We start from the raw sequence: 54,313 nt of genomic DNA, 5'->3' as shown, positions 1-54,313 counted from the left end.
CCCGGCGCGCGTCCACCGACAGCACGACGCACTGCGCGCCGAACCGGCGGGACGCCTCGCGCAGGAACTCCGGCCGCGCGATGGCGGCGGTGTTGATGCTCACCTTGTCCGCGCCGGTGCGCAGCAACCGGTTGACGTCGTCGTTCGTGCGCACGCCGCCACCGACGGTGAGCGGAATGAACACCTGCTCCGCGGTCCGGCGGACGACGTCGAAGGTGGTCTCGCGGTCTCCGGAGGACGCCGTGACGTCGAGGAACGTGAGCTCGTCCGCACCCTCGGCGTCGTAGAGGCGGGCGAGTTCGACGGGGTCGCCGGCGTCGCGCAGGTCGGCGAAGTTGACGCCCTTCACCACACGTCCCGCGTCGACGTCGAGACACGGGATGACCCTGACTGCGACTGACATGGGGACAAGCGTAGTCAAGAGCCGTTCCGAGCTCGCGAGATGGCGGCCGGGGCGGACAGGGCGCGGGAGGAACCGCGCCCACACGCGGATGATCGGGTTCGCGATGCCGGCGCCGGTCGCGCGGCACTACCTGACCGCCGACGTTCACCGGCCGGTCACCCCGCGCGGCTAGCTTCCCGGGAATGCGCATCGCTGCTCTCCTCCCCCTCCCCGTGTTGGCGGCCTCCCTGCTGGTCGCCACGCCCGCCGAAGCGGGCCGAAATCCCTCGCCCGTCGCGCAGACCAGGGCGTTCGTCGATGACGCCGGCGCGGACCCGGCGAACGCGGACGCCGACGACCCGGCGATCTGGGTCCATCCGGCGGATCCCGCGCGGAGCGTCGTGCTCGGCACGCTCAAGGAAGGCGGGCTGGCCGCGTTCGACCTGAAGGCGCGCCAGCTCCAGCATCTCCCGGCTCCGAAGGCGCCCACCGAGGACGCGGCACCGGGCCGGTTCAACAACGTCGACGTCGTCGGTGATCTCGCGGTGGTGAGCGACCGCGGCCGGGACCGCGTGCGCGTCCACCGGATCGATCCCGCCGGTGCCGCGGCGGGCTCGCGGGTGCTGCGGGATGTCACGGATCCTTCCGCCGCACCGGTCTTCTCCGCCTCGGAGTCCGAAGTGGACGAACAGCGGACGGCGTACGGGCTCGCCGCCGGACGCGACCCGCGCACCGGCACGCGCTGGGTCGCGGTCACCCGGCGGCACGAGACCCGCGTGGCGCTCTTGCGACTTGTCGACAAACCGGGCGGCACCGTCGGCACCGCCCCGATCGGCACGGTGGACCTGCCGTCGGAGTTCCGGCTGCCGAACGGGAAGACATGGTCGCCGTGCGGCGAACCGGACGAGCGCCCGCAGCTGGAAGGTTCGGTGCTCGATGTCGAGCACCGCGCGCTCTACACCGCGCAGGAAGACGTAGGGATCTGGCGGATCCCGGTGCACGACAACGGTTTCGGCCGGCCCGAGCTGATCGACAAGGTACGTTCGTTCGGGGCACCGCAGCGTTTCGACGAGGCGACCGAGGAATGCGTCGCCGACGGTCCCGACCCCGGTTTCGGCGGTGCCTGGCTGACCGCGGACGCCGAAGGGCTGGCGCTGGCCGACGGCAAGTTGCTCGCGTCGAGCCAGGGTGACTCGCGTTTCGTCGTCTACGACCGCGCGGGCACACCGCGGCGCGGCTTCCGGATCGTCGCCGGGCGCGGGACCGATTCGGTCGAGCACTCCGACGGCGCCGCGATCACCACCAGGCCGCTGGGCCCGTTGTTCCCGCACGGCCTGCTGGTGGTACACGACGGCGAACGCCGACCGGCGGCCACCGATCCCTCGGGCGAGGAACCGGCCACGACCGGGTTCGCCTTCGTCCGGCTGGAGACCGCCGTGCGGTGATCACGTTCACTCCAGAAAATTTCGGTCCCGATGCATCAGCCAGGTGGTCTCGCGCGTCTTTGGAGGGAGACCACCGGCTGAGGGGGACGAGTGCCTGCGACCTTCGACGAGTTCGTCGCGGATCGCCTGGACGGGCTCCTGCGCTACGCGACCGTCCTGACCGACGATCCGTACCTGGCGCAGGACATCGTGCAGGAGGTACTGCTGCGCGCTCAGCAACGCTGGCCGAAGATCGACTCGCCGCCGACGTACGTCCGCCGGATGGTGACCAACGAGTACCTCTCGTGGCGAAGGCGGCTGGCGGTCCGCCGGGCGGTGCCGTCGTCCCCGGAAGTCCTCGACCTTCTCAGCCCACCGATCTCCGACCACTCCATCGAGTACGACGAACGCGACGCGATGCTGGACAGGCTCGCGAAGCTCCCGCGTAAACAACGCGCCGCGATCGTGCTCCGCTACTACGAGAACTACTCCGACGAGGAGATCGGCGCGGTACTCCGCTGCGCGACGTCGACCGTGCGCAGCCAGATTTCGCGCGCGCTCACGACGCTGCGGGAAACCGGGCCGTCCCCGTCCGTTCAGCCCACGGGAGCCCGCAAATGACCCGACTGAGTGAAGAACGCACCGAGGATCTGGTCCGGGAGAGCCTCGAACACCTGGCGACGCGGGCGCCCGACGGGGCCGAGATCCGTGAGGTGCTGGCCCAACGATCCCGAAGCCGGTCGAAGATGGCCTTGGCACTGGTCGCGGCGGCGGTCGCGATCATCGCGCTCGGCGTGCCACTCGGCCTGCGGGCCTTCACCGCGGTTCCCCCCGCCGCAGAGCGCAACGCCGATTGGGCGGTGCTGCCGTACAAGCCAGGCTGGCTGCCCGCCGGTTTCCGGGAAACGAGCCGGGCCGCGAAGCCTTACCCCGCGCCGCAGTCGAGGTCTTGGAGCAACTCCGGCACCGGCGGCCTCGAACTGACGAGCACGCCGTTGAGCGAACGGTCCGGCCCGTGGACGATCGCGCCCGCGCCGGACCAGATCATCGTGCGCGGCAGGGTGGGCAGGGCCGTCGAGGTCTCCGGCCAGGGGATGGTGCTGACCTGGTCGCCCGACGACGTCTACGTGCTGACCCTGAAGTTGTCCGACGTCAAGGACCCGCGCGCGATCGGTGAGCGGATCGCCGAGGAGATGGTCCGGGACGACCGCGCCCGGGTCTCGGGCGAGCTGCGGTTCGGACGGCTGCCCGCCGATCTCGAGCTGTCCGGGGTGAAGACGTTCGTGAAGATCAGCGGGGGCGTGACCGAACTGGAGGCCGCGCCGGCCGGGCAGCCCACCGCGGCGGCTGTCGTCACGGCGTCACTCAGCGGCGACCGGCCGGAAGCGGACGACGCGGAACCGATTCCCGTCACGGTGAGGGGCCGCGACGGCAGCTACCTCCCCGAACGGGAAGGAGCGCTCGGACAGCAGAACGCGGTGGTCGCCGTCCAGCTCGAAGGCGGGCGGTGGCTCACCGTATCGGGCAAACGGGACAAGGCCGCCCTGGTCGACGTCGCCGACAGCCTGCAGATCGTTCCCGGCGACTACAGCTGGTTCGGGAAGCCGCCGGAATAGTGACGGGCGGGCGGGGATTGTCGGCGTCGGATCGTCGCGGGCGGCGAGGTCACCGTGCTCGGCCATCCCGCGGGCAGCCCGCCGCGGCGACGGCTGATCGGCGCCGGACGCCCTAGACTCTCCACATGGGATCGGAGTTCGAGCGGATCGCCGCCGAGAAGTACGTCGTCCTGACCACCTTCCGCAAGAACGGCACCCCGGTGCCGACCCCGGTCTGGGCGGCGGGCGACGGCGGCGAACTGGTGCTCTGGTCCGAGCGGAAGGCGGGCAAGGTCAAGCGCATCCGCAACAGCGGCCGGGTCGAGGTCCAGGCCTGCGACTTCCGCGGCAACAACACCCACGGCGACGTCGTCGCGGGCGAGGCGCGACTGCTGGACCTCGACGGGACCGAACGCGTGCGCAAGGTGATCGCGCGCAAGTACGGGATCACCGGGCGGGTGACGATGTTCTTCAGCGGTTTGCGTGGCCCGAAGGACCGGACCGTGGGGATCGCGATCAAGCTGGCGGAATGACACGGTCCACCGGGCGGTTCACCACGTTTGACATTCTCGAACACAAGTTCGATCATGGATGATCCGGCACCTCGCCGCCGACGGCTCTCAGGTACCCGGCGAGAGACCCCGCACGGTAGAACGAGATGGATCAGAGGAGGTGGCAGCCGTGGCCAGTGCACGTGACGTGGTTGCCGCCGTGCTGGCTCACCGGCCCGATCACGACGATGAAGCTCCAGAAGTTGCTCTATTACTCGCAAGCGTGGCATCTGGTGTTCCAGCGCGAACCGATGTTCGACGAGAAGATCGAGGCCTGGCCTCAGGGGCCCGTCACCCCGTCGATCTTCGCCGGACACCGGAAGCAATACCAGGTGACGAACTGGCCGAACGGCCGGGCCGACGCACTGACAGAACCCGAGAACGCGACGCTGACCTGGGTAATGCACAAGTACGCCCATTATTCGGCCGAGACTTTGTCTCGGATGACTCATATGGAGTCCCCCTGGCGGGTCGCCCGGGGGATAGTCGCCGAAAACGAGAAGTCCTCCAGGCGATACCGCATGACCAGATGCGTCACTTCTATGCCCGGCAAATCGCCGACGTCGACGTCGCGGTCGCCCAGGCGGCGGCAAGCGCGGCCATGGAAGGCATAGATCTCGACGACGACTGGCAACGGAATCTCCGCGATGTCGCGGCGAGAACACGCACTGCCGACGACTTGGTCGCCGAAGAAATAGAGCGAGCCCGCCAGCAGTGAGCGACCCATACAGCCTTCCCGATGGGGAGTGCCTTCGCAACGAACTGAACATCGAAGACGCCGAGGTATTCAAACAGGTCGAGGCACGCATCGTCAGTATTCGAGATGTCGAGCTTGCTCGTCAAAGCCTCCCTGGCGAATACACCCTCGAGCATCTGCAGAGCTTTCACCGCGCACTCTTCAAGGACGTCTACGACTGGGCCGGAAAGTTCTGCTCATGGAGATTCGTCGACGAGCAGACCTCGGCCGTACTGGGAAACCTCGAAACCGACGGTTGGCTGCTCGGCCTGAACCGGGACAGGTTCCTTGAGCGGCTCGCTTGGTACTACTCCGGATTGAATGCCATGCACCCGTTTCGCGAAGGCAATGGGCGAACACTGCGAGCCTTCCTGCGACAACTGTCCGCAGCGGCGGCTGGCGGCTCGACTGGTCCGCCCTCAACAAGGAGGACAACAACGCCGCGTCCAGCCACAGCCTGCTGACGACTGAGACGACCGAGCTGGTCAAGGTACTCAGCCCCGTGATCGTCCGTCTGTGATCAGGCCTGAGCCTGCGACGCCCGCAGTCCCGCCGCCATCGCCGCCGAGTCGTGGTCGGGCCCGCATCCCTCCACCAGGATCAGGTCACCGGGGATGTGGTCCACCCGGAGGCGCAGGATCTCCCGGTAGGCGGGCGAGTCGTACCACTCGTGAGCGGCGTCGAGGCTCGGGAACTCGATCATCACCAGCGCCCCGGGCCACTCTCCCTCGACGACCTGCACCTCGGCTCCGTGCACGAGGAACCGGCCGCCGAAGGGATCGAGCGTGGCCTGGATCCGTTCCAGGTACTCGAAGACCTCCTCGGCCGGCACGGGTGCGGGGCGCAGGTGGGCGATTCCGTAGGCGGTCATGATTCCCTCCAGGTTTTGTCGTCCTGGAAGGAATCCTGACCGAACGAGCGCGTTGCGTCGATTACCCGGGAGGTAAAGCTCAGAACTCCGCGACGGCGGCGAGTGCCTCGGGCAGGGTGAACGCACCGGCGTAGAGCGCCTTGCCGACGATGGAGCCTTCGACACCGTCGCGGGCCAGCGCGGCCAGCGCGCGGAGATCGTCCACACTGGACACGCCGCCGGAGGCGATGACCGGCGCGTCGGTGCGGGCGGCGACCTCGCGGAGCAGGTCGATGTTCGGGCCCTGGAGGGTGCCGTCCTTGCTCACGTCGGTGACGACGTAACGCTGCGCGCCGTCGCGGTCGAGCCGGTCGAGGACCTCCCAGAGGTCACCGCCGTCCTGCGTCCAGCCGCGGGCGGACAGCCGGTGCCCGGCCTCGGTGATCCGCACGTCCAGCCCGATGGCGACGCGGTCGCCGTAGGAGGAGACGACCTTCGCGGTCCACTCCGGGTCCTCGAGCGCCGCGGTGCCGAGGTTCACCCGGCGGGCGCCGGTGGCCAGCGCGGCCTCCAGCGAGGCGTCGTCGCGGATGCCCCCGGACAGCTCCACCTGGACGTCCAGCTTCGCCACGACATCGGCGAGCAGTTCACGGTTGGAGCCCTTGCCGAAGGCGGCGTCGAGGTCCACCAGATGGATCCACTCCGCACCGTCACGCTGCCAGGCGAGGGCCGCCTCCAGCGGGCTGCCATAGGAGGTTTCGGTGCCGGCCTCGCCCTGGACGAGTCGCACGGCCTGGCCATCTGCCACATCAACGGCGGGAAGGAGCGTGAAAGTCACGCGCCCACTCTAAGCGAGGGTGTTCAGCCAGTTGCGCAGCAGGTACGCCCCGGCGTCCCCGGACTTCTCCGGGTGGAACTGCGTCGCCCACAGCGGCCCGTTCTCGACGGCGGCGACGAAGTCCTGACCGTGGTTCGCCCAGGTCACCTTGGGTTGCCGCCCGGCGAGACCGGAGTCCAGTTCCCAGGTCCGCGCGGCGTAGGAGTGCACGAAGTAGAACCGCGTGTCCGCGTCGAGACCGGCGAACAGTCGCGAGTCTTCCGGGGCACGGACGGTGTTCCAGCCCATGTGCGGCAGGACGTCGGCCTCCAGTTTGTCGACCGTGCCCGGCCACTCACCGGCACCCTCGGCCTCCACGCCGTGTTCGACCCCGCGTTCGAACAGGATCTGCATGCCGACGCAGATGCCCAGTACCGGACGGCCGCCGGCGAGGCGCTTGCCGATGATCTTCTCCCCCGACACCGAGCGAAGCCCCTCCATACAGGCGGAGAAGGCGCCGACACCGGGGACGACGAGGCCGTCGGCCTCGAGCGCCGCGTGGGGGTCCGCGGTGACCTCGACGTCCGCGCCGGCGCGCTGGACGGCGCGTTCGGCGGACCGGAGGTTGCCGGACCCGTAGTCCAGGATCACCACGCGAGGATTAGTCACCCGTCCAGGTTAGCGGACCGGATTCACCGTTTCGTCCTTCACTCTTCTGGGTACTAGCGACTCCGAGTGAAGGGTCGGCACTGGACCGCCCTGCACGGATGGAGGAACCATGCAGGACGCCGACGACCTGACCCGCCTGCTCCAGGCCTGGCGCGAAGACATCGACAGTGTGCCTTTCCCTACTTTCGCGGAGCTGCTGATTCCGGCGCAGAAGCGGCGCTCCGCCCCCGCCCGGACGGCCACCGCATCGGTTCAGGTGACGAAGACCACCGGATGGCGGGATCACTGACACTCGACTCCGGTCACGTGTGTGGTTTTCTTCTTGGGAAGGTGCCGCACCGAGCCGACCAGGAGTGACCGCATGAGCAACAGCCCGGATCCGCGCGACTTCCTCGATCTCGACGCCGAGCTTTCCGCCGAGGACCGGGCCATGCGGGATGCCGTGCGCTCGTATGCGCGCGATGAGCTGCTGCCCAACATCGCCGAGTGGTATGAGACGGGCGCCCTGCCCGCCGCCGACCTCGCCAAGGGATTCGGGCGGCTCGGGCTGCTCGGCATGCACCTGGAGGGTTACGGCTGCGCCGGGACCAGCGCCGTCGCCTACGGCATCGCCTGCCGCGAACTGGAGGCCGTCGACTCCGGGCTGCGCAGCTTCGTCTCGGTGCAGGGTTCGCTGGCGATGTACGCGATCCACAAATGGGGCACCGAGGAGCACAAGCAGGAGTGGCTGCCGCGGATGGCCGCCGGTGAGGCGCTCGGCTGCTTCGGCCTGACCGAACCGGACGCCGGCAGCGACCCCGGCAGCATGCGGACGCGTGCGGTGCGCGACGGCTCGGACTGGGTGCTGAGCGGTACGAAGATGTGGATCACCAACGGAACCGTGGCCGACGTCGCGGTCGTCTGGGCGCAGACCGACGACGGCGTGCGCGGCTTCGTCGTCCCCACGGGCACGCCGGGCTTCACCGCGAACGAGGTGAAGCACAAGCTGTCACTACGGGCCTCGCTGACCGCGGAACTCGTGCTCGACGGCGTCCGCCTGCCGGAGTCCGCGGCGTTCCCCGAGGTCCGTGGGCTGCGCGGGCCGCTGTCCTGCCTGAACGAAGCGCGCTACGGGATCCTATTCGGTGTCGTCGGCGCCGCTCGCTCCTGTTACGAGTCCGCGCTGGAGTACACGCTGAGCCGGGAGCAGTTCGGCAAGCCGCTGGCCGGGTTCCAGCTCACCCAGCGCAAACTCGCCGACCTCGTCGTGGAGGTCAACCGCGCCGGGCTGGTCGCACTGCGGATCGGGCGGCTCAAGGACGCCGGGACGCTGCACCACAACCACGTCAGCTTCGGCAAGCTCGCCAACGTCCGCTCCGCGCTGGAGGTCGCCAGGACCGCGCGCGCCATGCTCGGCGCCAACGGGATCTCGCTGGAGTACCCGGTGATGCGGCATATGTCGAACCTCGAAACCGTGCTGACCTACGAGGGCACCGAAGAGATGCACGCGCTCTCGCTCGGCCAGTCGGTCACCGGGCTCTCCGCCTTCCGCTGAGCCGCCGGAAACTGTCGGTGCGGGCCTTTATGGTCCGCGCATGACCGATTCCCCCGAGTTCCAGTCCGTCGTCGAGCTGCGCCGGTACACACTGCGCCCCGGCCGCCGGGACGAGCTGATCGAGCTCTTCGAGCGCGAGTTCGTGGAGAGCCAGGAAGCCTGTGGCATGCGCTTGTTCGGTCTGTTCCGCGAACCCGCGGAGCCGGACAAGTTCGTGTGGCTGCGCGGTTTCCGGGACATGGAGGCCAGGCGCGCCGCACTCGAGTCGTTCTATTACGGGCCTGTGTGGCGAGAGCACGGCCCGGCGGCGAACGAGACGATGATCGACGCCTCCGACGTCCTGCTGCTGCGGCCGTCCGGGCCGGGCTTCCCCGATCCCGGCGGTGCCGGGGATTCCCGGGTACTGGTGACGGTGTGCCATCCGGCGGGCCCCGTCAAGGAGTTCTCCGAGTACTTCGCGGACACCGTGGCTCCGGCTCTGCGGGAATCCGGTGTGGATCCGTTCGGCCACTTCGAAACGGAGCCCGCGGAGAACACCTTCCCGCGTCTTCCCGTGCGGGAGAACGAGACGGTGTTCGTCTGGTTCGCCAGGGCCACCGAAGAACACCGGGCACTCCTCGACCGGACGGGTGCCGAACTCGCGGGCGAACTCGAACGCCCTTGGCAACAGCGGGAACTGACGCCGACCGCGCGGTCAGTCCTGCGCTGAAAGGAGGTCCGCGAGTCCGGCCGGATACAGGATCGCCTTGCCGCTCGCCACGTCGGGCATCGGCAGCCAGTGCACGCGCGCGCCGTCGTCGAGCACCACGCCGACCTCGTCATTGTCGTAGAACGCCTTGTCGGCGAGGTCGGCGGTGAACAGGAACACGATCTCGTGCCCCGGCCTGCCTTCGTAGGTGTGCACGTTCTCGAGTACGGCGATCTGCTCGACCGAGGTCAGCTCCGCCGCGAGTTCCTCCTGGAATTCGCGGTGCAGCGCCTCGGCTGCGGTCTCCCCGAACTCGATCCCGCCGCCGAGCGGGCGGTGGTAGGTCTCGCCTTTGGCGTGGTCGCGCCCTTCGAACACGAGAAGGTCTTCGCCGCGGCGGATCACCCCGAGCGCGAGCGGGCGGATCTTCGTCATCCCGATGACGCTAGCGGAGGAATTCCTTCACGGACAGGGTGATCGAACCGGCGTCGAGGCCGTGCGCGAGGTCGTGATCGGCCATTTCGCCGTAGATCCGCACTTCCGCGTCACGCCGGACGCCGAGGGAGAGCAGCCGATGCGGTATTTCGGACAAAGCGTCCGACACCGCGTGCGCCGACGTCCCCGCGAGGTAAGGCTCGACCAGCACGATGTCGGTGCTCCCCGTGGCTTCGACGGCCGAGCGCAGCCCGGCGGCGTCGAACGGCCGCACGGTCGAGGTGTAGAGCACGGTCACGTCGAGATCGGTGGTCGCTTCCAGTGCCCTGTCGAGCATCGGCCCGACGGCCACCACCACTCCCCTGGCGCCTTCCCGCAACGTTTGCAGGCCCGCACCCAGATGCGGTTTCTCGTTCTCCTGCGCGGAAAGCCGGAGGTACACGCGCCCGTTGCCCGGGATGGACTCGAGCAGCAGCCGCCGGGCTTCCTCGGGATGCCCCGGCACGTGCACGGTCCAACCCGGCAGCGTGTCGATGAGGGCGACGTCGCCGGGCGCCTGATGCGTCCGCCCGGCGGTCGGCATGTCGTAGGACGCGCCCGAGGACACCAGCACGGCGCCGACGTCCTGATGCCCGAGGTCGAGTTTGACCTGCTCGAACGCCCGCTCCACGAGGAAGGACGAGAAGGTGTGGACGATCGGGCGCATCCCGGCCAGCGCCAGCCCGCCCGCGGTGCTCATCATCAGCTGTTCGCGGATGCCGACGTTGAGCACCCGGTCGGGATGTTTCCGGGCGGCGAAGGCGAGTTGTGCCGCGGAGATGTCGGCGAGCACGACGGCGACGTTCGGATCGGTGTCGAGCACCTCGGCGGCGGCGCAGAGGAACGTTTCGCGCATGTCCACGGGTTCAGCCCTTTCGCTCGACGGTCGCGACCACGGCGAGCGGCCGGTCCGGGTGGGGTGTGGTGAAGGCTTCGTAGAGCGCTTCGTGATCGCGGCCGTCGACGGTGCGGGTGGTCCAGCCCTCGACCTCGAACCGGCGCGCCAGCCCGCCGGGCCAGCCGTGCGTTGCCGAGGAGTTGTCGATGACGACGGCGGTCAGCTGCGGCATGCCGACGCGGCCCGCGATCGCGATGGCCTCGGCGTTGGAGCCCTCGTCGAGTTCCGCGTCGCCGACGAGGGTGACGACCTCGGCGTCGCGGAACCCCTTGGCACGCAGACCGAACACGGTGCCGATGGCCAGCGGGAGCCCGTGCCCGAGCGAACCGCTGGAGATCTCGGCGCCGGGAAGCCTCGCCCGATCGGGATGGTGTCCGAGCCGGGACTCGGCCGAAGTCCAATCGGCGAGTTCGTCCTCCTCGATGAACCCCTTCTTCGTCAGCACCGCGTAGTAGGCCATCGGACCGTGCCCCTTCGACAGCAGGAAGCGGTCGCGGCCCGGGTCACGGAGGTTCGCCGGGGTGATGTCGAGCACACGGTCGTAGAGCACCCACAAGACGTCCACAGTGGACTCAGCGGCAGCCTGGTGCTTCTCGTCCCCGGTCATCAACGAGATCAGCCTCGGCAGATCCTCGTAGCCGGTCTTGGTGTCAGTGGTCATGAACCGAGGTTGCAACCTCGACTTAGGTCGAAGTCAAGGCTAGCCTGGCGACGTGACGAGACTGGCTGAACACCTGAGCATCGGGCAGGTCGCCGACCGCAGTGGCGTGCCCCATACGGCTTTGCGTTTCTACGAGGACAAAGGGCTGATCAGCTCCGAGCGTTCGGCGGGCAATCAGCGCCGGTACTCGCGCTCGGTGCTGCGCCGGATCGCCTTCATCCGTGCCGCGCAGCGGGTCGGGCTCAGCCTGGACGACATCAGCTCGGCACTGGAGACCCTACCCAGGGACCACGCCCCCACCAAAGCCGACTGGGCCCGTCTCTCGCGAGGATGGCAGGACGAGCTCGACGCGCGGATCGACGCGCTGCAGCGTCTGCGCGACAGGCTGACCGGTTGCGTCGGCTGCGGCTGCCTTTCCCTGCGCAGCTGCGGGCTCTACAACGCCGACGACCAGATGTCCCGGTTCGGCCCCGGCGCGGGGAAACTGCGCCCGGCCTCCGAGGGGGGCTTCTGAAATCCGTTGCCACGCGGGTGCCGGATGTGCGTCACTGGGACGCGAAATGGACAAGAAACACCTCATCCGGGCCTCGAAACGGCTCGCACGGCATCTCCGGCACGCTCCCGGCGACATCGGGATCACCCTGACCCCCGACGGCTGGGTCGAAGTCGACACGCTGTTGGCCGCTTTGCGACGCAACGGCTTGAACCTCACCCGTGCCGAGCTCGACGAAGTGGTCGAGGGCAACGACAAACGACGCTTCGCCTTCGATGACGACGGGCTGCGGATCCGCGCCAGCCAGGGACACAGCGTCGACGTCGACCTCGCGCTGCCCGCCGCCATCCCGCCGGACGTGCTTTATCACGGCACGGTGTCCCGGTTCCTCGACGCGATCATGTACGAGGGACTCCGGCCGATGAAGCGGCATGCCGTGCACCTCTCGGCGACCGTGGACACCGCGCGGTCCGTCGGAGCCCGTCGCGGCGTCCCGGTCCTGCTCGCCGTGGAAGCACGGGAGATGACCGCCGCCGGTCACGAATTCCAGGTGAGCGCGAACGGCGTCTGGCTCACCGCCGCCGTTCCTCCGGACTTCCTGCGCCGTCTCCCCTAGATCAGGCCGTTGGCCCGCAGAAGCGACAACGTGTTCACGGTGAACATCCCGTTCCACTCCAGTGCGGCGGCGGCCGAATAGCTCGCGTAGTCGACCCGCCAGCCGCCGTCGTCGTGCCGCCCATCCGCCACCCGACGCAGATCCGCTTCGATGATCCCCGGCCGGAAGAGCTTCCGCGCCGGGCCACCGGGTTCCGGCGCGAAGTCGATCGGGCGCATGGCCTCGCCCTCGATCCCGCCGCCGACGGCGACCACACCGTCGTCCGGGACGAACCGGCCGAGTTTCTCGACCAGTCGCGGGTCACCGAGCGCGTCCACCAGCTTCATCGCGAAGGCGAGCACGAGCGCGTGCGGCGCCTCGTCGAGCTTCTCGATCTCCTCGACGCAGTAGCGGGTGGCCTTCGCGAGCCAGGGATGCGCGGCGACCGCGGGGTCGTGCGCCGCGACGCGATGCGCGGTGACCGCGACGATCGCGGTGATCTGCACCGAGGAGGCCGACGGGTCGGCGCTCGCCCAGAACGGCGCGCTGCCGAACGGATCCGGCATCGGCAACGCGAACGGGATGCCGCCGCCGGGCAGGGAGATCGAGGCGAGCCAGTCGCAGAGTTCGGCCGCGCGCGGACTGGTCGCCGGGCCGACGTCGGCGAAGACCTCGAAAGCGTGCAGCGCGCCACCGGGCTGGCTGGTCGCCGAGCGGCAGTCGGGTTCGAGCCCGTGGCCGTAACCGCCGTCGGGATTGCGGTACCCCTCCAGCGCGGCGAGCGCCGCCGCCGGGTCGCCATCGCGGAAGAGGACCTCGAACCGCCGCCTGTCCAGCAGCCGCGCCTGGGTGGCCATGAACGTGGCCGCCGTCTTCAGATCGATGTTCATACCGACAGCGTCGCGCGGATCGCGGCGGCTGTCTTGAACACATCGGTCACGAGCGGCGGCGCGGGCGGTTGTAGAGCTTGCGGCCGACGCTGAGGAGCGTTTCGCGCAGCGTCTCGTCGTCGAGAGAGGCGACCTCGGGCGAGCCGCCGGCGAGGGCGATACCGGCCAGGAGCACCTGCGCGGTGACCATCCCCAGCACGTCCGGCTCCGGGCCCGCCAGGATCTCCAGCAGCCGGTTCTTGAAGCTTTCCGAGCGGTGGACGGACTTTTCGACCGCCCGCGCGATGCCGGGGTCGCTGGAGAACAGGGCGACCAGCGCCCGGTGCCGCACCACGAGGTCGACGAAGCCGTCCAGCAGATGGTCGATCTGCGCGCCGCGGGTGCGCTGGGCGCGGGCGTCGTCGACGATGCCCTCCAGCTCGCGCAGGACGGGCTCGGCGACGGATTCGGTGATCTCCGCCTTCGTCTTGAAGTGGTAGTAAACGGCCGCCTTGGTGACCCCCAGCGCGTCCGCGATCATCTGCAGCGAGGTGCCTTCCACGCCGTGTTCGGTGAACAACCGCAACGCCGTGCGCAGTAGTCGCGTGCGGGTGTCCTCCGCCTGGACGACGTCCATGATCCCTCCTCGTTCAGCCGTCGGAGGTTACGTCAAGCGTGCCCGTCGAGCCAACCGAGTACTAGCCGTGCGGCTAGTCACACGCTTGCCGATCGGCTTGTAGCACCCTAGCCGATCGGCTAGCTTGGAATGAACCTGATCGAGTGAACGGGAGACTTCTGTGGCCAGCTTCCTGTACCGCCTGGGCCGGTTCTCGTTCCGGCGCCGGGCACTGGTGACGGCGGTGTGGGCCGTCCTCCTGGTGGCCCTCGGCGCGGGGGCGCTGACCCTGTCCGGCCAGCTTTCGAACTCGGTGACCATCCCCGGCACCGAGTCGCAGAAGGCGATCGACCAGCTCGCCGACCGGTTCCCGGAAGCCGCCGCCGGCGGCGCGACCGCGCGCGTCGTCATCTCGACGCCCGGCGACATCACCGACGCCGGCGGACAGGCGGCGATCGCGCGTCTCGTCACCGGGCTCAAGGACGCGCCGAAGGTCGCCGGCGTGGTCGACCCGCTGCGGGAGCGGGCGATCTCACCCGACAAGCACGTGGCGCTGGCGCAGGTCAGCTATCGCGTGCCGGGTTTCGAGCTCACCGACGCCGACCGCGACGGCCTGATGGCCGCGGCGGATTCGGCCAAGGCCGCCGGGTACACGGTGGAGTTCGGCGGTGACGCCGTCCAGGCGATGCCCGCCACGAACGCCACCGAAGGCCTCGGTGTCGCCGTCGCCGCCATCGTCCTGATCATCACCTTCGGCTCATTGCTCGCGGCCGGGATCCCGCTGCTGACCGCGCTCATCGGCGTCGGCATCGGCATGGCGGGCATCACGACGGCGTCCGGTTTCCTCGAACTGAACACGAACACACCGGTGCTCGCGCTGATGATCGGCCTCGCCGTCGGCATCGACTACGCCCTCTTCATCGTTTCCCGCTATCGGCACGAACTGACACTCGGCCGCGATCCCGAGGAGGCCGCCGGACGTGCCACCGGCACGGCGGGCTCCGCCGTGGTGTTCGCCGGACTGACCGTGATCATCGCGCTGGCGGGTCTGACCGTCGTCGGCATCCCGTTCCTCGGCGAGATGGGCGTCGCGGCGGCGATCACCGTCGCCATCGCGGTCGTCATCGCACTGACCCTGCTGCCCGCCATCCTCGGCTTCGCGGGCGGCAAACTGGCAGGCGGCAAGATCCGCTTGCGCCGCAAGGAAAACGCGACGACGCACGGCGAGCGCTGGGCGCGTTTCGTGGCCCGCCACCGGATCCCGGTGCTGATCGCCGCGATCGCCGGACTCGCGGTCGTCGCCGTCCCGGCCGCGAGCATGCAGCTCGGCCTGCCGAACGACAGCACCGCGGCGCCGGACACCACCCAGCGCAAGGCCTACGACACCGTCGCCCGCAGCTTCGGCGAAGGCGCGAACGGGCCGCTCGTGATCGTCGTCGACCTCGCGGGCAGCACCGACCGGCAGTCCGCGCTCCAGCGGGCGGCCACGGGTATCGGCGGACTCCCCGAGCGTCCGATCGTCACGCCGCCGAAGGTCAACCGGGACGGTGACCTCGCGCTGCTGACCGTCATCCCGAAGAGCGGCCCGAGCAGCACCGCGACCGAAGACCTCGTCAGCGACATCCGCGGCCTCAACGCGACCCTGGGCACGGCCACCGGCGCGTCGCTGGCGGTGACCGGCCAGACCGCGGCCAACATCGACGTCTCGGAGAAACTCGCCGACGCCATGCTGCCCTATCTCGCGCTGATCGTCGGGCTCGCGTTCCTGTTGCTGATGCTGGTGTTCCGGTCGATCGTGGTCCCGCTGAAGGCGACGTTGGGCTTCCTCGGCTCCGTGGTCGCGACGTTCGGCGCCGTGGTGGCGGTGTTCCAGTGGGGCTGGCTCACCGACCTGCTCGGGGTGAAGACGACCGGGCCGATCATGAGCATGCTGCCGATCCTGCTGATCGGTGTGCTGTTCGGGCTCGCGATGGACTACCAGGTGTTCCTGGTGACTCGGATGCGGGAGGAATACGTCCACGGTGCCGACCCGCAGCAGGCGATGGTCACCGGTTTCCGGCACGGCTCCCGTGTCGTGGTGGCCGCCGCGCTGATCATGATCAGCGTGTTCGCCGGATTCGTCCTCGCGGAGTCGTCGCTGATCCAGTCGATCGGGTTCGCACTGGCCTTCGGGGTGCTCGTCGACGCGTTCGTGATCCGGATGACCATCGTGCCGGCGCTGATGTCCCTGCTCGGACGCGGTGCCTGGTGGCTGCCGAAGTGGCTGGATCGGGTACTGCCGGACGTCGACGTCGAAGGCGAGAAGCTCGCGAAGCAGCTGGACGCTCCTGACGAACGGGAGCTGGTCGACGCCTCGAAGTAGCCGCCGTTGAAGGTCGCGGAAAGCGGCTTCCGCGACACACCACCTTCGCCTCGCCCCACAATAAGTACGTGAAGGCCCTCTTCATTGCGCTAGACGCGGTGAAGGGGGCCTTCACGTACTCAGGCGAGCGCCGCGCGGGCCTCTTCCAGCGCGAAGCCGAGCAGGTTCAGGCCGCGCCGGCATTCCGCGTTTTCGACGTGCGGATGGTCGGCGGCGAGTCCGATCCCCCAGACGGCGTCCAGCGGACTGGCCTCGGCCAGCACGCGGTTCTTGGTGCCGAGCGGGAAGTCGCGCAGGTCCGGATGCCGGACGAACTTCGCGATCGTTCCGTCGAGGACGATGCCGTAGCGCTCGTCCTCCCAGCGACTCTGGAGCCGGACGACCTCGACGATCGAGCGCGGGTTTCCGGACATGCCGGTAAGCCTGCTCGTCGTCGTCGCGGCGCGCAGCCGATTTACCAGGCGGCGCTCAGACGAGCCAAGCGATGGCGCCACCGATGGCCAGCAGCGCGCCGATCCCCAGCACGACGGCCAGGAACTTGACGCTCTTCCAGGTCGCGTAGACGCCGCCGATCAGGAAGCCGCCGAGCGCGAACAGCAGCACAGCGATGGTCGTGTTACTCACGCCCGCCACCCTGCCACACATCCACCATCCCGACACCGCCGGGCCCGGGCCTTGTCTTCGTGACCGGACGCGGCTAACGTACAACCACATGGTTGCACTTCGAGAGGAGAGCGAGGAGTCGCTCAACCAGCTCTTCCGCGCCTTGGCCGACGGCACGCGCCGCGACATCCTGGCGCGGGCGATCGCGGAGGCGCCGTCGGTGTCCGATCTCGCCGCGCACTACACGATGAGCTTCGCCGCAGTGCAGAAGCACGTCGCCGTGCTAGAGCGCGCGGGGCTCGTGCGGAAACGTGCCAACGGTCGTGAGCAACTGGTCTCGACCGACCGCGCGCGGCTCCAGCGCGCCGGTGAACTCCTCGACTCCTACGAAATCCTTTGGCGCCAACGGGTGGCGCAACTCGACGATGTGCTGCGGGAAGGAAACTGACGATGCCGATCACCTCGGTCACCAAAGATCACGAAAAGCTCAGCCTCACCGTCGTGGCGGACTTCCCCGTTCCGCGAAAACGCCTTTGGGAGGCCTGGGCCGATCCACGGCAACTCGAGCGCTTTTGGGGACCGCCTTTCGCACCCGCCACCTTCACCCATCACGACTTCAGGGTCGGCGGGCGCGCCGAGTACTTCCTGTCCGGGCCGAACGGGGAGAAATGGGCCGACTCGTGGAAGTTCACCGCGGTGAACCCCATCGACTCGTTCGAGGCGGAGGACGGTGAAGACAACGCCGCGGACGAGAACATGCCGTCCTCGATGACGTTCGCCTTCGAGACGACAGCGACGGGGTCACGACTGACCCACGTGACCCGGTTCTCAAGCGTCGAAGCCCTGGAGAACACGATCCCGGGGATGGAAGCGGGGTTCCGCGCGGCGATGCCCCAACTCGACGCACTTCTGAGGACGGAAACCCCATGAGAAAACTCAAGATCATCGAACACATCTCGCTCGACGGCGTGCTGCAGCACTCCGCCGATGAGACCGATTTCCCTTACAGCGGCTGGAACATGCCCTATCGGACGCCCGAAGGCCGGGAAGCCATCACGGCCGCGCACGGTGAAGGCTTCGACTTGCTGCTCGGCCGTCGCACCTATGACCTCTGGTCGGAGTACTGGCCGACGGCGCCGAGCGATCCGCTCGCCGACCGGCTCAAGGCGGCGAAGAAGTATGTCGTCACCCATCGGCCGGAAAGCCTCGAATGGGGCCCGTTCGAAGGTCTCGGCCCGGACATCGCCACGGACGTCCGCCGCGTCAAGGCGCGGAACGGCCCGGACCTCGTCCTCTCGGGCAGCTCCACGCTGACCTCGACACTGCTCGAACACGGGCTCACAGACGAGGTCGTGCTGGCCGTCTACCCGATCCTTCTGGGTATGGGCAAGCGTTTCTTCGCGGACGGAACCCCGGCACAGTCCTTGGAGTTCGCCGGCACGACGACAACGCCGTCCGGCGTCACCCTCCACACCTACAAACCCGCCGGCCCCCTGAAGACCTAACGCATTTCGTCCTCTGGATGCGGTAGTTGCACACGCAAGGAACGCATCCAGAGGACTGAACGCGGGGGCTAGAGGACGCCCTTGGTCGACGGGATGCCGCCCGCCCGCGGGTCCGGCTCGGTGGCGGCACGCAGCGCACGCGCGACGGCCTTGTACTGGGCCTCCGCGATGTGATGCGGGTCGCGGCCGTGCAGCACCCGTACGTGCAGCGCGATCTGCGCGTGGAACGACAGCGAGTCGAACACGTGCCGCGTCAACACGAACGGGTAGTTCCCGCCGATGGTGAAGCTGTTGAACTGCTCCGGCTCGCCGAGGTGCACGCAATACGGGCGCCCGGAGACGTCGATCGCGGCGTGCGCGAGGGTTTCGTCCATCGGGATCCACGCGTCGCCGAACCGGCGGATGCCGCTCTTGTCGCCGAGCGCCTGCCGCAGCGCCTGGCCGAGCACGATCGCGGTGTCCTCGACGGTGTGGTGCGCGTCGATGTGCACGTCGCCGGTCGCCCGCACTTCGAGGTCGAGCGAGCCGTGCACGCCGAACGCGGTGAGCATGTGGTCGTAGAACGGGACACCGGTGTCGATCTCCACCTGTCCCGTGCCGTCCAGGTCGAGCTGGACCGAAATGGACGATTCCCTGGTGGTGCGATCCACCTTGCCGACGCGGCTCATCGCGGCACCTCCTTGCTGGCCTCGAGAAAGGCGTCGTTCTCTTCCGGCGTCCCGATGGTCACCCGCAAGTGCCCTTCGACGCCGACGTCCCTGATCAGCACGCCGTTGTCCAAATAGGACTTCCAGGTGGCGGGCGCGTCCGCGAACCGTCCGAAGAGGACGAAGTTCGCGTCGCTCGGGACCGGCGTGAATCCCAAGCCCAGCAACGCTTCCACCACTCGGTCGCGTTCGGCCGCGAGTTTGGCGACCGAGGCGAGGGTGGCGTCCGCGTGCCGCAACGCGGCCCGTGCGGCGGCCTGCGTGAGCTTCGAGAGGTGGTACGGCAGCCGCACCAATTGCAGCGCGTCGACGATCGCGGGCGCGGCCGCGAGATACCCGAGCCGCCCGCCCGCGAAGGCGAACGCCTTGCTCATCGTGCGCGACACGATCAGCTTCGCCGGGTACTCCTCGAGAAGCTCGATGGCGCTCGGCTGCGACGAGAACTCCGCGTACGCCTCGTCGACCACCACGATGCCCGGCGCCGCTTCGAGCAGCCCGCGCAGCTCGCCGAACGGGATCGACCCGCCGGTCGGATTGTTCGGGCTGGTCACGAAGACGATGTCCGGACGGCGTTCGCGCACCAGCGCGGCCGCCTTCTCGGTATCGAGGGTGAAATCGTCGCGGCGCGGCACCGGCAGCCAGTCGGTGCGGGTGCCCGCCGAGATGATCGGGTGCATCGAGTACGACGGCTCGAAGCCCAGCGCCGAGCGGCCGGGGCCGCCGAAGGCCTGCAGGATCTGCTGCAGGATCTCGTTGGACCCGTTGGCGGCCCACACGTTCGACTCCGACACCAGCACGCCGGTGGACACCGCGAGATAGTCCGCGAGGTCCTGGCGCAGCGCGACGGCGTCGCGATCCGGATAGCGGTGCAGCGAAGCGGCTTCGGCGCGGACGGCCTCGGCGACGTCGGCCACCAGCGCGTCCGGCGGCGGGTACGGGTTTTCGTTGGTGTTGAGCCGGATCGGCACGTCGAGCTGCGGGGCGCCGTACGGGGTCTTTCCCCGCAGATCCTCCCGCAGCGGGAGCGCGTCGAGCGTGATCTCCTCGCCGATGCTCATCCCCGTTCCCCCTCGAACCGCGCCGTGATGGCCTCGCCGTGCGCGGGCAGATCCTCGGCGTTGGCCAGCGCGACGACGCGGCCGGCGATCTCGCGCAGCGCGTCCTGGCTGTAGTCGACGACGTGCACGCCCTTGAGGAAGCTCTGCACCGAAAGGCCGGACGAGTGCCGCGCGAACCCGCCGGTGGGCAGGACGTGGTTCGACCCGGCGCAGTAGTCGCCGAGCGAGACGGGCGCGTACGCGCCGACGAAGATCGCGCCCGCGTTGCGCACACGGGCCGCCACCGAACGCGCGTCCGCGGTCTGGATCTCCAGGTGTTCCGCGGCATAGGCGTCGACGACGCGGATTCCGTCGTCCATGGTGGACACGAGGATGATGCCGGACTGCTTGCCGCTCAAGGCCTCCGTCACCCGCTCGGAGTGCTTGGTCGCGGCCACGCGGCCGGTCAGTTCCTTGTCGACGGCGTCCGCGAGCTCTTCGGACGTGGTGACCAGCACGCTCGCGGCGAGCGGATCGTGCTCGGCCTGGCTGATCAGGTCGGCGGCGACGTGCACCGGGTCGGCGGTCTCGTCGGCGAGGATCGCGATCTCGGTCGGGCCCGCCTCGGAGTCGATGCCGATGATGCCGCGCAGCAGCCGCTTGGCCGCGGTGAGGTAGATGTTGCCCGGCCCGGTGACGATGTCGACCGGCTCCAGCGTCGTGCCGTCGGTGTCGATGCCGCCGTACGCGAGCAGCGCGACGGCCTGCGCGCCGCCGACGGCCCACACCTCGTCGACGCCGAGCAGTTCGGCGGCGGCCAGGATCGTCGGGTGCGGGAGCCCGCCGAACGCGGCCTGCGGCGGCGAGCACAGTACGAGCGTCCCGACGCCGGCGATCTGCGCCGGGACGACGTTCATCACCACGGTCGAGGGGTACACCGCGAGCCCGCCCGGCGCGTACAGCCCGACGCGCTCCACCGGGATCCAGCGTTCGGTGACGGTGCCACCGTCGACGACCTCGGTCGTGACGTCCTGACGGCGCTGATCGCCGTGGACCTTCCGCGCGCGGACGATCGACTCCTCCAGCGCCTCGCGGACCGCCGGGTCCAGATTCTCGAGCGCGCTGGCGAGCTCCGCGGCGGCCACGCGGACGCCGCCGGGGCGGACCTTGTCGAACTTCTCGGTGTAGTCGAGAACCGCCTCGACGCCGCGATCGCGGACGGCCTCGACCACCGGCCGTACGTGATGCAGCGCCGCGTCCACGTCGTACTCGGCACGCGGGAGCGTGCTCCTGAGCTCGGCAACGGACGGGAGGAGTCCACGCAGGTCGGTACGGTTCAGCATGGGTCAAGGGTACGAGGTGGCCCGATCGCCCCGAGCAGGCACACTGGGGTGGTGACCAGCGATCCCACGATGAGGGAGGCCTCCGTGCCGCGAATCGGGTTGTGCCAGCTCACGGCCGCCGAGGATCCCGAAACGAACCTGAAGCTGATTCGCGAAGGCGTGACGGCCGCGGCGGCCGACGGCGCGCGGATCGTGGTCTTCCCCGAAGCGGCGATGGCGCGCTTCGGCATTCCGCTCGAACCCGTGGCGCAACCTTTGGACGGACCATGGGCGTCCACAGTGGCGTCCATCGCCGAAGAGCACGGCGTGGTGGTCGTCGCGGGCATGTTCACGCCGTCACCCGACGGGCGCGTGAGCAACACCCTGCTGGTCACCGGCGCCGGGCAGCACTTCGGCTACGACAAGATCCATCTGTACGACGCCTTCGGATTCGCCGAATCCGACACGGTCGCCCCGGGGACCGCGCCCGCCACCTTCGAGGTCGACGGGGTCACGTTCGGCCTCGCGACCTGTTACGACATCCGCTTCCCCGAACTGTTCCGGAAGCTGGCCGACGACGGCGCCGACATCGTCCTCGTGCCGACCTCCTGGGGCGCGGGCGAGGGTAAACGCGAGCAGTGGGAGGTGCTGGTGCGCGCCCGCGCGCTCGACTCCGGCTGCTGGGTCCTCGGCTGCGGCCAGGCCGATCCTGCCACGACCTCGACCCCGGTGAACCCGAAGGCGCCGACCGGGATCGGCTACTCCACGGTGTCCGACGGGTTCGGCCGCGTCCACACCCAGCTGGGCCCCGGGCCGGAACTGGTGGTCGTCGACCTGGATCCCGCGGTCAGCGGGAAGGCGCGGGCGGCGACGGGCGTTCTGGCGAACCGTCGCCTCTAGCGTCTGTAGCGTTCACGGAGCGTTCGAAGAAGGATTCGAGTACGACGATCGTCTGCGTCCCGGTGACGCCCTCGATGGCGTACAGCCTGCGCAGTGACGCCTGCAGTTCCTCAGTGGTCGGCGTGCGCACCTTCACCAGCAGCGAGGCCAGGCCGGCGATGACGTGTGCCTCGACGATCTCCGGCAACTCTTCCAGCGCGGCCTTGGTCGGCGAGTCACCCATCCCCGAGTGCTGCAACTCGGTGTTCGGTCTCGGCCCCACGCGTTTAGTCCTCTGGACGCGGTAGTTGCGCTTGGCAAGTACCGCATCCAGAGGACTGAACGCATGGCCTAGCGCAGCAGCCCTTCCCGGATCGCCACCCGCACGAACCCGGCCCGCCGCCGTTCCCCGGTCTTGTCCCGGATCCGGTCGAGGTAGGACCGCACCGTCCGCACGCTGATGTTCAGGATCTCCGCCACGTCGACGTCACGCTCGCCGGCCGCGACCAGCCGCAGGACCTGCTTTTCCCGCTCGGACAGGACGATCTTGGGACCGGCGTGGCGATCCTCGCTGTCCTGGATGATCATCCCGGCCAGCGTCGGCGACACGTACGCGTTGTCGTCGGCGATGGTGCGGATGGCGCGGAGGAGTTCGTCACCGTCGACGTCCTTGGACAAAAAGCCTTTCGCCCCGGCCTGCATCGCGCCCAGCACCTCGGGCTGTTCGGCGTGCGCGGACACCACGAGCACTTTGTGCCCCATCTGCCCGACTTCGAGTACCGCGGCGGCGTCCTGGACACCGCGCAGCTTGAGGTCGAGGACGACGACGCTGCCGGGAGCCTGCTCCTGGACGGCGAACCGCGCGACGGAGTCGGCCACGGCACCCAGCGCGATGTCGGGCGCTTCGGTGAGGACACGCGCGACGGCGTCCCGGTACAGCGGATGATCTTCGATCACCCCGACATTGATCGGGATGTTGCGTTTCGGCTGCTGCTCGTCTGCGTTCACCGGCGTCCTTCGAATCCGCCCGCGTCGGCGCGGGGCACGACCGGCCGAGACGGGCCGGGCACCTCCGGCGGAGACGCGAGCCCGAGCTGGATGGCCTTGCGGACCAGACCGGCCCGCCTTCTCTCTCCGAGTTTGTCACGGATCCGGTCCAGATAACCGCGGACCGTCCGGACTCCGATGCCCAGGATGCGGGCGATGTCGACGTCGCGTTCGCCCGCCGCGACCAGCCGCAGGACCTGCTTCTCGCGCGCGGAAAGCGCGACGTCCGGAGCAGGCACGGGGCGGTCGGCGTTGTCCTTGATGATCATTCCGGCCACCACCGCGGAAACGTAGGCACGGCCCTGCGCGACCGTTCTGATCGCGATCAGCAGCTCGTCGACGTCGACGTCCTTGGACAGGAATCCCTTGGCGCCGGCGGCGATCGCGCCGAGCACCTGCTCGGGCTCCGCCTGCGCGGACACCACGAGCACGTGATGCCCCAGTTCGCACACCTGGAGCACGGCCGCCGCCCCGGCGATCCCCGGCAGACCGAGGTCGAGCAGCACCACACTGCCGGGCGGCTGCGGATGGACGTGGAACCGGGCGACCGAATCGACCACCGCGCCCAGTTCGATCCCTTCGGCCTCGGTGAGGACCCGGACCACGGCGTGCCGGTACAACGGATGGTCTTCGATCACCGCGACGTCGACCCGGTCGGTCTCCGGCCTGTCTTCAGTCATCTGCACGTTTCCCGCTCACCCCGTCCCACCTGCCGCGGACACCGCACGGCCCGCCCGCGCCGGATCCAGCGCGGGTCCACGTGGCACCAGCGCCAGCAATCCATTCGGAACCGGTCGCCGTTCGGCTTGGCCGTATCCGAGGGAAGCGAGCGCCTCAGTGCTCGCCACCGGATACTTCAGGCCCGTGTCCGTCACGACGTAGACCGTGCCGGAACCGGATTCCGCCACCACCGCGCCTCCCGACGGAGGCACGAAAACCGCGTCGGCGACCAACGCGTCCGTCCGCGCCGTCACCGGGATCGCCTTCGCACCTTGCGGCAACGGGACCTGTGCGGCGATAACGATTCGAGAACCCTGCGCGCATAACGTCACGGACTGTCCGGTAACGGGCGCTTTTCGCGGGATCCGGTCCGGATACTCCGCCGGATCGGCCCCGCCCGCCCTCGCCGTGCCGACCTTCGGCACCGTGGCGACGTCGGCCGCGCGCACCGCGACGGGTGCCGGGACACCGGTGTAGGCGTCCGCGTTCTGCGGTGTGTTGATCAGCAGGCTCGCCTCGGTCTGGCCGATCGGCTCGAGTCCTTCGGCGCGGACGAGGTAGTACGACGTCGCGTCACCCGGTGTCGCCATCGCGTCGACGACGCCGAGCACCGAACCGATCTTCGTCGCGGTGCCGCCGACGTTCGGGCCCGGCCGTCCGGCGTCTTCGACCGCGCGATAGGCCAGGTCGCGTCCGGCGGCGACGGTGCCGATCCACCGGGACGACACCGCGATCGCCGGATAGGTGTCGAACTGCAGCGCCGTGGCGGCTTCCGGAGTGAGCTTGTAGCGGCGTCCCGCCGTCACGAGGTAGCGCTCCCCCTCGGGAACGCGGACGACGAGGGCTTGGTCCCTCGGCAGGTCGATCCCGGCGGCGGGCGCGCCGAGGAGCACCGTCGTCTCCGGTTCGGCCGACGCGGGCGCGTCTTGCGTGGTCCGCGAGCAGCTCGTCCACGGGGTGTTCACCAGCGCGGCGGTCGCGGGCAGCGAATCGGGCGCGCCGGGAATGCCGACCTGCGAACCGCGCGGCGCCTTCGCGAGCTTGTCCGACGGGACGGTCACGGTGGCCTCGCCGTTGCCGCCCGCCATCAACCGCGCGGATGCGTAATTGAGCACGGGGTGCAGCGCGCCGTCCTGACCGAGGATGTAGCGCGCGCCGGTGCCCTCCTCGACGATCACCTTGCCGCCGGCCAGCCAGTCCTTGCCGCCGGAGGGATTCAGCAGGCCGATCACGCCGAACACCGCGGTGACCAGCAGCGCGACGCCGAGACCGCAGAGGGTTCCGATGACCAGCCTGCGGCTCGGGGCGACCGGATGGTTGGCGTCAGCCGAGACCAGTGCCGAAACCAGTCTCCTGCGGAGGAATTGGTAGGCCTGGATCTGGTCCCGCTGCGTCCACACGCTCCCGTCCCCCGCCGCTCGTACCCACCCGTTCGAGGGTGCTCACGTTAGGTCTGGGCCCGGTGCGCGGTGAGGGTATTTTTTACGCCCCTCCCCCGCGCGGGGCGCGGCTACCGTCGGACGCGTGCACGGAGGAGGGGAATTCCTTGTCGGTTGAAGCCCCGGCGCGCCCGGTCCCGGACCAGGCTCCAGCGCGCGGTGTCGCGGGAGGGGCGCCGCTGCCCTGGCTGCTGCCGATCCGTCCGCTGCAGGCGGCGCTCTGGGAGCTCGCCGGGATCGCCATCCTGCTGGTCTTCACCGTGGACGGGATTCCCCAGGCCGTGCGAATCAGCGTCACCGCCGTCGCCGGCGTTCTCGTGCTGACGACGTCAGTCCGCTTCGCCGGACGTCATCTCGCGGGCTGGCTGCTCACCTGGGCCGGGTACCGGCTGAAACGCCGTGACAAGAACGAGGTCCCCGATCCGCTGCACCGGCTCGCCGGTCCCGTCCGGGTACGCCAGCACGTCGACCGCGCGGGCAACCGCTTCGGCGTCGCCGAGGTCAGCGACGGCTGGAGCGCCATCGTGCGGCTCACCCCCGGCGCCATGTCACCCGGGCCGGACACCCTCGTCGGCATCCTGCGCGAGGCCTACGCGAGCACCGGGATTCCTTTGTCCAGCGCGCAACTGCTGACCTGGACCGTCCCGAATGGACAGTCCGTGCTCCGCGTCCGCTGGCTCACCGTCCGGTACCGGCCCGAGGACGCGCCGATCGCGGCGCTCGCCCGTGGCGGCGGGGAACTCGGCGCCCTGCGGAGCACCGCCTGCGCGGCGTTGAGACTGATGGGAGCGCTGGCCGAAGCCGGATTCGAGAGCACCGTACTCGAAGCCGGTGAACTGGCGGAAGAATTACGCGTCGCGCTCGGGCATGGCCAGGGCACGCCGGTGAACGGCTGGCGTTCCTGGGACTGGGGCGGCTCGTCGCAGGTCTGTTACCGGCCACGGTCCGAGCGGGATCTCGCGCGGACACTGGACCTTCACGTCCCCGGATCGGCGTTCACCGCGACTTCCTACACGCTGCACCGGTCGCCTGGCGGGCGGGAGAAGTCCGAAGTGACCATCCGGGTCGGCGGACGGCCGGGAGCGGAAATCGCGCGGCCGAGCGGGGTCGCGGTGATCCCACTGCACGGACGGCACGCGGCGGCGGTCCGGCGGACCCTGCCGCTGGCGCTGGAGAACTGAGGGGACAGTTCGTGGAGGACTCCTTTCTTCTCTGAGGGTAGGGAAGGAGTCCTCCACGGACGTAACGCGTTTCGTCCTCTGGATGCGGTACTTGCGCTGGGCAACTACCGCATTCAGAGGACGAAACGCGGGAGGAGAGAAGTCAGCCTCGCACGGCCTCGTAGACGCCCGCGATCATGCCGACGAACGGGATCAGCGAGAGCAGCACCAGAAACTCGACGATGTCGAGAGTCCGTGCCCAGTAAGGCGAACGACGCCCCTTCGCGACCCGCGTCGCGTAGGTGAGACTGACGCCCGCCGCGACCACGACGGCACAGCCCGCGGCGAAGACGAACGAACGCGGCCCGCTCGCGGCGAGCCAGAAGCCGGCCGACGCCAAGGCCGCCGCGCCGAAACCGATGAGCACGACCCGCTGAGAGCGGCCGGCGAAGGCCCGCGAACGCAACACCAGCGCCAGACCCAGCAGCGCGCACAAACCCGCTTCCCAAGCGCCACCGGAAGACGACAGGACCACCGAAGCCGCGACCACGACGAGCCCGAGGGCGACGAGCAGCCCGGTCAGCAACGCCTGCGCGTAAGTCGTCCCGCCGACCATGTCCTCGCCGAGCGAGGGGTCCTCGTCGGCTCGGAACGCGTCCATGTCGTCGGGCACCCGGGGCAGCGGCAGCCTGCCGAGCCGCAGCGCCATCATCGGCGCGACCGCGGCCAGCGCCGTCGCCACGACGGCGACCACGGCGGCCGCCGAAACCGGGCGGACGTCGGCCAGCAGGACGATGGCGGTGGTGATCGCGCCGAGCCCGGCCGACACGGTCACCGCGACGAACCACGGCAGCCGGTCCGCCACCGAAACGGCCGCGATCACGCCGTACACGGTCACGACCGCGAGCCCGGCGGCCAGCGGTCCGGCCGACAGTGAGAACAGCGGATGCGGTGGCAGGATCGACATCCCCGCCAGCAGTGCCGCGCCGACGCCGGCGAGTGCGCCGGCGGCTCCGGCCTCCGCGTCGCCGTACGCGCGGCTCAGCGCGCCACCGCCCAGGACCAGTACCAGCGCGAGCAGCCCGGTACCGATCGGCGCCAGCACACTCCCGGACGCCGCCGCCTGCACCAGCAGTCCACCGGCGAGCAGCAGCACCACCGACGCGACGATGCCCGCCTTGCGCGCCACCGCCGGTCCCCAGCGGCCGGTGCCCGACTCGGCGACGCTGGCGATCGAGTCGACGACGTCGTCGAACAGCAGCGGACCCCGCGGGCGTTCCCGCGGGGTCAGATGGAGGACTTCGCCGTCGCGCACCTGCGCCGCGGCGACCGTGAGCCCGAGCGCGAGCGGAGCTCCCCCGAGCCGGGACAGCACCCAGCCGGGATGCTCGGCCGACGCCTGTCCCGAAGCACCCGCGAGCCGCACGAGCTGCGGGACGAGTTCGGCGAACGTGCTCTGCTGCGGCAGCGCCACGTCGACACGCGCCCGCGGCGTCACCACCGTGACGCGCCGGGTGGAGCCCGCGATCGCGGCCGTCATGCTTCGATCGACTTGGCGGATTCGATGACGGGCGCGAATTTGGCGCTGCTGGCCTCGGCCAGCTTCTGGAGCCCGTTGTTGACCGCCTCCAGCACGATCTCCGAAATGTTGCGCGCGTCGTACTGACGCAGCGCGCGCGGGTCGATGTCGATCGAGGTGAAGCGGCCGTCTCCGCGCAGAACCACGGTGACTTCGTTCTGCCGCGAGTGCGCCTTGACCTCCATCGCCTCGACCGAACGCTGGATGCGCTGCACCTCTTCGGTCTGCTTGCGGACCTGGTCCAGCAACTCGTCCATGTCCGGCATGGCGTAGGGGTCGGTGGTCACGAGTCTTCTCCTTCATCTGCGGTGAAATCCCGCCGGACGTGGACGCTGCCCACGAACCGCCGGAAGTCGTCGCCGAGGCCGCGGGCCGCCTCGGGGGTCGCGGTGCAGGCGATCTCGAGGATCAGCCGCTCGGCCGGGCTCGCCCCCGGCACGGTCAGCAGCACCTGCGTCTGTACGAGATCCTGTCCTTCGCCGGTGCGGATGCGCAGCACCTGCGTCACCCCCGGCGCTACCGGAGTGCCGATCACCTTGCGCCGCACCACTTCGAGAGCGGCCATCGACCGGCCGAGACGTTCGACGGCCTCGTCGGCGATGTCGGTGATCTGCGCCCGGTCCGGCCGTTGCCCGACGCTCAGGGTGATGTTCGGGGTGAACTCTTCGCCCGGTTCGCGGTACACGGCGACGAAGACCGCGCCCTCGGCACCGACCGACGCGGGCTCCACCGGCACCCAGCCGTCCGGGACGTCGAAGCCGAGCGGGAGGGAAACCCGTTCCTCCGTGCTCATCCCCGTCACCACGTGCCCACGTAGGTGATCGCGTCGTCCCAGGCCTCGCCGACGGCGTCCGCCGCCTCGCCGGCCGCGCCGCTCACCGCGTCGACGGCCGCGCCGCCGTACTCGCCGACGGTGTCCGCGATCTTCGGCAGGTCGATGTCGATCTTCGCGCCGATCCCGGCGCCGAGACCGAGCGCGACACCGGCTTTGAAGTTGACCTTGAGATGTCCCGCGTCGTAGACGGCCTGGCCGTCGAGCTGCGCGCCGAGTCCATATTGGAGGGTGCCGCTCGCGCCGACGCCCACCCCTGCCACGTCCGCCGCGAGTTCGCCTTCGATCTTGCCGCCGACGAAGGCGTTGGCGTGCACGCCGACACCGTGCGCACCCGCCTGGAGCGAGCCGTTCACCTCGCCGCCGACGAACGCCGTCCCCTTGGCACTGCCCGAAGCGACGCCCCATTCACCCTTGCGTTCCAGTTCTTCCTTGAACGCGGCCAGTTCGGCGTGCCCGGACGCTTTGAAGTCCCAGCCCTGTGAGGAGATCTTGGCGTCCCAGCCCGGGGTGAAACCGTCCTGCTCCTGCTTCCACTTGGCGTAGGTGATCTCGGTGTTGCCCCAAGCCTTGTCGCGCAGGCCTTCCGGCTTCGGCCTGCCGAACGGGGTGTCACCCGCGCGCGGGGCGCGTGTGCCTTCGAGACCGTCCCAGGTGAGCTTTTTCCAGCCGGAATTGCCGAACCACGAAGGATGCGAGCGCGGACGCTTGCGGCCGTCGAGCGCTTCTCCGTTGAGCCAGTACAACGGGCCGCGGCCCCATTTGCCGAGTTCGTGCTCGATCCGGCCGGTTCCCTCCGGCGGGAACAGCCGCGCGAGTTCCTCGCTCAGCTCGTCGGCGATCTCCTGTGCCGCCCGCGCGGCGCGTTCGCCGAGCTGCCGGGCGGCGGAGATGAACGCGTTGACCGCGTTCGCGTTCGCCGTCCTCGCCTGACTGGTGAGCTGCGCCGCGTACTGGTCGAACTGGGCGAGGATAGAGTCCACACAGGACTTCGCACCCCGCAGGGCCTGAGCGCCTCCCCGCAGCCGGTTCGACTGGTCACCCAGTTTCGTGCCGAGCTCGCCGAGTTCCTGGCTCAGTTTCGCGGCGGAGGTGGAGAACGCCGTGTACGCGTCTCCTTCCCAGGACGCGTTGAGCGCCTTGGCCGCCTTGCCGATCTCCTCCGCGCGGCCCGAGACCGTCGCCGCCCGCTCACCGCATCGCTGGCTCGCCGCGTTCAGCGCGGCGGGATCACCGGTGACCCGCCGCTGGTACTCGACCACGAGCCGCCGGTAATTCGACAGGATCGAGCTGACGACGCCCGAAGCGTCGACCACACCGCTCCCCCACACGGCTACCTGCCCTTGGCCGGCGAGTCGGCTACAGCGTCGGCTCCCGCGTCGATATCGATGTGCTGCTCGAAGTGCTTGCCGCCGTAGTTCATGTCGATGTCGATATCGATGTCCTGCCCGCCCGGCGCCTGCACGGTGGACTTCCCGGTGCTCAGGTCGGTGGTGATGGTGACCGTGTTCCCGTTGCCTACGCCCGGCAGGGAGCCGCTGGTACCCGAGCCACCGCCGGAGGGTCTGTCCACCGGGATCCAGGCGTCCGCGCCGCCCGGCCAGTTGCCCTGGGCACCGTTGCCACCCAGCGCGGGCGGCCGGTACTGGGTGAACGGCGGCGTCTCGCCCGGCGTCGAACCACCGCCCGCACCGCCCCCGGAACCACCGACGGCTGCCTGCCCCGAACCGCTGGCGACCGAGCCCGGCGCCCGCGGATTGGTGATCGGGGTGCCCGACACCGCCGAGTTGCCCGCGGCGCCGTTGTCCCCGGCGTCGTTGTGTCCGAACAGTTTCCGGACCTCGCCGATGATGGTGGCGATCTGGGTGATCTGGTTGGCGAGGTCGACCACGCCGAGCGCCTTCAGCAGTGCGCCGATCGCGGTGATGAACGCGCGCAGCGAAGCACTGGTGGCGGTGGAAAGCGCGACGGCGGCGCCGTAGGTCCACGGATTCGACATCAGGCCCGCGACCGTCGGGTTCACCGCCGACACCACGGCTTTGTAGGCGGCCTGGGCGGTCTTGATCAGCGTCCCGGCGATGCCGAGCAGTTCGGCGCCCTTCTGCACGACCTGGATGATCTTGTTCAGCGAGTTCAGGGAGTCGGTGATCTTCTTCAGCGCGGAGTCCGACGCGGCGCCGGACCAGATCTTGCCCAGCTGTTCGGCGGCCTTCGTCACCTCGTTGTACATGGTGAGGAACTCGTTGGCCTTCTTGAGCACCTCGAGCACGTGCTTGGCGATCTGCTCCGGCTGCCCGGTGAGGATCTGCGGCAGGATGGTGATCGGCCCGCCCGAGGACGCCGTTGCGTCCATCGCGCTGGAATTCGGATAAGTCAGCATGGTCGCTCCTCAGGCCGGAAGTCAGACGGAAGCCGGGCGGTAGACACTGACCTTGGCCAGGCCGTTGATGTCCGCTTCGACGATTCCGTGGTTGTAGAGCAGCCCGCCTTCTCCGGCGATGGCGATGATCGGCTCGCGGTCGGAGAACAGGAGCGGTTCGACCACGACGACGTCACCGCTGTGCACCCCGCCGGGAACATCGCCGAAGTTGCGCGCCGTACCGGCGTAGACCTCGATGACCCCGACCCGCGCCTGGTTGTCGGCGTCACCGGCCAGCCAGTCGTTGAAGTCCGAGACGCCGTGGAACCGCGTGTCGGTGATCGGGTGGTCGCCGAGCTGCCCCAGCCGCGCGTCCCCCAGGTAGCGCAGCACGTTGCCGACCGAAGACGGCTCGCCCTCGCCGCCGGCGCTGTCGTTGATGGCCAGCGTCGCCAGTTCTGAGGCGTGCGAGTTCCCCCAGATCGACGAGGTCGATCCGGTGCCGCCGCCCGGACGCCCGCCGTAGCCGCCCGCGACCGCCTCGTCGGCGGCCTGGTAGGCGTCGGCGCTGTTCTTGATGAAGCCGTTGATCTGCTGCAGCAGTTGCAGGAGGGTGCGGACCGCCACCACCTGCTGGCTCTGCATCGCCGTGTTGGCCGCCGCCACCGCGCTGCCGAAGGTGGCGAACGACATCGGCTGCAGGACGGTGCGTTCGAGGTCGCCGACGACATTGATGCCCTGCATGATGATGCCGCCCAGGTTCCCGACCGCCGAGCGCATGGCCTCGGGCTCCGCCCGGTACTCGCCCGTGCCGACCATGGCTCTCCTTCTCTCTTTCCCCCACGTCTGCGCCTGTTCGAGCAGCGTAAGTTCGCCACCAGACGCGAGCGGACGGCAAAAGTACCCACCGCAAGGGCGGCACGGGTGGCCAGAATGATCGGCAGGATTACCCACAAGCGGCCAGAAAGACCCTGATGAGCGCCACTCGCGACCGCCTGCCGGCCCTGGGCGAGCAGCCCGGTGAAATCGTCCTGCAGTCCCCGCCGATGCTGCCGAAGGGCTCGTCCGGCGGAGCCATGCAGCTGCTGATGTTCATGCCGATGATGCTGGGCATGGGTGCCATGTCGTTCGTCTACATCGGACGCGACGGCGGGGTGATGACCTACATCTTCGGCGCGTTGTTCCTCACCGCGATGGTGGGCATGGTGGTGATGTCGCTCGGACGCGGCGGCGCGGCGAAGAAGGCGCAGATCAACGAGGAACGCCGGGATTACCAGCGGTATCTGACCGGTCTGCGCGGCCAGGTCCGGGAGATCGCGGACAACCAGCGCGCGGCGATGGCGGCGTTGCAGCCCGACCCTGCGGATCTGTGGGCGTACGTCGAGACGGGGAGGCTGTGGGATCGCCGCCGGTCCGACCCGCAGTTCGGGCAGGTGCGGGTCGGGACCGGGCCGCAGCGGCTCGCGACGCCGTTGAGGGCCCCGCAGACCGTGCCGCTGGAAGACCTCGACCCGGTGTGCTCGACGAACCTCAAGCACTTCATCCGGACCTATTCGACGGTCGACGGACTCCCGGTCGCGGTCTCGCTGCGGTCGTTCGCGCAGGTCATCCTGTCCGGCCGCCGCCCGGACACGCTCGGGACCGCGCGGGCGCTGCTGACCCAGCTCGCGACCTTCCATTCACCCGGCGACCTGCGGATCGCGCTCTGCGTCGACAACGACCGGCTGCACGACTGGGAATGGGCGAAGTGGCTGCCGCACGTGGCCTCGACCGCCGCCGACGCCGCCGGTCCGCGACGGCTCGTCGACGCCGGCTCCGGGAAGCTCGCCGATCTCCTCGGCCCCGACCTCGGCGACCGGCCCGCGTTCACCCGGCGGCCGGATTCCCGGCTGGACTTGCCCCATGTCGTCGTCATCGTGGACGGCGGGCACACCCTCGGCGACACGCGGCTCGTCGCCGAAGAGGGCAGGCTCGGCGTCACCGTGGTGGAGATCGGCACGGAGCAGCCACGATCGGTCTCGTCGGAACGGCTGCTGAGCCTGCACATGAGCCCGGAGCAGCTCGGGATGGTCGTCGGCGACGGAACGGAACAGCGGCTCGGTTTCCTCGGCATGCCGGACACCTTGGACCGCGGGGCCGCCGAAGCGCTGGCACGGATGCTGACGCCGCTGTTCCAAGGCGCGGCGGTGGTCAGTGAGGCACCGATGTCGGCGACGTTCGGGTTGGCCGGGCTGCTCGGCATCGGCGACCCGCGCGACACCGACACGGCCGTCACCTGGGCACCGCGGTCCGCGCGCGACCGGCTGCGGATCCCGCTGGGCGTCAACCCGGAAGGCAGGCCGGTGGAGCTAGACCTGAAGGAATCTGCCGAAGGCGGGATGGGCCCGCACGGGCTGGTCATCGGCGCGACCGGATCCGGCAAGAGTGAACTCCTGCGGACACTGGTCACCGCGCTCGCCGTCACGCATTCGTCGGAGAAGCTGAACCTCGCGCTGATCGACTTCAAGGGTGGCGCGACCTTCGCCGGGATGACCGGGCTGCCGCACACCTGCGCCGTCATCACCAACCTGTCCGACGATCTCGCGCTGGTCGACCGCATGGCGGACGCGCTGAACGGCGAACTGTTGCGGCGTCAGGAACTCCTGCACGCCGCCGGGAACTACGCGTCGGTGCGGGACTACGAAAAGGCCAGGGAATCCGGGGCCAACCTGCGGCCGTTGCCGTCACTGCTGGTGATCATCGACGAATTCAGTGAGCTGTTGTCTTCGCGGCCGGAGTTCATCGACCTGTTCGTCGCGATCGGGCGGCTGGGGCGGAGTCTCGGGATCCATCTGCTGCTGGCTTCGCAGCGGCTGGAGGAGGGGCGGTTGCGCGGGCTGGATTCGCATCTGTCGTACCGGATCGGCCTGCGGACGTTCTCCGCGTCGGAAAGCCGCGCCGTGCTGGGTGTCGCGGACGCCTATCAGTTGCCGCCCGTGCCTGGTTCGGCGTATTTGAAGTCCGACAACGACACCCTCATCCGGCTCAAGGCCGCGTACGTCTCGGGGGAACTTCCGCCACGCAGCAAGATCGTGCGCAAGGACGGCCAGAGCCTCGGTCTGATGCCGTTCACGCTGGCGCCGGTGGAGATCCCGGTGACCGTCGAGGCCGAAGAGCCGGTCGAAAAGGGCACCGGCGAGACGATCATCGGCGCGATGATCTCGCGACTCGAAGGCAACGGGCCGGAGGCGCACCAGATCTGGCTTCCGCCGCTGGCCGAACCGCCCACCTTGGACCAGTTGCTGCCACCGCTCGGCGAAGATCCGGAACGTGGCCTGTGCCCACTGGGCTGGGGCGGCAACGGCAAGCTGATGATCCCGGTCGCCTTGGTGGACAAGCCCTTCGAGCAGCGGCGCGACATGCTGTGGGCCGATTTCTCCGGTGCCGCCGGGCACGCGCTGATCGTCGGGGCGCCGCAGAGCGGCAAGAGCACGCTGATGCGCGACGTCGCCGCGATGCTCGCGCTCACCCACACGCCGGAAGAGGTCCAGCTGTTCGTGCTGGACATGGGCGGTGGCGCGCTGGCGCCGATCGCCGGGCTGCCCCACGTGTCCGGCTACGCGACCCGGCGCGACGCCCAGCGCTGCCGCCGCGTGGTGGCGGAGCTGACGACCCTGCTCGAACAGCGCGAAGAGTTCTTTTCCGCCAACGGGATCGAGTCGATCACGACGTTCCGCCAGCGGCGTTCGGAGTTCCGGGAGAGCACGGAAGGCCGCGAATTCGGCGACGTCTTCCTGTTCGTGGACAACTGGACCACGATCCGCCAGGAATACGAGCAGCTGGAAGAACAGATCACCAGCCTGGCGTCGCGCGGGCTCGGTTTCGGCATCCACGTCGTCGTCTCGATCAACCAGTGGATGGGCATGCGGGCGCCGTTGCGCGACGCGATCGGCACCAAACTCGAACTGCGGCTCGGCGAACCGGCGGACTCGCTGATCGACCGCAAGATCGCGCAGAACGTCCCCGCGGACCGGCCGGGGCGCGGGCTGACCGCGGACAAACTGCATTTCCTCGCGGCACTGCCGCGGATCGATTCGGACCAGCGGCCGGACACCGTCGGCGCCGGTGGCCTGGATCTGAACCGCCGGATTTCCGCCGCTTGGCAGGGAAAGGCGGCGCCGCCCGTACGGTTGCTGCCTCCCGAGGTCCCGCTCGACTCGCTGGAGGCCGGGCCGCGCAAGCAGATCACCCTCGGCATCGCGGAATCGAACCTGCGGCCGGTGTACCTCGACTTCGCCACCGAACCGCACTTCCTCACCTTCGGTGACGTGGAGTCCGGCAAGAGCTCGCTCCTGCGCGCGATCGCGCAGGGCATCGTGTCGAAGTATTCGGCGGAAGAGGCCGCGATCGTCGTCGCCGACTATCGGCGAGGGATGCTGGGTGCGGTGCCGGAGTCACATCTGCTCGGCTATGCGGGTTCCGAAACCGTACTGACCGGACTGATCGACCAATGCCGGCAGGCCATGCGGAACCGGCTCCCCGGCGCGGACGTCACGCCCGAACAGCTGCGGAACCGGTCGTGGTGGCGGGGACCGGAGCTGTTCGTACTCGTCGACGACTACGAAATGGTCGCCACCGTGGGCCGCAACCCGTTGCAGTCGCTGCTGGAATTCCTGCCGCAGGCGCGGGACATCGGGCTCCACCTCGTCATCGCACGCGGGAGCGGCGGGGCTGGGCGTTCGCTGTTCGAGCCTGTGCTGCAACGGATCCGGGAGCTGGGTTCCCCCGGCCTCGTGATGTCCGGGTCGCGGGACGAAGGGGCGCTGCTCGGAGAGGTCAAGCCGGGGCCACAGCCCGCCGGGCGGGGCGTGCTGGTCTCGCGACGGCATGGGACAGGGCTGGTGCAGGTGGCTTGGACGAAGCCCGTCGAGGATTGAGCTGGGGGCTGAGTCTTCGCGTGCGGTGAACCAGGGCATCCGACCAAACCTGCTGTGCCTGGCCTTCGGCCACCTTTGCGCCCGAGCGGCTCGCGGATCCATTTCCGGCCGCGAGCCGACCGGCCGGTTCGCCCGCGGCAACGCCGATCAGCACCTGCTCTGGGTCGAACCCGATCGCGATCTCGTCACCATTTCCGTTTGGAGACAACGGACTGAGGATCTCCTTCGTGTCTTTTCGGATGCCATTCCTGTTTTAAGGTGACGTTCACGGGCCTTTGGCCAACTCACCGCCGACACGCGAAATTTTCCTTACCTCTCAATAGAATCTCGTTGCGCACCAGACGACTGAGGTCATGGCGTCGATCCAGTGGAAATCGAACACAGGTTCGAGTATAATCTTGGTCATGACCACATCCTTTGCTTTCAATCCGAAAGCCGCTCACCTTCTCGATGCCGCTTATGACGAGGAAGTCGTGCTCCGGCAGGCGCAGGGGCGGCAAGTCCGTTCCATAGCCGGGTTCGCCGCGGTGGGTGGTTCCCGAAGATCGGTGACCGAGGAGGTGGCGCTGGCCTTCTCGGTCTCCCGCAATCAGGCGCATCTGCTGGTCGAAACCTCGTGCGCCTTGGTGAGCCGGTTGCCGAACACGTTGGCGGCGCTGGAGAAAGGTGACATCGACCTGTTCAAGGCGTCGAAGGTCAGCCAGCTGACCCGCGAGGTCTCGGACGAGATCGCCGCCAAGGTGGACGCGTTCATGGCCAAGCGGCTCGCCGAACGTGATCCCGGGGCGATCCGGAAATCGGTGGATCACGCGGTGCAGAAATTCGACCCCGACGGCTATCGGGAACGCGCCGCGAACAAACGCGCGTTGCGGCATATCGCGTTGGAACACGAAGACGAGACCATGTCCAAGCTGTCGGGTTGGCTCCCCGCCGAGGTGGCGAGCTCGATTTACGCGTCGCTGAGTCACGCGGCGAAGACACGTCGCCGGAACGACAAATCCCGCACTCTCGATCAACACCGGGCCGACATCTTCGCCGAACGGCTGCTGGCCGAAGACGGGCACGGCAAGCCACGCGCGCACGTCCACGTCTATGTCGACCTGCTGACCCTGGCCGGTGCCCGGGAGGATCCCGCGACCCTCGCCGGTTACGGACCCATCCCCGGCTGGCTCGTCCGCGAAATCGCCACCGACCCCGGCTCCACCTGGTCACGGCTGATCACCGACCCCACCACCGGACAACTCATCGAAGCAGGCCCCGGCACCTACCGATCCCCGGCCTCACTCGCCCGCCTGATCAAAGCCCGCGACCGCGAATGCACCCACCCCGGCTGCCACCGGCCCGCCGAATTCTCCGAGATCGACCACATCACCACCTGGGCCCGCAACGGCAATACCGATCACCACAACTGTCACGCCGCCTGCAAGATCCACAACCTGCTCAAAGAAGAACCCGGCTGGAGCGCAGTTCCCACCGGCGATGGCGGCATGACCATCACCACCCCCACCGGCCGCACCTACACCGCGACACCCGAACCACTCCACGACCCACGACCGGAACCGGAGGACGACATCCCACCCTCCTAAAGCGTGCCGCCCGACCTCGACGAAGGCCCCTCAGGAGGCGCCTTCGTGGCTCAGCCATGGCCATAGCGGCTTCGTCCGCTTTGGAGCTCGTTCACGAATGCGGAACAAGCCTGGCGTCAAAGACGCGACGCACTCACGCGGCGACATCACGCCCCCCGGCTCCGCTCCAGTCGACACCCAAGCAGCCCACCATCAACCCGCCACCCGTAAGCAACCCCGCCAATCACCCCACCCGCGCGGCGATCTCCCGCCCACAAGCCAAGGCTTCGTTCACCCCCGTGTCCACTTCGAAGTCGTAAACCACGCCTCGATGCACGATTTCGGCCTGCGCCTCCGCCATTCCCGTGACCCGATCCCCACGCGCCATCTCCCGCCCGGCGGCCACGACGCCGTCACACCGGACCCCGACCCACAGAACCTCGAGTCCGTCCAACGCGTCACGCCACCGCTGCTGCGAAGCGGCCCCACCGAGGAACGCGTCGTCGACGATGACCCGGGCCCCGGCCCGGACCATTGCCGCGACACCGGCCATCCACGCGTTCTCGAGCCGCCGAAAACCGGATCCGACACTCACTTCACCGTCCGCCGCGAAGTCGATCCCGTCGTCCACCTTGGACGGCATGGCGTCGATCAAGGTATCGACGCCGAAGGTGAGCCATGGATCCGGTAACACCGCCTGCAGGCACCGGGCGATCCCCGACCTACCCGAACTGGAGCCGCCGTTCAGCACGATCACTGTCGTCACACGATCACCCTAGACGTCGGCAGGCAGCCGCGGCCGGGGAATTCGGTCCCACACTTTTCCAGCGAACCGGATACAACGGACGTCCGCGACAAAGGGCAGCATCCAGCCGATTCCGAAATTCGCGCGGAAGCTTTTCCAAGGACACCCGCCCGAACGGCCCAATACCGCTTACCGACTTCGGTAGGTTACGAAAACCCTTACCGCCGCCTAACTTGGTGAAACCGTTTCCACTCGAAACGAACTCCCGACGCGGGCCGAAGGGGCGTATTCATGCGTATGTCCAAGATCTTCGCATCGGTGGCCGGCGCCGCCGCGGCACTGACCCTCACCACCCCTACCGCGAACGCGGGCCAGGACATCATCGGCGGCGGCACCGTGAGTTCCGCGCCGTGGGGCGCCCAGATCTACTGGGACGACGCCACCGCGTTCGGCGGCTTCAGCTGCTCCGGCACGATCATCGCCCCGCGGTGGGTGCTCACCGCGAAACACTGCCTCAACAAGCCCGGCGTGCATGTCAAGGTCGGCAACGTCAACCTGAACCAGGGCGCCGAGGCCGACGTCGACCAGCAGAAGGCGGCCCCGAGCGGCGACATCGCCCTGCTGCACCTCACGACCGCGGTCAGCACGACGTACATGAAGCTCGGCACCGCGAACCCGGCCGGCGGCACCACCAACCAGATCTATGGCTGGGGCCGCACGCAGGGCAACAACCCGCCGTCGAGCGTCCTGAAGACGGCCAACGTCCGCATCACCGGAACAAGCAGCGACGCGTACGGCGGTCAGGCCATAGCCAGCGTCGGTGTCAACGGTTCGGCGTGGCACGGCGACTCGGGCGGCCCGCAGCTTTCCAACGGCGTCCAGGTCGGTGTCTGTTCGACCGGCAGCAACTCCGGCACGAACCCGCGAGGCACCCAGAACTACGGCAGCGTCGCGGCGAGCCGCGACTGGATCCGCACCACCGCGGGAGTCTGAGCCGGCGGGAAGGGGCCGTTCGGGAACGAACGGCCCCTAGCCTGCCCGGAAACCGGATGGCTCAGGCGCACTTCGACTTCGGGTCGGTCATCGACACCGAGCCGACCTTCTCGCCGGTGACGGTGAACTCGTAGACCCAGTCCGGCTTCCCGTCGACAGGCACCTGGAACCGGCCGTTGTCGCCGACCTTCAAACCCTTGGCGTCATAGGCGCCCTTGAGTTCCGCCAGCGACGAACCGGCACCGATCCCTTCCGCCGTCTTCGCGTCCGAAGGAGCGGCGAGTTCACGCAGCCCGCCCTTGCCGAACGAGGCGCCACCGGCGGCCACGAAGGCCTTGTCGCGTTCCTCCCGCTTGCCCGCCAGATCAGCGGACGCCTGAGCGGCGTCAGCGAGCAGCCGGGTGTCCTTGGCGGACTTCTCCGCCGCTTTGGCGCTTTCCTCCGCGGAGGCGCCCGGTTTCGGCTCCGGATCGGCCTCGAGTTCGTCGGCCTTCTTGTTCAGTTCCTCGGCCTTGGTCTCGGCGTCGGATTCCGCCTTCATCCGCGCCGGGTCGGGGGCCGGGCCGCCGGTGTAGGAGAAGTCAGCGCAACCATCCAAAGTGGACATCGGTGCCGTGGCGAGTTTCCCGCCCGCCAACGCGGCGTCCTTGGCCATCCCCAGCGTCAGCCCGCGATATCCTGCCGGGCCGAAGGACTCCGGTGCCGCCGAAGCACCCGCGTCCGGCGAAGCCGACGAACAAGCCGTCCCGCCGATCAACACCACCGCGGCAGTGAACGCCACGCCCGATAACCGCCGAAATGTACGTGTCTTGTGCACGCATACCCCCTTCATCACCCGGAAACTATCCGATCCCGAAGGAAGTCCCGAGTGGATTTCGCGAAGGCACGGCGAAGATCACGTCAGCTGATGCATCGGCCGCCTCGCCCGGAGCGAAAGCGCCGAACCGGCGGCCACGACGGCGATGATCCCGGCGCCCGCGACCAGGGTCCAGAAATCCGGGTGCACGATGGACTGCCCGCGCTGGGCCTGCCAGGTGAGCAGTACCAGCAGCCCCGCGAAGCCCATCGAAGCGGTCCGGACCAGATTCCGCCGCACGAATTCCGATTCGAGCACCGGATACCGCCTGGCGAGCTTGAGCAGCCCGAAAGCGAGCAACGGCAGCACCTGGATCGCGTGGATGCCGAAGAAATGCGGGATCCGCATGTCCCCGCCCACCGTGCTCCAGCCCAGCACCGGCAACCCCGGGCCGCCGTCTGGCACGCCGACCGCGTGGGCACCGACGATCGACGGCCGTTCGCGGGAGCGGAACTGGGCCATCTGCTGTTCGTTCGGCCCGAACATCAGCAGCGCGATCCCGATGCCGGCGACGGACAACGCGGCGCCCGCGCGCAACGCGGAGTTCATCGCCCGGTCGGGAAGACGTTGGAACAGCAGGAGAACCGCGATGGCCGCCGTCGCTCCCCAGCCGGTGAAGGCGCCGTTCGCGACCATGTTGTTGATCCACTGGTCGGCCGGGGTCGCCTGGTTGAAGTGGAGTGTCCGGCCGCGGACGATGATCTGCCAGAACAGCAGCGCCATGTCCAGGCCGAGGCCGACCGCGAACACCGTCCCGAGCCACCACCCGAGCCGCTTGCCCCGGGTGAGCTGCCCGATCAGCCAGGCCAGCGTCACCGCGTAGAGCCCCACGGAAATCGTGAACTTGAGCGGTTTGAGCCAGATGGGCGCGTTGACGAGGCTGCGATCGTCGAGGACGAGACCGCCGAGCGCGATCACCCCGAGCACCGCCATCGCCGCCGCCAAGATCATCAACGGCCGATGCGGTACCGTCCTGGAACCCTTGTCCACCATGGATTCGAGGGTGCCGGGACGCTCCGATCCGGACACTGGAGCACTCCCCCTGTTCGAAGGTGGGGAAGGCCCTACCAACGACCTGTGGGTAATAGTGCCGTCACCGCGACCGGCAGTTGTGCCGTTTGACCGGACTCCCCTGTTTTCTAGCGTGTCCTTCACAAGAGCAGACAGGGCGTCCCCTGGTGCTCACCGGGATTTCCAGCGAGATGAGAGGAGGTGGCCCATCAATGACCGGTACGGGATATCAGGCAGACGCAGCTGCGATGGCGCGCGCCGTCCAGGGGTTCGAGGAAACCGCGTCGAACGCCAAGACCACGATGGCCAGCTTGGAGAGCGAGCTGACCCAGACCCTGCACAACTACAAGGGTGACCAGGCGGTCGCGTTCTGGGACCTGCAGCGTCGTCTGCAGGAGAAGATGACCATCGCCGTGAACGAACTCAACACGATGTCGCGCCTCGTGCACGAGAGCAACCGGAACTACAACTCGGGTGACGAGCAGGTCCGGGAAAGCCTGACCGGGGTCAGCGGAACCGTCGACCAGACCGTGATCCACCGGCTCAACCCCTGATCCGCGAGAGGACCACCCATCATGGCTGACGTCGTCGAAATCAACTTCGCCGCGCTGCAGCACAGCTCGGCCTCGCTGGCCGCCAAGGCCAAGGCGCTCACGTCCCAGCTCGAACAGCTGCACACGAACCTGCAGCCGATCACCCAGACCTGGTACGCCTCCGGCAGCTCCGCCGGTGAGGCGGCCCGTGCGTCCGAAACCCGCCTGCGCCAGGCCACCGCGGACATCGTGGCGATCATCGCGCAGTTCGGTGGCAAGGTCGGCGACGCCCACGATCTCCAGCACAGCCTGGAGAACCGCAACCAGGGCCTGTTCGCCGGCTGATCCCCATCCGTCGGCCGGCCGGTGCTTTCACCCCCCTCGGCACCGGCCGGCCGGCTTTGCGCGTTGTCGTCCCCTTGTCGGCGTGGCCGTTCACGAGAGAGCCGGGATCAATGCAAGACCAGTCGTACTACGTCCATCTGGAATCACTGAAGGACTTCGTGCGGGAACTGGAGACCCAGATCCACGCGATGTCCAAGCCGAACGACTTCCTGCTGACCCTGAGCGAACAGCCGCTGCTGTTCGGCGAGTTCGGGGAGGCGGGTTCACTCACCAAGGCGCACCAGGCGGCCGTCGCCGAGATGCAGGGGCTGCTGGACCAGGTCAAGGGTGCGATCACCTTCGCACAGGACGTCACCACGACCGTCGCCGACGGCTACGCGGCGGCCGACGATTCGGTGGCGGGCGACATGAACCACTCGAGCAGGCAGACCGGGTTGCTCGATCCGCTGCTCAACGTCCTCGGGGGCGTGCTGGGTGGTAACAGCGGCTCGAACGGCGGGGGGAACAAGGGATGACCGAGACCGCGCACACGAACTTCGCCGCGTACTCGCACCAGCAGCTCTACGCGATGCTGCAGGCGGGCGACCCCAACACGGCGCGTCACGCCGCCCACAAATGGCAGGCCTGCGGTTCCGGCCTGTTCGAACAGGCCGGGAACCTGACCGGTGAGCTGAAGGACTTCTCCGGCAGCTGGTCCGGTGGCGCCGCCGACAAGTACCACACGATGATCACCGACCTGGTCGGCGGAATCCGCAAGGTCGCCCAGACCGCGCACGCGATGAACAACCTCCTCGAGGACGCGGCGGACGCGCTGGTGAAGGCCAAGAAGGAGATGCCGCCGCCGGTCGCGGTGCCCGACGTCGCCCCCGCCGACGTCGCGCTGGCCGTCAATCCGCCGTTGCTGCCGCCGGATTCGTCGGAGGCGACGATCATCAACGCGGCACAGCAACGGCAGCAGGCCATCGCGAACGTCGAAGCGCAGCAGCAGGCAGCGAGCGCGGCCAGCGCGGCGCACAGCAAGGCGATCGTGGTGATGACCCAGCTCGCGGGCGAGTACTCGACGGTGGAAGAGTCCATTCCTGCCTCCCCGAACGCCGTCACTCCGCCTCCGGCCGCCGGTGGCGGCACCGCCCCGGGTGGCTCGGTCGGCAACAACATCGGCGGAACGCCCGGTGTGGGTGTCCTGCCGGGCGACAACACGCATCCGCTGCCTTCGGACGGCTCCACGCCACCCACCACCGGGCAGCCTGGTCAGGTCCCCAAATCGAATCCGTTGTTCGGCGACATGTTCACCGCCGGTCTCGCCGCGGCCTCGGCCGCCGCGTTCGGCCGGTTCGGTTCGATCATGCCGCGGGTGCCGGCCTGGGCCAACGGCAAGAACCCCAAAGACCAGAAGAAGGACGGCGAGATCGTCGGCGGCGGCGGCGCCGGTGGGGCGGGCGCGACCGCGGGCGGTGCCGGTGGTGGCATCCCGATCGGCGGTGGCGGCGCGCCTTCACTGGACGCCGGCGCGATCGGTGCCGGCGGCGGCGGATTCTCCGGGCCCGGCGAGGCACCGGCCGCGTTCTCCGGTCTCGCGGGCGACGGCGGCTCGGGCAGCGCGATGAGCGGGCTCGCGGGCGGAGCAGCCGGTGCCGCGGGCGCGGCGGCGGCCAAGGGCGCGATGCCGATGATGCCCATGATGCCGATGGGCATGGGCGCGGGCGGCGACATGGGGTCCGGCCGGCGCATCCCGCCGTGGCTCGTGGAGACCGAGAACGTCTGGGGTCAGTCGTCGCCGGTCGCTCCCGCCGTGCTCGGCGAAGAACCCGAACAGTACTGATCTTTTCCGACCAGGAGAGGCGGCTCGGTGATGGCATCCAGTGCGGGCGGTTACCGAGTCGCCCCCGCCAGGCTCGAAGCGGCGGCGGCGGAACTCGAACAGCGCGCCGGCGTCCTCAAGACCGCACAGACCGCGCTGGCCGGTGAGAACGTCCCCGCCACCGCGTTCGGCCAGGTTTCGGCCTCCGGCGCGGCATCGGCGACGTACACCAAGACGATCAAGGACGTCGCGGGCAAACTCGACGGCCAGATCACCAAGGCGACGGTGATCCAGCAAGGACTCACCTCCGCGGCGGGCGGTTACCGGCGCGCCGACGTCCAGGTCGCCGCTTCGTACCGGGCGTTGATGCCGGAGAACCCGTTGCCCAAGGCCGGAAATCCGGCGGGCGTCGGAGGCGCGGCCGACACCGGATCCTGGGCCACCGCGATCGCGGAGAACCGCACGAAGGTCACCGACGCGCTGACCTCCGAACGAGAGCGGCTCGCGAACCTCCTGGCACACGGCGGAAAAGCCGACGACATCGCGAACGCGCGCACCCGGATCGCGCTGTATGAGGACATCCTCGCCAACGATCGGCAGATCCTGCGGTTCGATCCGCGCGAGCTCGGGCGGATCGCCGAACTGGTCGGCCGGATCGAACCGGGCACCCGCAACGTCGGGTTGTTCGTCCCCGGCGTCCACACCTCGTTCGACAACTTCCAGAGCTACGCCGACTTCGGCAAGAGCCTCGTCGCCGCGGACGCCACCGGACGGACCGCGATGGTGGTCTGGGCCGACGGGGTCTTCCCCCAGAACGTCATCACCGAAGGACCTGCCGCGCATTACGCGCAGACGATGGCGCCCGAGCTCAAACGTTTCGGCGATGAGCTGCGCGGCCAGATCGACAGCCACGCCGGCCCGGGTGTCGTGGTCACCGCCGTCGGGCACAGCTACGGCGGCGCGACGGTGGGGCTCGCGGAGCAGCTCGGCCTCAAGGCCGATCAGGTGCTGCACGTCGAATCCGCGGGTATGGGCCACGGGATCTGGGGTCCGGACGACCTCCCGGCGGGCCAGGCCGGTGTACAGCGATACTCCATGACGGCCCCCTTCGACCCGATCGTGGTCGCGCAAGGCAACGCGGGTCTCTTCGAATGGCTCGGCGCCGGGCACGGAGCGGACCCCGACCGCTTCCCCGGCGTCGTCGAACTGGAAACCGGCCGCGACGCGAACGCCGGCCTGCAGTGGGGCTTCGATTCCCACAGCGGCGTGCTCAAGCCGGGTTCCGATTCGTGGAACAACATCTACGGTGTGCTCACCGGCGGCGCGGTCACGCACGAGGGCTTCACCGGCGGCTCGCTGCGCGAGATGGCCATCGAGGGCGTCGGACGAGGCTTGTGAAGGGTTCATCATGATCACCAGGAACACCGCGCTCGACCCGCTGGCCGAGGACCTGACAGCGGTCATCGACGGCGTCGCGGGCACTTTCGGCACCGCCGCGGAGCGCACCGTGGAAGGCGAACTGGACTGCGACCCGACTCAGCCGGGCCGGTCGCTCTGCTGGCAGTACGGTCTCCGCGTGGACGACGCGTCCGACGCGGTCCGAAAGCTCGTCGAAGTCGTCCTTCCCCTGCTGGAAAGCCAGGGCTGGCGGACACGCGACCGCAGCAACCCGCGTGAGCTGATCGCGCAGTTCAGCCGCGACGGCGCCGACTTCAACGTGCATGTCTCCCGCGTCGGCGACGGCGTGGCCATCGTGGGCTCGACGGCCTGCGTGCCCGTCCCCTAAAGCCAAGGGGGTCGCGAAAGACCTCGTGAGCGGCGGCGGAGTCCCCCAGTACACCGCTGCCGCTCACGAGGCGCGGAACCGTGAAGGCTTCCAGCCCCGGCGTTTGCCCCGCCGGACCGCGGCCACCACCACGCCCGCCGCGACGGCGGCGGCCACCCCGGCGATGGCGAGCACACCGGACACCTTGTCCGCGTTGGCCCGGACGGGCGCGGCGGCGGGAACGACGAACTCGTCCGGAGCGACGCTCGGCGGTCCCCCCGGACCGGGTGTACCGGCCGGGATCGAGGCGGAAACGGCGGCGTAGGCGTCGATCGCGCCCCAGCCGCGCCGGGGATCGTGCCCGCCGGTCGGACCGCGGTGCGCGGTCAGCGTCAGCCGGGCGACGACCTGTTCCGGCGACAGCCCGGGGTGATACGCGCGCACGAGCGCGGCGACGCCCGCGACCTGCGCGGCGGCCAGGCTCGGGTCGCTCACCGGCCATCGGTGCGCCACCGTCCCGCCGGCGCCGGCGGAGGTACTGACCAGTTCGGCGCCGGGGGCGGAAATCCCCACATAGGAACCGGATTCCGACTGCACCGCTTCACCGGTCTGGTTGGTCGACCCCACGGCGAGCACGCCCGGTGTCGCGGTCGGGTAGGACGTCTGACCCTGCTGTGTCCCCGCGGCGGGAGAGATGATCAGCGCGCCCTTCTCCCTGGCGCGTGAGACTGCGCCGGTCAGCGTGGGACCGTCGGACGCGGCCGGGACGGCGATCAGGATGATCCCGGCGCCGCGGTTCAGCGCGGTTTCGATGGCGGACGCGAGCTGGCCGGGATCGCCGCCGCCGTTCACCTGCGTGTAGCGGATCGGCAGGAGCTTGGCGCCGGGCGCGATCCCGGTGAACGTCGTGGACGGATCCGGTTGCGCGCCGACGATCCCGGCGGCGATCGTGCCCCGGCCGTCGCAGTCGTCGGTCGTGGTGCCCTGGCCACCGACGAGCTGACCGGGTGCGAACTGGCCGTTGCCGCCGTCGACCCCGGTGCCGATCACCGCGACCAGCTGGCCGGTGCCGCGCGACAGCGGCCAGATCCGCACGGGGTCGATCAGCCGCTGTCCCCACGGAACGGCGGCGGTGTAGGTGCCCGTCGGGTTCGCGCACTGCTCGGCGACCGCCGTCGCCGGGACTCCGGCGCCGAGCGATGCCATGAAAGCAACGCAGCCCGCGACGGCAGTTTTACCGGCAAAGCCCACCATTCCTCCAGAATTCCCTTGTCACACAAGGGAATTCTAGTGCTCTAGTGGTTACCATCGGAAGTTCTCCCCGGGGTATTCGGGAGAACTTCCGATGGTGACCACTCACGTCAGCGCAGGTCCATCCCGAGGTCGAGCGCGGGTGAGGAATGGGTGAGCGCGCCGACGGCGAGGAAGTCCACACCGGACTCCGCGTACGCCCGCGCCACGTCCAGCCGCAAGCCGCCCGAGGATTCCAGGCGGGTCTTCGGTGAAACCTCGTCGCGCCTGTCGACGGCCTTCGCGCATTCCTCGGGCGTGAAGTTGTCCAGCAGCACCTCGTCGGCGCCCGCGGCGAGCGCTTCCTCCAGTTGGCCGAGGTCGTCGACCTCGACCTCGCAGTGCAGTTCGGGCGCGTGCTCGCGGGCGGCGGCGAGCGCCGCGGTCACCGAACCGGCGGCGACCACGTGGTTGTCCTTGATCAGCACGGCGTCACCGAGGCCGAACCGGTGGTTCACCCCGCCGCCCGCGCGGACCGCGTACTTTTCCAGCAACCGCAGGCCAGGGAGGGTCTTACGCGAATCCCTGACCCGGCAATCGGTTCCCTCCACGGCGCTCACCCAGGCGGCGGTCGCGGTGGCGATGCCGGACAGGTGGCACAGCAGGTTCAGCGCGGTGCGTTCGGCGGTGAGCAGGCCGCGCACCGGACCGCGCAGGACCAGCGCGGGTTCGCCGGCGATCAACCGGTCGCCGTCGTCGCGGGCGGCCAGGATCTCCAGGCCCGAACCGAGCACGACGTCGAACACCGCCAGCGCCACCGGGATCCCGGCGACCACCCCGGCCGTCCTCGGCGTGAGCTCGGCCAGCGCGGTCGCGGATTCGGGCACGGTGGCGTTCGTCGTCGCGTCGGGCCCGTACCGCAGATCCTCGGCCAAGGCCGTGGTGACGACACGGTGCACATCGGGGACGTCGAGACCGTGATCGGCCAGTGCCTTGGTGACCCACGGGGAGAATTCGCTCATGCCACACCCTCCAAAGCGATCGGATCGGCCAGTACCGGCTGCCCTGAGGGGCTGAGCCGGATGAGCTGGCCGCGTTGCCAGACGATGTCGTCGCGTTCGGGGAAATCGGTCCGCACGTGGCAGCCGCGTGACTCCGTCCGGCGCGCGGCCGCCGCGACCAGTGCCTCCGCCACCAAGGTGAGCGCCGCGTCCTCCACGATCCGAGGTGTCCACAAAGGACTCTCGATCACCGAAAGATCCAGCACCGAACCGACGACCGAAAGGCCTTCGGCGTCCCGGCCGATCGCGGCGTAGCGGCTCATCGCGCGCTGCAGCGCGTCGCGGCCGGCCACCGCGACTTTCGCCGGAGGCACGAGCACGCCTCGGCGCGGGTCGGCCAGCAAGCCGGCGGCGAGATCGATGGAGACCGCCTCCGCCACCCGCTGTCCGACGACGAGTCCTTCGAGCAGACTGTTGGAGGCCAGCCGATTCGCGCCGTGCAGGCCGGTCCTCGCGACCTCGCCCGCCGCGTAGAGACCGCGGACCCCGGAACGTCCGTCCACAGTGGTCACCACACCACCACAGGAGAAATGTGCCGCCGGAGTGACCGGGATCGGATCCTTCGCCGGGTCCAACCCGATCGCCGCGCACGCCGCGTGCACGGTCGGGAAACGCTTGGCGAAACCGGAGATCCCTGTCGCGTCAAGGAAGACGTGATCGTCGATGCCCCCGGGCGCCTGCATCATCCGGCGCGTGATCGCCGCCGACACGACGTCACGGGGCGCGAGATCACCGAGCGGATGCACCCCGCGCATGACCGAAGCACCCGTCGCGTCGTGCAGGGTCGCGCCCTCGCCGCGCACCGCCTCGGTGACCAGCGGGAGGCGGCCGCGCGCACCGGGCGTGAACAGGACCGTGGGGTGGAACTGGACGAACTCGACGTCCGCGACCTGCGCTCCCGCGCGCAACGCGAGCGCGAGCCCGTCCCCCGTGGCGATCTCCGGATTCGACGTCGCCTGGTAGAGCTGCCCCAGCCCGCCGCTGGCCAGCAGCACCGCCCGCGCCCGGACGACGCCGGGCACACCGTTGTGGTCCAGGACGGTCACGCCGACGACCTCGCCCGCGGGCGTGCGGATCGCGTCGACGGCGATGTGGTGCTCCAGTACCGGGATTCGCCGGTCACCGGTCTTCGCGACCAGCGTCCGCTCGACCTCCGCGCCGGTCGCGTCACCACCGGCGTGGATGACGCGGAACGCGCTGTGCCCGCCTTCCCGCGTACGCGCCAGTTCGTCACGACCGTCGACGGCCGGGTCGAAGCGGGCGCCCTCCGCCCGCAACCTGGCCACGGCGGCCGGTCCGCCGGCGATGATCGAGCGGACGGCGTCCTCGTCACAGAGCCCGGCGCCCGCGGTGAGCGTGTCCGCGGCGTGCTCGCCGACCGAGTCGCCTCGCTCGTGCTCACCCTCCAGCACGACCGCGATCCCGCCTTGTGCCCAGCGGGTGTTCCCGTCGGAGACCGCCGCCTTGGTGACCACCAGGACGTGCAGTCCGAGCTCCCGCGCGCGCAGTGCGGCGGTGAGCCCGGCGACCCCGCTGCCGATCACCACGAGATCGGCAGCGGCCTCCCACGCCGGGTGGGTTTTCGCCTCAAAGGCGGTAACCGGGTCGGTCATTCTCCGCCGCCAGGCTGCCCGATCTCGATCATGCGCCGCACGGAGGCGCGGGCACGGGCGGCGGTCTCGAGGTCGACGTGAACTTCGTCGGCACCCTCGCGCAGCGACCGCAGCAGGGCGGCCGGCGTGATCATCTTCATGTACCGGCAGGACGCCCGGTCGTTCACCGCGCGGAAGTCGATCTCCGGCGCGGCCTTGCGCAGCTGGTGGATCATCCCGATCTCGGTGGCGACGAGCACCGACTTCGCCTTGGTGTCCCGGGCGGCGTGGACCATGTCGCCGGTCGAGAGGATCTTGACCCGCTCGGGGGCGACGGCCCCCTCGCCCGCCAGGTACAGCGCCGAGGTCGCGCAGCCGCATTCCGGGTGGATGAACAGGTCGGCGTCCGGATTCTCCGAGGCCCGCTCGGCCAGCTCCGCGCCGTTGATCCCGGCGTGCACATGGCACTCCCCGGCCCAGATGCGCATGTTCTCCCGGCCGGTCACCCGCTTGACGTGCGCGCCGAGGAACTGGTCCGGCAGGAACAGCACCTCCTGGTCAGCGGGGATGGAGGCGACCACGTCGACGGCGTTCGACGAAGTGCAGCAGATGTCGGTCTCCGCCTTGACCTCGGCCGTGGTGTTCACGTAGGACACGACGACCGCGCCGGGGTGCTCGGCCTTCCAGGCACGCAGCTGGTCGCCGGTGATCGAGTCCGCGAGTGAACAGCCCGCCCGCGCGTCCGGGATCAGGACCGTTTTCTCGGGCGCCAGGATCTTCGCCGTCTCCGCCATGAAGTGCACGCCGCAGAAGACGATGGTGGACGCGTCGCTGCTCGCCGCGATGCGGCTGAGCGCGAGGGAATCGCCGGTGAAATCGGCGATGTCCTGGATCTCGGGGACCTGGTAGTTGTGCGCGAGCAGGACGGCGTCGCGTTTGCGGGCGAGGCTCCGCACTTCCTCCGCCCAAGCTGCGTCGGCGACAACGCCGCCGTACGGGGTCAGGTCGTTCTGCAGGGTGCTCGTCATCGTTCTGGCCCTCCTGGACCTTTCTCCGGTTTTCGCCTTATAATCGAAAACCGTGCGAAGTCATCTTAACACCCAGACCCCCCTCGCCCACGAGGTCTTGGGAGCGGTCTTGCAAGTGCGCTCGGACACACTCCGGGTCCTGCTCTGGCGGCGCGCGCTCGATCCGCATCTGGGCCGCTGGTCTCTTCCCGGCGGGAGGCTTCGCCCGGATGAAGACGTCGAGGCGTCCATCCGGCGGCAGCTCGCGGAGAAGGTCGACGTACGCCAGTTGAAGCATGTGGAGCAATTGGCGGTGTTCAGCGCGCCGGACCGGGTGCCGGGCCCGCGCGTCGTCGCGACGGCGTTCCTCGGCCTCGTCCCGTCCGATGTGGACCCCGAGATCCCGGAAGACACCGCGTGGCACGACGTCTCCGCGCTGCCGCGGACGGCGTTCGACCACGAATCCATCGCGCTGCGCGCGCGGGACCGGCTGCGCTCGAAGCTCTGCTACACCAATCTCGGGTTCGCGCTCGCCCCGGAAGAGTTCACCGTATCGGCGTTGCGGGGGCTGTACTCGGCTGCGCTGGGTTACCGGGTGTCCGCGACGAACCTGCAGCGTGTGCTGTCCCGGCGCGGACTGCTCCTGCCCACCGGGCGCACCGCCCCGCCGGGGCGCAGCGGCGGCCGTCCGGCGGCGCTCTTCTCCTTCGCGGGCAAGGGGATGCAGATCACCGACCCGTTCGCCGTGTTCCGCCCGCCCGCCCGGAAGTGACCGTCCTGCGAAGTCCTCGCGGTCCCCGTACCTTGAACGGGTGACCGAGCCGAGCGAGGAGTCCACCGGGAAGGCGATTTTGCCGCTGTTCCCGCTACAGACCGTGCTTCTGCCCGGAACACACCTCCCCTTGCACATCTTCGAGCCGCGGTACCGGCAGCTGATGTCCGACCTCGTCGGCGAGGTCGTCCCGGACCGCGAGTTCGGGGTCATCGCCCTGCGTTCGGCGATGGTCAGGGAGGTCAGCGGGCCCGAGCACGTCCACGAAGTCGGCTGCAGCACGGTGCTGCGCGAGGCGAAGCGGCTGCCGGACGGCAGATTCGACGTCGTCACCACCGCGCGGCGCCGGTTCCGGCTGCTCGAGATCGACCGCGTTTCCGCGCCGTACCTGATCGGCTCGGTGGAGTGGGTGCCCGACGACCGGGTCGCCTCGGTGCCCGGCGGCACCGTGAACAGGCTCGCCGACGTCGCGAAGGCCGCGCACCGGCGCTACTGCGAATCCGCCTGGGACGCCGACGACTGGACCACCCCGCCCGAGGACAGCGACATCGCGGCCCTCGCCTACCGGCTCACCGCGGACTGCCTCCTCCCGCTGGAGGACCGGCAGCGCCTGCTGGAGGAGACCAATCCGCTGCGGCGGCTGCGGATCGCGTGCCGGCTGCTGACGCGGGAGGCCGGGTTCCTCAGCACCCTCGGCGCCGTCCCGATGCCGCCCGGGGAACTCGGCGAATTCACGCGCCCCTCGAACCTGAACTGAGCCCCCTCGCGTGCCATGAACGGTCCGTTCCTTGCAAATTTTGCAAGGAACGGACCGTTCATGGCACGCGTGACCCCACTACTTACCGGACTCCGGCGCCGAATCCTCGTCCGCGCCGTTGCCCCCGCCGAACTTGCTCCACACCTTGCCCGCCGCTCCGGACACCGCTTCACCGACGTCGCTGAACACCTTCGTCAGCGGATCGGCCGAGCTGTTCCAGGAGTCCTTGTACGACTTCGCGGCCGACTTCAGGTCGTCGGTCCAGTTGGACGACGGCGCGTCCTCGTCGCGGCGCGGGTACTCGCCGGCCAAGATCGCCCGGTAGTCCTCCGACGCGGCCCACTTCTGCAGTTGCGCGGCGCGTACGACGGCCAGCGGATGCGACATCGTCTCGACGTAACGCAGCTTCAGGTAGCTGTCGCGGATGTCCTCGACCGACTCGTATTCCGCCGCCTGTCGCAGGAACGCCGGGATGTCGATCTTCGACGGGTCGATCCCGCCCGCGACCAGGAGCTGCGAGCGCAGCGCCGCCGTCGGGTCCTGCGAGCACAGCAGCCCGGCGCGGTCGCAGGACAGTTCGGCCTTGCGGTACCACTCGCGCAGCGCGGCGATGACGACGCGGATGCCGATCGCGCTCACCGGCGTCCACGACATCGACATCTGCAGGCCGATCAGCCGGATCATGATCGTGCGGTACACCGCGTGCCCGGACAGCACGTGCCCCATCTCGTGCCCGATCACGAACCGCAGCGACGCGAGGTCCATCGCCTCGACGGCCGCGGTGTTGAGCACGATGAACGGCTCGTCCATACCGATCGTCTGCGCGTTGACCTCGGGGCTGCGGGCGACGAACAGGTTGGGCACGCGGTCGAGGTCGAGTGTCTCGGCGCATTCGTTGCGCAGCTTGTCCAGCTCCGGGTATTGCGTCGGCCCGACCCGGATCGCGGACGCGAGCGCCATGAGCCGCTCGCCGCGTTCGGCGTAGAAACCGGAAACCGCCTTCACGACCTGCGCGAATCCGGGAACCGCGCGCAGTGTGGCCAGTGCGCCGCGGTCGACGGGGTGTTCGTAGGCGCGCGGGCTGATGCCCGGGAAGCGGACGGCGTTGTGCCGGGATACCTCGATGTCGTCGGTCAAGAGAGAGCCCCCTAGAGAAGTTGCCGCCCACCCTAGAGGAAATTCGTCAGCCGAGGCGGCGGCCCAGGTCTTCCCGGCCGTTCCACGCGGTCAGCAGGGTGTAGGCCAACGTGGTCATCAGCGGCGCGGCGAGCATGATCCACGGGGATTCGATCTGCGGCGCCTTCGTGATGACGTCGCCGACGGCGGGCGTCGAGGCGATCTCGTAACGCCCGTTGGCGAACGCGACACCCATCGTCGTCCCCAGCCAGCCCGCGAGGGCCGCGCCGCCGGTCGCGGCGATCAGCACCACCGGACCGCGGCGCTCCCGCAGCATCCAGGTCACGATACCGATCAGCAGCCCGGCGCCGAGCGCGAGAAAACCGTAGATGGCGAGGTCGTCGAAGCGGTGCCAGCTCTCCAGTTCCAGTGGAGCGAGGCCGCCGCGGTCGTCGATCACCCGCATCCGCTGGGGTGGCGCGAGCCGCGACCACAGCCAGGCCAGCGGGAAGCCGAGCAGGCCTGCCGTGGACAGGACGCTGACCGCCGGAAGCAGATCGGCCTTGACGACGACCTTGGGGAACGGGCGGCGCGGCCTCGGCAGCACGGGCACCGACCAGGGGTCGGACACGCTGGAAGACAGGTGCGCCGGTTTACCGGTCGTCTCGCCCAACCCCGGACTCCTCCCTCGAGCTGCTTGTGCAGAGCGTAACCAATGACGCCCCCAGCGCACGCGCCTCCACCGCGTTTTGGTCCCTGGGGGGGGGGGGGGTGGGGGTGAACAACACAACCGAAGGGAGAGAAACGGGGAGGCAGAATGGGAGGGGGACATGCGGGGGTTACCG

General features: G+C 69.3%; 61 protein-coding genes and 1 pseudogene (1 of these 62 cut by a window edge). 28 read left to right on the top strand and 34 right to left on the bottom strand.

Going from position 1 to position 54,313, the window contains the following annotated elements:
* Positions 1 to 403: the 5' portion of an imidazole glycerol phosphate synthase subunit HisF gene (gene hisF / locus ACZ6DT_RS23550; RefSeq protein ID WP_125789636.1), read on the bottom strand. Its footprint begins 371 nt before the window's first position; only the first 403 of its 774 coding nucleotides appear in the window; its start codon is at positions 401 to 403; its stop codon lies beyond the left edge, outside the window.
* 182 nt (positions 404 to 585) lie between these two features.
* Here hisF and ACZ6DT_RS23545 point away from each other — a divergent pair, with 182 nt between their 5' ends.
* The 5 genes and pseudogenes from ACZ6DT_RS23545 to ACZ6DT_RS23525 all read left to right on the top strand — a co-directional run.
* Positions 586 to 1,827, top strand: a complete 1,242-nt coding sequence (locus ACZ6DT_RS23545; RefSeq protein WP_465598866.1) for a phytase — start codon at positions 586 to 588, stop codon at positions 1,825 to 1,827.
* Positions 1,828 to 1,917: 90 nt separating this feature from the next.
* Positions 1,918 to 2,427: a SigE family RNA polymerase sigma factor gene (locus ACZ6DT_RS23540; RefSeq protein WP_465598864.1), complete on the top strand. Its 510-nt coding sequence runs from the start codon at positions 1,918 to 1,920 to the stop codon at positions 2,425 to 2,427.
* Positions 2,424 to 3,422 carry a hypothetical protein gene (locus ACZ6DT_RS23535; protein ID WP_465598863.1) on the top strand — a complete coding sequence of 333 codons (999 nt, stop codon included), beginning with the start codon at positions 2,424 to 2,426 and terminating at the stop codon, positions 3,420 to 3,422. Before ACZ6DT_RS23540 ends, ACZ6DT_RS23535 begins: the two co-directional genes overlap by 4 nt.
* A gap of 125 nt (positions 3,423 to 3,547) precedes the next feature.
* Positions 3,548 to 3,934: a PPOX class F420-dependent oxidoreductase gene (locus tag ACZ6DT_RS23530; RefSeq protein WP_465598862.1), complete on the top strand. Its 387-nt coding sequence runs from the start codon at positions 3,548 to 3,550 to the stop codon at positions 3,932 to 3,934.
* A gap of 125 nt (positions 3,935 to 4,059) precedes the next feature.
* A pseudogene (locus tag ACZ6DT_RS23525) lies at positions 4,060 to 4,359 on the top strand (Panacea domain-containing protein); the annotation flags it as partial.
* A gap of 41 nt (positions 4,360 to 4,400) precedes the next feature.
* Here the strand turns inward: ACZ6DT_RS23525 and ACZ6DT_RS23520 are convergent.
* Positions 4,401 to 4,679, bottom strand: coding sequence for a hypothetical protein (locus ACZ6DT_RS23520; protein WP_465599180.1), 279 nt, complete (start codon positions 4,677 to 4,679; stop codon positions 4,401 to 4,403).
* Between ACZ6DT_RS23520 and ACZ6DT_RS23515 the strand changes: the two genes are divergently transcribed.
* Entirely contained in the window at positions 4,667 to 5,152 is a 486-nt protein-coding gene (locus ACZ6DT_RS23515) for a Fic/DOC family protein (RefSeq protein WP_465598860.1), read from the top strand. The two genes, ACZ6DT_RS23520 and ACZ6DT_RS23515, sit on opposite strands and share 13 nt — an antisense overlap.
* Before the next feature lie 56 nt (positions 5,153 to 5,208).
* Here ACZ6DT_RS23515 and ACZ6DT_RS23510 read toward each other — a convergent pair whose 3' ends face one another.
* The 3 genes from ACZ6DT_RS23510 to hisH all read right to left on the bottom strand — a co-directional run bounded on the left by ACZ6DT_RS23510 (position 5,209) and on the right by hisH (position 7,009).
* Positions 5,209 to 5,559, bottom strand: coding sequence for a DUF1330 domain-containing protein (locus ACZ6DT_RS23510; RefSeq protein ID WP_465598858.1), 351 nt, complete (start codon positions 5,557 to 5,559; stop codon positions 5,209 to 5,211).
* A 79-nt stretch (positions 5,560 to 5,638) separates the two neighbouring features.
* Positions 5,639 to 6,376 (bottom strand): bifunctional 1-(5-phosphoribosyl)-5-((5-phosphoribosylamino)methylideneamino)imidazole-4-carboxamide isomerase/phosphoribosylanthranilate isomerase PriA, encoded by a 738-nt coding sequence (gene priA / locus ACZ6DT_RS23505; protein ID WP_007029948.1) that lies wholly within the window; start codon positions 6,374 to 6,376, stop codon positions 5,639 to 5,641.
* Between the two features lie 9 nt (positions 6,377 to 6,385).
* Entirely contained in the window at positions 6,386 to 7,009 is a 624-nt protein-coding gene (gene hisH / locus ACZ6DT_RS23500; protein ID WP_465599167.1) for an imidazole glycerol phosphate synthase subunit HisH, read from the bottom strand.
* A gap of 124 nt (positions 7,010 to 7,133) precedes the next feature.
* Here hisH and ACZ6DT_RS23495 point away from each other — a divergent pair, with 124 nt between their 5' ends.
* The 3 genes from ACZ6DT_RS23495 (at position 7,134) to ACZ6DT_RS23485 (ending at position 9,267) form a co-directional block, all read left to right on the top strand.
* Entirely contained in the window at positions 7,134 to 7,313 is a 180-nt protein-coding gene (locus ACZ6DT_RS23495) for a hypothetical protein (RefSeq protein WP_465598856.1), read from the top strand.
* 72 nt (positions 7,314 to 7,385) lie between these two features.
* Positions 7,386 to 8,558, top strand: a complete 1,173-nt coding sequence (locus ACZ6DT_RS23490) for an acyl-CoA dehydrogenase family protein (RefSeq protein ID WP_465598854.1) — start codon at positions 7,386 to 7,388, stop codon at positions 8,556 to 8,558.
* A 40-nt stretch (positions 8,559 to 8,598) separates the two neighbouring features.
* Positions 8,599 to 9,267, top strand: a complete 669-nt coding sequence (locus ACZ6DT_RS23485; RefSeq protein WP_465598852.1) for an NIPSNAP family protein — start codon at positions 8,599 to 8,601, stop codon at positions 9,265 to 9,267.
* Here the strand turns inward: ACZ6DT_RS23485 and ACZ6DT_RS23480 are convergent.
* Genes ACZ6DT_RS23480 through ACZ6DT_RS23470 form a run of 3 tightly spaced genes read right to left on the bottom strand, consistent with a single transcriptional unit; the run spans position 9,253 to position 11,279 of the window.
* The gene (locus ACZ6DT_RS23480) at positions 9,253 to 9,681 is read right to left on the bottom strand and encodes an NUDIX hydrolase (RefSeq protein WP_465598850.1); all 429 of its coding nucleotides are present in this window, start codon (positions 9,679 to 9,681) and stop codon (positions 9,253 to 9,255) included. The two genes, ACZ6DT_RS23485 and ACZ6DT_RS23480, sit on opposite strands and share 15 nt — an antisense overlap.
* Positions 9,682 to 9,691: 10 nt before the next feature.
* Positions 9,692 to 10,582: a transketolase family protein gene (locus tag ACZ6DT_RS23475; RefSeq protein WP_465598848.1), complete on the bottom strand. Its 891-nt coding sequence runs from the start codon at positions 10,580 to 10,582 to the stop codon at positions 9,692 to 9,694.
* A gap of 4 nt (positions 10,583 to 10,586) precedes the next feature.
* On the bottom strand, positions 10,587 to 11,279 hold the full coding sequence (locus tag ACZ6DT_RS23470) for a transketolase (RefSeq protein WP_465598847.1): 693 nt from the start codon (positions 11,277 to 11,279) through the stop codon (positions 10,587 to 10,589).
* A 52-nt stretch (positions 11,280 to 11,331) separates the two neighbouring features.
* On the opposite strand from ACZ6DT_RS23470, the gene soxR reads away from it, so the two are divergent.
* Positions 11,332 to 11,793 carry a redox-sensitive transcriptional activator SoxR gene (gene soxR, locus ACZ6DT_RS23465; RefSeq protein WP_465598845.1) on the top strand — a complete coding sequence of 154 codons (462 nt, stop codon included), beginning with the start codon at positions 11,332 to 11,334 and terminating at the stop codon, positions 11,791 to 11,793.
* A 46-nt stretch (positions 11,794 to 11,839) separates the two neighbouring features.
* A complete protein-coding gene (locus ACZ6DT_RS23460; RefSeq protein ID WP_465598843.1) occupies positions 11,840 to 12,388 on the top strand; it encodes an RNA 2'-phosphotransferase in 549 nt (182 codons plus the stop codon).
* Here ACZ6DT_RS23460 and ACZ6DT_RS23455 read toward each other — a convergent pair.
* Both ACZ6DT_RS23455 and ACZ6DT_RS23450 read right to left on the bottom strand, forming a co-directional pair.
* Positions 12,385 to 13,257, bottom strand: a complete 873-nt coding sequence (locus ACZ6DT_RS23455; protein ID WP_465598841.1) for a prenyltransferase/squalene oxidase repeat-containing protein — start codon at positions 13,255 to 13,257, stop codon at positions 12,385 to 12,387. The genes ACZ6DT_RS23460 and ACZ6DT_RS23455 overlap by 4 nt on opposite strands.
* 46 nt (positions 13,258 to 13,303) lie before the next feature.
* Positions 13,304 to 13,873, bottom strand: a complete 570-nt coding sequence (locus ACZ6DT_RS23450) for a TetR/AcrR family transcriptional regulator (RefSeq protein ID WP_465598839.1) — start codon at positions 13,871 to 13,873, stop codon at positions 13,304 to 13,306.
* Positions 13,874 to 14,033: 160 nt separating this feature from the next.
* Here ACZ6DT_RS23450 and ACZ6DT_RS23445 point away from each other — a divergent pair, with 160 nt between their 5' ends.
* Entirely contained in the window at positions 14,034 to 16,214 is a 2,181-nt protein-coding gene (locus ACZ6DT_RS23445; RefSeq protein WP_465598837.1) for an MMPL family transporter, read from the top strand.
* A gap of 119 nt (positions 16,215 to 16,333) precedes the next feature.
* Here ACZ6DT_RS23445 and ACZ6DT_RS23440 read toward each other — a convergent pair whose 3' ends face one another.
* A complete protein-coding gene (locus tag ACZ6DT_RS23440; RefSeq protein ID WP_465598835.1) occupies positions 16,334 to 16,708 on the bottom strand; it encodes an NADAR domain-containing protein in 375 nt (124 codons plus the stop codon).
* Positions 16,683 to 16,838 carry a hypothetical protein gene (locus ACZ6DT_RS23435; protein ID WP_465598833.1) on the bottom strand — a complete coding sequence of 52 codons (156 nt, stop codon included), beginning with the start codon at positions 16,836 to 16,838 and terminating at the stop codon, positions 16,683 to 16,685. The genes ACZ6DT_RS23440 and ACZ6DT_RS23435 overlap by 26 nt, the downstream gene beginning before the upstream one ends.
* A gap of 88 nt (positions 16,839 to 16,926) precedes the next feature.
* On the opposite strand from ACZ6DT_RS23435, the gene ACZ6DT_RS23430 reads away from it, so the two are divergent.
* The 3 genes from ACZ6DT_RS23430 to ACZ6DT_RS23420 are packed head-to-tail and all read left to right on the top strand — an operon-like array spanning position 16,927 to position 18,322.
* The gene (locus ACZ6DT_RS23430; RefSeq protein WP_465598831.1) at positions 16,927 to 17,265 is read left to right on the top strand and encodes an ArsR/SmtB family transcription factor; all 339 of its coding nucleotides are present in this window, start codon (positions 16,927 to 16,929) and stop codon (positions 17,263 to 17,265) included.
* Positions 17,266 to 17,267: 2 nt separating this feature from the next.
* Positions 17,268 to 17,747 carry an SRPBCC family protein gene (locus ACZ6DT_RS23425; protein ID WP_465598829.1) on the top strand — a complete coding sequence of 160 codons (480 nt, stop codon included), beginning with the start codon at positions 17,268 to 17,270 and terminating at the stop codon, positions 17,745 to 17,747.
* Positions 17,744 to 18,322, top strand: coding sequence for a dihydrofolate reductase family protein (locus tag ACZ6DT_RS23420; protein WP_465598827.1), 579 nt, complete (start codon positions 17,744 to 17,746; stop codon positions 18,320 to 18,322). Before ACZ6DT_RS23425 ends, ACZ6DT_RS23420 begins: the two co-directional genes overlap by 4 nt.
* Before the next feature lie 68 nt (positions 18,323 to 18,390).
* Here the strand turns inward: ACZ6DT_RS23420 and hisB are convergent, their stop codons facing one another.
* From hisB to hisD, 3 genes are read right to left on the bottom strand one after another with little or no spacing between them, the layout of a single operon-like run.
* Positions 18,391 to 18,990, bottom strand: a complete 600-nt coding sequence (hisB, locus tag ACZ6DT_RS23415) for an imidazoleglycerol-phosphate dehydratase HisB (protein WP_465598826.1) — start codon at positions 18,988 to 18,990, stop codon at positions 18,391 to 18,393.
* Positions 18,987 to 20,087, bottom strand: a complete 1,101-nt coding sequence (locus ACZ6DT_RS23410; protein WP_465598824.1) for a histidinol-phosphate transaminase — start codon at positions 20,085 to 20,087, stop codon at positions 18,987 to 18,989. Before ACZ6DT_RS23410 ends, hisB begins: the two co-directional genes overlap by 4 nt.
* On the bottom strand, positions 20,084 to 21,409 hold the full coding sequence (hisD, locus tag ACZ6DT_RS23405; protein ID WP_465598822.1) for a histidinol dehydrogenase: 1,326 nt from the start codon (positions 21,407 to 21,409) through the stop codon (positions 20,084 to 20,086). Before hisD ends, ACZ6DT_RS23410 begins: the two co-directional genes overlap by 4 nt.
* Positions 21,410 to 21,493: 84 nt before the next feature.
* On the opposite strand from hisD, the gene ACZ6DT_RS23400 reads away from it, so the two are divergent.
* Complete coding sequence (locus ACZ6DT_RS23400; protein ID WP_465599165.1) at positions 21,494 to 22,288, top strand: carbon-nitrogen hydrolase family protein; 795 nt, start codon at positions 21,494 to 21,496, stop codon at positions 22,286 to 22,288.
* Here the strand turns inward: ACZ6DT_RS23400 and ACZ6DT_RS23395 are convergent.
* The 4 genes from ACZ6DT_RS23395 to eccB form a co-directional block, all read right to left on the bottom strand.
* Complete coding sequence (locus tag ACZ6DT_RS23395; RefSeq protein WP_465598820.1) at positions 22,236 to 22,550, bottom strand: Lrp/AsnC ligand binding domain-containing protein; 315 nt, start codon at positions 22,548 to 22,550, stop codon at positions 22,236 to 22,238. The genes ACZ6DT_RS23400 and ACZ6DT_RS23395 overlap by 53 nt on opposite strands.
* A 68-nt stretch (positions 22,551 to 22,618) precedes the next feature.
* Positions 22,619 to 23,275 carry a response regulator gene (locus tag ACZ6DT_RS23390; RefSeq protein WP_465598818.1) on the bottom strand — a complete coding sequence of 219 codons (657 nt, stop codon included), beginning with the start codon at positions 23,273 to 23,275 and terminating at the stop codon, positions 22,619 to 22,621.
* Positions 23,272 to 23,994, bottom strand: coding sequence for a response regulator transcription factor (locus ACZ6DT_RS23385; protein WP_233611672.1), 723 nt, complete (start codon positions 23,992 to 23,994; stop codon positions 23,272 to 23,274). The genes ACZ6DT_RS23390 and ACZ6DT_RS23385 overlap by 4 nt, the downstream gene beginning before the upstream one ends.
* A gap of 15 nt (positions 23,995 to 24,009) precedes the next feature.
* Positions 24,010 to 25,434 (bottom strand): type VII secretion protein EccB, encoded by a 1,425-nt coding sequence (gene eccB, locus ACZ6DT_RS23380; RefSeq protein ID WP_465598816.1) that lies wholly within the window; start codon positions 25,432 to 25,434, stop codon positions 24,010 to 24,012.
* Positions 25,435 to 25,580: 146 nt separating this feature from the next.
* Between eccB and ACZ6DT_RS23375 the strand changes: the two genes are divergently transcribed.
* Positions 25,581 to 26,654, top strand: a complete 1,074-nt coding sequence (locus ACZ6DT_RS23375) for a type VII secretion protein EccE (RefSeq protein ID WP_465598814.1) — start codon at positions 25,581 to 25,583, stop codon at positions 26,652 to 26,654.
* Positions 26,655 to 26,796: 142 nt separating this feature from the next.
* On the opposite strand, the gene eccD is transcribed toward ACZ6DT_RS23375, so the two are convergent.
* From eccD to ACZ6DT_RS23345, 6 genes are read right to left on the bottom strand one after another with little or no spacing between them, the layout of a single operon-like run.
* Complete coding sequence (eccD, locus tag ACZ6DT_RS23370) at positions 26,797 to 28,173, bottom strand: type VII secretion integral membrane protein EccD (protein ID WP_465598812.1); 1,377 nt, start codon at positions 28,171 to 28,173, stop codon at positions 26,797 to 26,799.
* The gene (locus ACZ6DT_RS23365) at positions 28,170 to 28,499 is read right to left on the bottom strand and encodes a YbaB/EbfC family nucleoid-associated protein (RefSeq protein ID WP_005155307.1); all 330 of its coding nucleotides are present in this window, start codon (positions 28,497 to 28,499) and stop codon (positions 28,170 to 28,172) included. Before ACZ6DT_RS23365 ends, eccD begins: the two co-directional genes overlap by 4 nt.
* Entirely contained in the window at positions 28,496 to 29,005 is a 510-nt protein-coding gene (locus tag ACZ6DT_RS23360) for a hypothetical protein (RefSeq protein ID WP_465598810.1), read from the bottom strand. The genes ACZ6DT_RS23365 and ACZ6DT_RS23360 overlap by 4 nt, the downstream gene beginning before the upstream one ends.
* Before the next feature lie 5 nt (positions 29,006 to 29,010).
* The gene (locus ACZ6DT_RS23355; protein WP_465598808.1) at positions 29,011 to 30,360 is read right to left on the bottom strand and encodes a WXG100 family type VII secretion target; all 1,350 of its coding nucleotides are present in this window, start codon (positions 30,358 to 30,360) and stop codon (positions 29,011 to 29,013) included.
* A 17-nt stretch (positions 30,361 to 30,377) separates the two neighbouring features.
* Positions 30,378 to 31,424, bottom strand: coding sequence for a hypothetical protein (locus tag ACZ6DT_RS23350; RefSeq protein WP_465598806.1), 1,047 nt, complete (start codon positions 31,422 to 31,424; stop codon positions 30,378 to 30,380).
* Positions 31,425 to 31,445: 21 nt separating this feature from the next.
* Positions 31,446 to 32,222: a WXG100 family type VII secretion target gene (locus ACZ6DT_RS23345; RefSeq protein ID WP_465598804.1), complete on the bottom strand. Its 777-nt coding sequence runs from the start codon at positions 32,220 to 32,222 to the stop codon at positions 31,446 to 31,448.
* Positions 32,223 to 32,377: 155 nt separating this feature from the next.
* Between ACZ6DT_RS23345 and eccCa the strand changes: the two genes are divergently transcribed.
* Complete coding sequence (gene eccCa / locus ACZ6DT_RS23340; RefSeq protein ID WP_465598802.1) at positions 32,378 to 36,319, top strand: type VII secretion protein EccCa; 3,942 nt, start codon at positions 32,378 to 32,380, stop codon at positions 36,317 to 36,319.
* Between the two features lie 548 nt (positions 36,320 to 36,867).
* On the top strand, positions 36,868 to 37,905 hold the full coding sequence (locus ACZ6DT_RS23335; RefSeq protein ID WP_465599163.1) for an HNH endonuclease signature motif containing protein: 1,038 nt from the start codon (positions 36,868 to 36,870) through the stop codon (positions 37,903 to 37,905).
* Positions 37,906 to 38,128: 223 nt separating this feature from the next.
* Here ACZ6DT_RS23335 and cpt read toward each other — a convergent pair whose 3' ends face one another.
* Positions 38,129 to 38,650, bottom strand: a complete 522-nt coding sequence (gene cpt, locus ACZ6DT_RS23330; protein ID WP_465598800.1) for a chloramphenicol phosphotransferase CPT — start codon at positions 38,648 to 38,650, stop codon at positions 38,129 to 38,131.
* Between the two features lie 276 nt (positions 38,651 to 38,926).
* Between cpt and ACZ6DT_RS23325 the strand changes: the two genes are divergently transcribed.
* A complete protein-coding gene (locus tag ACZ6DT_RS23325; RefSeq protein ID WP_465599161.1) occupies positions 38,927 to 39,622 on the top strand; it encodes a S1 family peptidase in 696 nt (231 codons plus the stop codon).
* Between the two features lie 61 nt (positions 39,623 to 39,683).
* Here the strand turns inward: ACZ6DT_RS23325 and ACZ6DT_RS23320 are convergent, their stop codons facing one another.
* The gene (locus ACZ6DT_RS23320) at positions 39,684 to 40,403 is read right to left on the bottom strand and encodes a hypothetical protein (RefSeq protein ID WP_465598798.1); all 720 of its coding nucleotides are present in this window, start codon (positions 40,401 to 40,403) and stop codon (positions 39,684 to 39,686) included.
* A gap of 114 nt (positions 40,404 to 40,517) precedes the next feature.
* Positions 40,518 to 41,471, bottom strand: a complete 954-nt coding sequence (locus tag ACZ6DT_RS23315; RefSeq protein ID WP_465599159.1) for a hypothetical protein — start codon at positions 41,469 to 41,471, stop codon at positions 40,518 to 40,520.
* A 230-nt stretch (positions 41,472 to 41,701) separates the two neighbouring features.
* Here ACZ6DT_RS23315 and ACZ6DT_RS23310 point away from each other — a divergent pair, with 230 nt between their 5' ends.
* The 6 genes from ACZ6DT_RS23310 to ACZ6DT_RS23285 all read left to right on the top strand — a co-directional run bounded on the left by ACZ6DT_RS23310 (position 41,702) and on the right by ACZ6DT_RS23285 (position 45,954).
* Positions 41,702 to 42,043, top strand: coding sequence for a WXG100 family type VII secretion target (locus ACZ6DT_RS23310; protein WP_073848466.1), 342 nt, complete (start codon positions 41,702 to 41,704; stop codon positions 42,041 to 42,043).
* 21 nt (positions 42,044 to 42,064) lie between these two features.
* Entirely contained in the window at positions 42,065 to 42,367 is a 303-nt protein-coding gene (locus tag ACZ6DT_RS23305; protein ID WP_005155348.1) for a hypothetical protein, read from the top strand.
* A gap of 110 nt (positions 42,368 to 42,477) precedes the next feature.
* Positions 42,478 to 42,882 (top strand): hypothetical protein, encoded by a 405-nt coding sequence (locus ACZ6DT_RS23300; protein WP_465598796.1) that lies wholly within the window; start codon positions 42,478 to 42,480, stop codon positions 42,880 to 42,882.
* Positions 42,879 to 44,189: a WXG100 family type VII secretion target gene (locus ACZ6DT_RS23295; protein ID WP_465598794.1), complete on the top strand. Its 1,311-nt coding sequence runs from the start codon at positions 42,879 to 42,881 to the stop codon at positions 44,187 to 44,189. The genes ACZ6DT_RS23300 and ACZ6DT_RS23295 overlap by 4 nt, the downstream gene beginning before the upstream one ends.
* Positions 44,190 to 44,219: 30 nt before the next feature.
* Complete coding sequence (locus ACZ6DT_RS23290) at positions 44,220 to 45,566, top strand: alpha/beta hydrolase (RefSeq protein WP_465598792.1); 1,347 nt, start codon at positions 44,220 to 44,222, stop codon at positions 45,564 to 45,566.
* Between the two features lie 10 nt (positions 45,567 to 45,576).
* Positions 45,577 to 45,954 (top strand): hypothetical protein, encoded by a 378-nt coding sequence (locus tag ACZ6DT_RS23285; protein ID WP_465598790.1) that lies wholly within the window; start codon positions 45,577 to 45,579, stop codon positions 45,952 to 45,954.
* Between the two features lie 63 nt (positions 45,955 to 46,017).
* On the opposite strand, the gene ACZ6DT_RS23280 is transcribed toward ACZ6DT_RS23285, so the two are convergent.
* From ACZ6DT_RS23280 to nadA, 4 genes are all read right to left on the bottom strand, one after another.
* A complete protein-coding gene (locus ACZ6DT_RS23280; RefSeq protein WP_465598789.1) occupies positions 46,018 to 47,187 on the bottom strand; it encodes a S8 family serine peptidase in 1,170 nt (389 codons plus the stop codon).
* Between the two features lie 107 nt (positions 47,188 to 47,294).
* Positions 47,295 to 48,185: a carboxylating nicotinate-nucleotide diphosphorylase gene (gene nadC / locus ACZ6DT_RS23275; protein WP_465598788.1), complete on the bottom strand. Its 891-nt coding sequence runs from the start codon at positions 48,183 to 48,185 to the stop codon at positions 47,295 to 47,297.
* Positions 48,182 to 49,837 (bottom strand): L-aspartate oxidase, encoded by a 1,656-nt coding sequence (locus ACZ6DT_RS23270; RefSeq protein ID WP_465598787.1) that lies wholly within the window; start codon positions 49,835 to 49,837, stop codon positions 48,182 to 48,184. The genes nadC and ACZ6DT_RS23270 overlap by 4 nt, the downstream gene beginning before the upstream one ends.
* A complete protein-coding gene (gene nadA, locus ACZ6DT_RS23265) occupies positions 49,834 to 50,844 on the bottom strand; it encodes a quinolinate synthase NadA (RefSeq protein WP_465598786.1) in 1,011 nt (336 codons plus the stop codon). Before nadA ends, ACZ6DT_RS23270 begins: the two co-directional genes overlap by 4 nt.
* A 115-nt stretch (positions 50,845 to 50,959) precedes the next feature.
* On the opposite strand from nadA, the gene ACZ6DT_RS23260 reads away from it, so the two are divergent.
* On the top strand, positions 50,960 to 51,595 hold the full coding sequence (locus tag ACZ6DT_RS23260) for an NUDIX hydrolase (RefSeq protein WP_465598785.1): 636 nt from the start codon (positions 50,960 to 50,962) through the stop codon (positions 51,593 to 51,595).
* A gap of 40 nt (positions 51,596 to 51,635) precedes the next feature.
* Positions 51,636 to 52,352 carry an LON peptidase substrate-binding domain-containing protein gene (locus ACZ6DT_RS23255; RefSeq protein ID WP_465598784.1) on the top strand — a complete coding sequence of 239 codons (717 nt, stop codon included), beginning with the start codon at positions 51,636 to 51,638 and terminating at the stop codon, positions 52,350 to 52,352.
* 78 nt (positions 52,353 to 52,430) lie between these two features.
* Here ACZ6DT_RS23255 and ACZ6DT_RS23250 read toward each other — a convergent pair whose 3' ends face one another.
* Together ACZ6DT_RS23250 and ACZ6DT_RS23245 are read right to left on the bottom strand one after the other, a co-directional pair.
* Entirely contained in the window at positions 52,431 to 53,489 is a 1,059-nt protein-coding gene (locus ACZ6DT_RS23250; RefSeq protein WP_465598783.1) for a M48 family metallopeptidase, read from the bottom strand.
* A 46-nt stretch (positions 53,490 to 53,535) separates the two neighbouring features.
* Entirely contained in the window at positions 53,536 to 54,141 is a 606-nt protein-coding gene (locus ACZ6DT_RS23245; RefSeq protein WP_465598782.1) for a DUF2567 domain-containing protein, read from the bottom strand.
* Positions 54,142 to 54,313: the final 172 nt, after the last annotated feature.

This window comes from Amycolatopsis sp. NPDC041971, from assembly GCF_055588925.1.
This window is presented reverse-complemented; position numbering and strand designations above follow the sequence as displayed.

Excerpts from the sequence above, each read along its gene's own strand:
- ACZ6DT_RS23545 (WP_465598866.1), top strand. The coding sequence starts at position 586 with ATGCGCATCGCTGCTCTCCTCCCCCTCCCCGTGTTGGCGGCCTCCCTG.
- ACZ6DT_RS23535 (WP_465598863.1), top strand. The coding sequence starts at position 2,424 with ATGACCCGACTGAGTGAAGAACGCACCGAGGATCTGGTCCGGGAGAGC.
- ACZ6DT_RS23530 (WP_465598862.1), top strand. The coding sequence starts at position 3,548 with ATGGGATCGGAGTTCGAGCGGATCGCCGCCGAGAAGTACGTCGTCCTG.
- ACZ6DT_RS23520 (WP_465599180.1), bottom strand. The coding sequence starts at position 4,679 with ATGGGTCGCTCACTGCTGGCGGGCTCGCTCTATTTCTTCGGCGACCAA.
- ACZ6DT_RS23510 (WP_465598858.1), bottom strand. The coding sequence starts at position 5,559 with ATGACCGCCTACGGAATCGCCCACCTGCGCCCCGCACCCGTGCCGGCC.
- ACZ6DT_RS23495 (WP_465598856.1), top strand. The coding sequence starts at position 7,134 with ATGCAGGACGCCGACGACCTGACCCGCCTGCTCCAGGCCTGGCGCGAA.
- ACZ6DT_RS23490 (WP_465598854.1), top strand. The coding sequence starts at position 7,386 with ATGAGCAACAGCCCGGATCCGCGCGACTTCCTCGATCTCGACGCCGAG.
- ACZ6DT_RS23485 (WP_465598852.1), top strand. The coding sequence starts at position 8,599 with ATGACCGATTCCCCCGAGTTCCAGTCCGTCGTCGAGCTGCGCCGGTAC.
- ACZ6DT_RS23480 (WP_465598850.1), bottom strand. The coding sequence starts at position 9,681 with ATGACGAAGATCCGCCCGCTCGCGCTCGGGGTGATCCGCCGCGGCGAA.
- ACZ6DT_RS23470 (WP_465598847.1), bottom strand. The coding sequence starts at position 11,279 with ATGACCACTGACACCAAGACCGGCTACGAGGATCTGCCGAGGCTGATC.
- ACZ6DT_RS23460 (WP_465598843.1), top strand. The coding sequence starts at position 11,840 with ATGGACAAGAAACACCTCATCCGGGCCTCGAAACGGCTCGCACGGCAT.
- ACZ6DT_RS23455 (WP_465598841.1), bottom strand. The coding sequence starts at position 13,257 with ATGAACATCGATCTGAAGACGGCGGCCACGTTCATGGCCACCCAGGCG.
- ACZ6DT_RS23450 (WP_465598839.1), bottom strand. The coding sequence starts at position 13,873 with ATGGACGTCGTCCAGGCGGAGGACACCCGCACGCGACTACTGCGCACG.
- ACZ6DT_RS23430 (WP_465598831.1), top strand. The coding sequence starts at position 16,927 with ATGGTTGCACTTCGAGAGGAGAGCGAGGAGTCGCTCAACCAGCTCTTC.
- ACZ6DT_RS23425 (WP_465598829.1), top strand. The coding sequence starts at position 17,268 with ATGCCGATCACCTCGGTCACCAAAGATCACGAAAAGCTCAGCCTCACC.
- ACZ6DT_RS23420 (WP_465598827.1), top strand. The coding sequence starts at position 17,744 with ATGAGAAAACTCAAGATCATCGAACACATCTCGCTCGACGGCGTGCTG.
- hisB (WP_465598826.1), bottom strand. The coding sequence starts at position 18,990 with ATGAGCCGCGTCGGCAAGGTGGATCGCACCACCAGGGAATCGTCCATT.
- ACZ6DT_RS23410 (WP_465598824.1), bottom strand. The coding sequence starts at position 20,087 with ATGAGCATCGGCGAGGAGATCACGCTCGACGCGCTCCCGCTGCGGGAG.
- hisD (WP_465598822.1), bottom strand. The coding sequence starts at position 21,409 with ATGCTGAACCGTACCGACCTGCGTGGACTCCTCCCGTCCGTTGCCGAG.
- ACZ6DT_RS23385 (WP_233611672.1), bottom strand. The coding sequence starts at position 23,994 with ATGACTGAAGACAGGCCGGAGACCGACCGGGTCGACGTCGCGGTGATC.
- eccD (WP_465598812.1), bottom strand. The coding sequence starts at position 28,173 with ATGACGGCCGCGATCGCGGGCTCCACCCGGCGCGTCACGGTGGTGACG.
- ACZ6DT_RS23360 (WP_465598810.1), bottom strand. The coding sequence starts at position 29,005 with ATGAGCACGGAGGAACGGGTTTCCCTCCCGCTCGGCTTCGACGTCCCG.
- ACZ6DT_RS23350 (WP_465598806.1), bottom strand. The coding sequence starts at position 31,424 with ATGCTGACTTATCCGAATTCCAGCGCGATGGACGCAACGGCGTCCTCG.
- ACZ6DT_RS23345 (WP_465598804.1), bottom strand. The coding sequence starts at position 32,222 with ATGGTCGGCACGGGCGAGTACCGGGCGGAGCCCGAGGCCATGCGCTCG.
- eccCa (WP_465598802.1), top strand. The coding sequence starts at position 32,378 with ATGAGCGCCACTCGCGACCGCCTGCCGGCCCTGGGCGAGCAGCCCGGT.
- ACZ6DT_RS23325 (WP_465599161.1), top strand. The coding sequence starts at position 38,927 with ATGTCCAAGATCTTCGCATCGGTGGCCGGCGCCGCCGCGGCACTGACC.
- ACZ6DT_RS23315 (WP_465599159.1), bottom strand. The coding sequence starts at position 41,471 with ATGGTGGACAAGGGTTCCAGGACGGTACCGCATCGGCCGTTGATGATC.
- ACZ6DT_RS23310 (WP_073848466.1), top strand. The coding sequence starts at position 41,702 with ATGACCGGTACGGGATATCAGGCAGACGCAGCTGCGATGGCGCGCGCC.
- ACZ6DT_RS23305 (WP_005155348.1), top strand. The coding sequence starts at position 42,065 with ATGGCTGACGTCGTCGAAATCAACTTCGCCGCGCTGCAGCACAGCTCG.
- ACZ6DT_RS23300 (WP_465598796.1), top strand. The coding sequence starts at position 42,478 with ATGCAAGACCAGTCGTACTACGTCCATCTGGAATCACTGAAGGACTTC.
- ACZ6DT_RS23295 (WP_465598794.1), top strand. The coding sequence starts at position 42,879 with ATGACCGAGACCGCGCACACGAACTTCGCCGCGTACTCGCACCAGCAG.
- ACZ6DT_RS23290 (WP_465598792.1), top strand. The coding sequence starts at position 44,220 with ATGGCATCCAGTGCGGGCGGTTACCGAGTCGCCCCCGCCAGGCTCGAA.
- ACZ6DT_RS23285 (WP_465598790.1), top strand. The coding sequence starts at position 45,577 with ATGATCACCAGGAACACCGCGCTCGACCCGCTGGCCGAGGACCTGACA.
- ACZ6DT_RS23280 (WP_465598789.1), bottom strand. The coding sequence starts at position 47,187 with ATGGTGGGCTTTGCCGGTAAAACTGCCGTCGCGGGCTGCGTTGCTTTC.
- nadC (WP_465598788.1), bottom strand. The coding sequence starts at position 48,185 with ATGAGCGAATTCTCCCCGTGGGTCACCAAGGCACTGGCCGATCACGGT.
- ACZ6DT_RS23270 (WP_465598787.1), bottom strand. The coding sequence starts at position 49,837 with ATGACCGACCCGGTTACCGCCTTTGAGGCGAAAACCCACCCGGCGTGG.
- nadA (WP_465598786.1), bottom strand. The coding sequence starts at position 50,844 with ATGACGAGCACCCTGCAGAACGACCTGACCCCGTACGGCGGCGTTGTC.